Annotated in this window: 45 protein-coding genes and 8 pseudogenes; 17 read left to right on the top strand and 36 right to left on the bottom strand. The window is 51.0% G+C overall.

The window, feature by feature from the left end; genetic code table 11:
• The 14 genes and pseudogenes from LH51_RS14315 to rluD form a co-directional block, all read right to left on the bottom strand.
• Positions 1–278: transposase (locus LH51_RS14315; protein ID WP_036523287.1), on the bottom strand; the 278-nt coding region annotated here is incomplete at its 3' end.
• 151 nt (positions 279–429) lie between these two features.
• Entirely contained in the window at positions 430–849 is a 420-nt protein-coding gene (locus LH51_RS21560; RefSeq protein WP_200882010.1) for an ATP-binding protein, read from the bottom strand.
• Between the two features lie 239 nt (positions 850–1088).
• Positions 1089–2114 (bottom strand): ATP-binding protein, encoded by a 1026-nt coding sequence (locus tag LH51_RS21555; protein WP_200882009.1) that lies wholly within the window; start codon positions 2112–2114, stop codon positions 1089–1091.
• 515 nt (positions 2115–2629) lie between these two features.
• Entirely contained in the window at positions 2630–3343 is a 714-nt protein-coding gene (locus tag LH51_RS21550; protein WP_200882008.1) for a DUF4297 family anti-phage-associated protein, read from the bottom strand.
• 309 nt (positions 3344–3652) lie between these two features.
• Entirely contained in the window at positions 3653–4519 is an 867-nt protein-coding gene (locus LH51_RS21545; RefSeq protein WP_036523284.1) for a hypothetical protein, read from the bottom strand.
• Positions 4520–4533: 14 nt separating this feature from the next.
• On the bottom strand, positions 4534–5385 hold the full coding sequence (locus tag LH51_RS21540) for a hypothetical protein (RefSeq protein ID WP_036523281.1): 852 nt from the start codon (positions 5383–5385) through the stop codon (positions 4534–4536).
• A gap of 132 nt (positions 5386–5517) precedes the next feature.
• Positions 5518–5781, bottom strand: a complete 264-nt coding sequence (locus LH51_RS20615; RefSeq protein ID WP_144244283.1) for a hypothetical protein — start codon at positions 5779–5781, stop codon at positions 5518–5520.
• Positions 5782–5971: 190 nt separating this feature from the next.
• Positions 5972–6871, bottom strand: coding sequence for an AbiTii domain-containing protein (locus tag LH51_RS14290; RefSeq protein WP_036523278.1), 900 nt, complete (start codon positions 6869–6871; stop codon positions 5972–5974).
• Between the two features lie 75 nt (positions 6872–6946).
• Positions 6947–7348 carry a hypothetical protein gene (locus LH51_RS14285; protein ID WP_052063810.1) on the bottom strand — a complete coding sequence of 134 codons (402 nt, stop codon included), beginning with the start codon at positions 7346–7348 and terminating at the stop codon, positions 6947–6949.
• Between the two features lie 359 nt (positions 7349–7707).
• Positions 7708–8040 (bottom strand): hypothetical protein, encoded by a 333-nt coding sequence (locus tag LH51_RS24850; protein ID WP_235263759.1) that lies wholly within the window; start codon positions 8038–8040, stop codon positions 7708–7710.
• Positions 8041–8058: 18 nt separating this feature from the next.
• Positions 8059–8366 (bottom strand): annotated as a pseudogene (locus LH51_RS24845) (AAA family ATPase); the annotation flags it as partial.
• On the bottom strand, positions 8339–10282 hold the full coding sequence (locus LH51_RS14280) for a Clp protease N-terminal domain-containing protein (protein ID WP_442934846.1): 1944 nt from the start codon (positions 10280–10282) through the stop codon (positions 8339–8341). The pseudogene LH51_RS24845 and the gene LH51_RS14280, both read right to left, overlap by 28 nt.
• A gap of 125 nt (positions 10283–10407) precedes the next feature.
• Positions 10408–11080 (bottom strand): annotated as a pseudogene (gene pgeF, locus LH51_RS14275) (peptidoglycan editing factor PgeF).
• 66 nt (positions 11081–11146) lie between these two features.
• On the bottom strand, positions 11147–12115 hold the full coding sequence (gene rluD, locus LH51_RS14270) for a 23S rRNA pseudouridine(1911/1915/1917) synthase RluD (protein ID WP_036523274.1): 969 nt from the start codon (positions 12113–12115) through the stop codon (positions 11147–11149).
• Positions 12116–12252: 137 nt separating this feature from the next.
• On the opposite strand from rluD, the gene LH51_RS14265 reads away from it, so the two are divergent.
• From LH51_RS14265 to LH51_RS14245, 5 genes are all read left to right on the top strand, one after another.
• Entirely contained in the window at positions 12253–13236 is a 984-nt protein-coding gene (locus LH51_RS14265; protein ID WP_052063809.1) for an outer membrane protein assembly factor BamD, read from the top strand.
• A gap of 140 nt (positions 13237–13376) precedes the next feature.
• On the top strand, positions 13377–13973 hold the full coding sequence (locus tag LH51_RS14260; RefSeq protein ID WP_036523271.1) for a DUF2796 domain-containing protein: 597 nt from the start codon (positions 13377–13379) through the stop codon (positions 13971–13973).
• Complete coding sequence (locus LH51_RS14255) at positions 13970–14665, top strand: ABC transporter ATP-binding protein (protein ID WP_036523268.1); 696 nt, start codon at positions 13970–13972, stop codon at positions 14663–14665. Before LH51_RS14260 ends, LH51_RS14255 begins: the two co-directional genes overlap by 4 nt.
• On the top strand, positions 14665–15918 hold the full coding sequence (locus tag LH51_RS14250; protein ID WP_036523267.1) for an ABC transporter permease: 1254 nt from the start codon (positions 14665–14667) through the stop codon (positions 15916–15918). Before LH51_RS14255 ends, LH51_RS14250 begins: the two co-directional genes overlap by 1 nt.
• Positions 15919–15950: 32 nt before the next feature.
• Entirely contained in the window at positions 15951–16586 is a 636-nt protein-coding gene (locus tag LH51_RS14245; RefSeq protein WP_081960834.1) for a DUF3299 domain-containing protein, read from the top strand.
• Here LH51_RS14245 and LH51_RS14240 read toward each other — a convergent pair.
• The 14 genes and pseudogenes from LH51_RS14240 to murJ form a co-directional block, all read right to left on the bottom strand.
• Positions 16550–18178: an NAD+ synthase gene (locus LH51_RS14240; RefSeq protein WP_036523266.1), complete on the bottom strand. Its 1629-nt coding sequence runs from the start codon at positions 18176–18178 to the stop codon at positions 16550–16552. The two genes, LH51_RS14245 and LH51_RS14240, sit on opposite strands and share 37 nt — an antisense overlap.
• Before the next feature lie 39 nt (positions 18179–18217).
• A complete protein-coding gene (locus LH51_RS14235) occupies positions 18218–18481 on the bottom strand; it encodes a Txe/YoeB family addiction module toxin (protein WP_036523263.1) in 264 nt (87 codons plus the stop codon).
• Positions 18474–18728, bottom strand: a complete 255-nt coding sequence (locus LH51_RS14230; RefSeq protein WP_036523260.1) for a type II toxin-antitoxin system Phd/YefM family antitoxin — start codon at positions 18726–18728, stop codon at positions 18474–18476. The genes LH51_RS14235 and LH51_RS14230 overlap by 8 nt, the downstream gene beginning before the upstream one ends.
• Before the next feature lie 506 nt (positions 18729–19234).
• The gene (locus tag LH51_RS19440; RefSeq protein ID WP_052063808.1) at positions 19235–20113 is read right to left on the bottom strand and encodes an ankyrin repeat domain-containing protein; all 879 of its coding nucleotides are present in this window, start codon (positions 20111–20113) and stop codon (positions 19235–19237) included.
• 11 nt (positions 20114–20124) lie between these two features.
• A complete protein-coding gene (locus LH51_RS14220) occupies positions 20125–20550 on the bottom strand; it encodes a hypothetical protein (protein ID WP_036523257.1) in 426 nt (141 codons plus the stop codon).
• Positions 20551–20656: 106 nt separating this feature from the next.
• Complete coding sequence (locus LH51_RS14215) at positions 20657–21190, bottom strand: GspH/FimT family protein (protein ID WP_036523256.1); 534 nt, start codon at positions 21188–21190, stop codon at positions 20657–20659.
• Positions 21187–21630: a pilus assembly PilX family protein gene (locus tag LH51_RS14210; protein ID WP_036523255.1), complete on the bottom strand. Its 444-nt coding sequence runs from the start codon at positions 21628–21630 to the stop codon at positions 21187–21189. The genes LH51_RS14215 and LH51_RS14210 overlap by 4 nt, the downstream gene beginning before the upstream one ends.
• Positions 21631–21652: 22 nt before the next feature.
• Entirely contained in the window at positions 21653–22264 is a 612-nt protein-coding gene (locus tag LH51_RS14205) for a PilW family protein (RefSeq protein WP_081960833.1), read from the bottom strand.
• Complete coding sequence (locus LH51_RS14200; RefSeq protein ID WP_036523252.1) at positions 22203–22550, bottom strand: prepilin-type N-terminal cleavage/methylation domain-containing protein; 348 nt, start codon at positions 22548–22550, stop codon at positions 22203–22205. Before LH51_RS14200 ends, LH51_RS14205 begins: the two co-directional genes overlap by 62 nt.
• A 138-nt stretch (positions 22551–22688) precedes the next feature.
• Entirely contained in the window at positions 22689–23123 is a 435-nt protein-coding gene (locus LH51_RS14195; protein WP_036523250.1) for an FKBP-type peptidyl-prolyl cis-trans isomerase, read from the bottom strand.
• Positions 23124–23137: 14 nt separating this feature from the next.
• On the bottom strand, positions 23138–23653 hold the full coding sequence (gene lspA, locus LH51_RS14190) for a signal peptidase II (RefSeq protein WP_036523248.1): 516 nt from the start codon (positions 23651–23653) through the stop codon (positions 23138–23140).
• Positions 23646–26462: pseudogene (ileS, locus tag LH51_RS14185) on the bottom strand (isoleucine--tRNA ligase). The gene lspA and the pseudogene ileS overlap by 8 nt, the downstream one beginning before the upstream one ends.
• 1 nt (position 26463) lies before the next feature.
• On the bottom strand, positions 26464–27420 hold the full coding sequence (gene ribF / locus LH51_RS14180; RefSeq protein ID WP_036523246.1) for a bifunctional riboflavin kinase/FAD synthetase: 957 nt from the start codon (positions 27418–27420) through the stop codon (positions 26464–26466).
• Positions 27421–27499: 79 nt separating this feature from the next.
• Positions 27500–29051 (bottom strand): annotated as a pseudogene (murJ, locus tag LH51_RS14175) (murein biosynthesis integral membrane protein MurJ).
• 217 nt (positions 29052–29268) lie between these two features.
• Between murJ and rpsT the strand changes: the two are divergent.
• Positions 29269–29532, top strand: a complete 264-nt coding sequence (gene rpsT, locus LH51_RS14170) for a 30S ribosomal protein S20 (RefSeq protein WP_036523244.1) — start codon at positions 29269–29271, stop codon at positions 29530–29532.
• Between the two features lie 94 nt (positions 29533–29626).
• Here the strand turns inward: rpsT and proB are convergent.
• The 5 genes and pseudogenes from proB to LH51_RS14145 all read right to left on the bottom strand — a co-directional run bounded on the left by proB (position 29627) and on the right by LH51_RS14145 (position 33508).
• Positions 29627–30746 (bottom strand): annotated as a pseudogene (gene proB, locus LH51_RS14165) (glutamate 5-kinase).
• A 15-nt stretch (positions 30747–30761) separates the two neighbouring features.
• Positions 30762–31955: an Obg family GTPase CgtA gene (cgtA, locus tag LH51_RS14160; RefSeq protein ID WP_036523242.1), complete on the bottom strand. Its 1194-nt coding sequence runs from the start codon at positions 31953–31955 to the stop codon at positions 30762–30764.
• Between the two features lie 171 nt (positions 31956–32126).
• Positions 32127–32384: a 50S ribosomal protein L27 gene (rpmA, locus tag LH51_RS14155; protein ID WP_036523240.1), complete on the bottom strand. Its 258-nt coding sequence runs from the start codon at positions 32382–32384 to the stop codon at positions 32127–32129.
• 33 nt (positions 32385–32417) lie between these two features.
• Positions 32418–32729, bottom strand: a complete 312-nt coding sequence (rplU, locus tag LH51_RS14150; RefSeq protein WP_036523239.1) for a 50S ribosomal protein L21 — start codon at positions 32727–32729, stop codon at positions 32418–32420.
• 200 nt (positions 32730–32929) lie between these two features.
• Positions 32930–33508 carry a DNA-3-methyladenine glycosylase I gene (locus LH51_RS14145; RefSeq protein ID WP_036523238.1) on the bottom strand — a complete coding sequence of 193 codons (579 nt, stop codon included), beginning with the start codon at positions 33506–33508 and terminating at the stop codon, positions 32930–32932.
• Between the two features lie 399 nt (positions 33509–33907).
• Between LH51_RS14145 and LH51_RS14140 the strand changes: the two genes are divergently transcribed.
• From LH51_RS14140 to LH51_RS14095, 10 genes and pseudogenes are all read left to right on the top strand, one after another.
• Positions 33908–36031, top strand: coding sequence for a toxin VasX (locus tag LH51_RS14140; protein ID WP_036523237.1), 2124 nt, complete (start codon positions 33908–33910; stop codon positions 36029–36031).
• A gap of 65 nt (positions 36032–36096) precedes the next feature.
• A complete protein-coding gene (locus tag LH51_RS20895) occupies positions 36097–36282 on the top strand; it encodes a hypothetical protein (RefSeq protein WP_160173740.1) in 186 nt (61 codons plus the stop codon).
• A gap of 88 nt (positions 36283–36370) precedes the next feature.
• Positions 36371–36739 (top strand): hypothetical protein, encoded by a 369-nt coding sequence (locus LH51_RS14130; RefSeq protein ID WP_036523233.1) that lies wholly within the window; start codon positions 36371–36373, stop codon positions 36737–36739.
• Between the two features lie 16 nt (positions 36740–36755).
• Entirely contained in the window at positions 36756–37712 is a 957-nt protein-coding gene (locus LH51_RS14125) for a hypothetical protein (protein WP_036523230.1), read from the top strand.
• 261 nt (positions 37713–37973) lie between these two features.
• Positions 37974–38941 (top strand): annotated as a pseudogene (locus LH51_RS14120) (polyprenyl synthetase family protein).
• A 115-nt stretch (positions 38942–39056) separates the two neighbouring features.
• Positions 39057–39572 (top strand): bifunctional 3-hydroxydecanoyl-ACP dehydratase/trans-2-decenoyl-ACP isomerase, encoded by a 516-nt coding sequence (gene fabA / locus LH51_RS14115; protein ID WP_036523229.1) that lies wholly within the window; start codon positions 39057–39059, stop codon positions 39570–39572.
• A 68-nt stretch (positions 39573–39640) separates the two neighbouring features.
• Positions 39641–40857: pseudogene (gene fabB, locus LH51_RS14110) on the top strand (beta-ketoacyl-ACP synthase I).
• Positions 40858–40869: 12 nt separating this feature from the next.
• Positions 40870–41613 (top strand): 5-oxoprolinase subunit PxpA, encoded by a 744-nt coding sequence (locus LH51_RS14105; protein ID WP_052063807.1) that lies wholly within the window; start codon positions 40870–40872, stop codon positions 41611–41613.
• Position 41614: 1 nt separating this feature from the next.
• Complete coding sequence (pxpB, locus tag LH51_RS14100; RefSeq protein ID WP_036523227.1) at positions 41615–42313, top strand: 5-oxoprolinase subunit PxpB; 699 nt, start codon at positions 41615–41617, stop codon at positions 42311–42313.
• A gap of 69 nt (positions 42314–42382) precedes the next feature.
• On the top strand, positions 42383–43246 hold the full coding sequence (locus LH51_RS14095; RefSeq protein ID WP_160173739.1) for a biotin-dependent carboxyltransferase family protein: 864 nt from the start codon (positions 42383–42385) through the stop codon (positions 43244–43246).
• A 5-nt stretch (positions 43247–43251) separates the two neighbouring features.
• Here the strand turns inward: LH51_RS14095 and LH51_RS14090 are convergent, their stop codons facing one another.
• The 3 genes and pseudogenes from LH51_RS14090 to LH51_RS20610 form a co-directional block, all read right to left on the bottom strand.
• Entirely contained in the window at positions 43252–43968 is a 717-nt protein-coding gene (locus LH51_RS14090; RefSeq protein WP_036523226.1) for a lysophospholipid acyltransferase family protein, read from the bottom strand.
• The gene (locus tag LH51_RS14085; protein ID WP_200882007.1) at positions 43961–45016 is read right to left on the bottom strand and encodes a 1-acyl-sn-glycerol-3-phosphate acyltransferase; all 1056 of its coding nucleotides are present in this window, start codon (positions 45014–45016) and stop codon (positions 43961–43963) included. The genes LH51_RS14090 and LH51_RS14085 overlap by 8 nt, the downstream gene beginning before the upstream one ends.
• A 201-nt stretch (positions 45017–45217) precedes the next feature.
• Positions 45218–45352, bottom strand: a pseudogene (locus tag LH51_RS20610) (cyclopropane-fatty-acyl-phospholipid synthase); the annotation flags it as partial.
• A 317-nt stretch (positions 45353–45669) separates the two neighbouring features.
• On the opposite strand from LH51_RS20610, the gene nhaB reads away from it, so the two are divergent.
• On the top strand, positions 45670–47159 hold a 1490-nt coding region (nhaB, locus tag LH51_RS14075), incomplete at its 3' end, for a sodium/proton antiporter NhaB (RefSeq protein WP_036523224.1).

Raw genomic sequence — 47159 nt, 5'->3', positions numbered from 1 at the left:
ATGAAAATCACATTCTCACGACATGCCTGCGCAATCTTGCGGCTACTGGTAATGCCTCGGGAGTAAGCAAATAACACCACCTTCAGCAGAATCGCCGGATCATAGGCCGGAGCACCGTTGACGTCATTGCGATAGCGGGATTCAAACACGCTGAGATCGAGATCATTATCCACTACATGGTTCAGCGTATACTCAAAGGTGCCAGGTTGGATTTGATCCGCGAAACGTAGTGGAATCATCTTGGTCTGGTTGTAATCGTAGTGTTTGTACCGCGCCATCCATCGCCACCCCTGATCTCAAATTCGATTCATCGATTTTAGCGGATCGATGCGCTACCAGCCAAGGGCTGGACTTATCCGACAGTCTCAACGTTCCATCGTGCTAGAACGGAGGGCCAAGCGACTGAGCATAGATCGAGCTCCCCGGGCTCTACCTATACCATTCTGCCTTGATTGCGGCGATGTCCATGTTCCTCCACTCTTCCTTCCAAAGCTCCCAGTACGGAATATCATTCGACGAAGGCGCAGGATCACATTGATCGATTTGAACAATCGAAGGCAGAACGATAGATTCGCCCACAAGCAGTGCTTCTCCTTGCCGGAATGAGGTCATTTTGTCTATCAGTGTTCCAAGAGAATCTGGTAGCAGTTTCTTGACGTATCCTTGATCAACCGGATTTGTAAGGCGCATCGCGATGAAATTGTTGCACTGCGAGAAAATCGTCTCTGAGATTTCGGACGGGCGCTGGCTTGCGAGGAGTAAGGTTACACCATATTTACGGCCTTCCTTTGCAATGCGCTCAATGGAAACTTTCGAAGAACGATACTTAGATAGCTCGCTGTTCGGCACGTACTTGTGTGCTTCTTCGTAGACAAGCAGGATAGGTACGTCGTTGTTAATCTTCTCATTCTGGTTCTTGGCACATCGCAAACGCTTATAGATGTACCCGTACTCGAAGATCAGACGAGAAATTAGCGAGACCGTTATGCTGAGAACTTCAAAAGGTACGCCGCTCAGGTCAATGACTGTAACATTTGATTTGCTTGCTGCTGAGTAACCGAGCAGGGTCTCGAGCGTTTGCTCAAATGTTATGTCTTCGACCGCTCTCCTAGAAAGAACTCAAGCCGGCTATCGTTGATTTTGCTTTCTAAACGATTGATAAAGTTTGTGAGCTTTGAGTGCAGGCTCCCGTTCTCGAACTTCGGCTGACCCGCCTTTTCTTTGTTACTTGCAGCATATACTTCACCTGTCTCCAACCGTTCCGTGTTCTTTGCAATGGCAAATTTCAAGACCTCTTGAATATCGAACGGAAGCGGCGAGTCAAGGTGAATACGCTGGGCATCACCTGACGTGCCAGTGAATTTAGCACGTCGGTCTTGCAGCACGGCTTCTTTAAAGACATTCCGCTGGTTGTGATCATTCGCTTCGGTGTCAATGAAGAATTCCTCCAGTTCCTCGGCATTCAACATCCAGTAAGGCAAAACTAAGTTCGAAACGTCGATGAAATTGGCATTTGGAAATGCGGATCGGTATTCCGAGTGAATGTCGAAGACAATTACGTGGGAGTTGTTTAGAGTAAAGTCCCCTGCTTTTTCTGAGACCGCTTTTTGAACAATAGTTGCGAGTGTGTGAGATTTTCCAGAACCGGTGGATCCAACGATGGCGATGTGCTTATTGAAGAACTTATTGCCATTCACCGGCACTCGGACCTCAGGATTCGACGCAAGACTTGAGAAACAGAAGCTCTCTGCTTCTGTGACCGAATCTGAGTATATGCGCCTAATATCCTCAATCGTCGCCGGCTCTACACTCTTCGGCGGTATCGCAAGTGAGTCGCCGCCGCGTTCGAACTTTCCGTCACGTAGAACACCTAACGGAAATGCCTCTATTATGTGATGTCGCGTTCCATCGTCTCTGGCCACAATTTGGAAATTTTCGATGATCGCGATGAGGACGGCATTCTCATTGTCGGCGATTCGGACATACGAGCCAACACGAAGCGATTCCTCTGCAATTTTAAAATCCTCCAACTTGTCTACGACAATGCGGACTTTGTCTGGGAAAACTGCGACCACTTGGGCATTAAGATTATCAGCTGTAGTTTCTACTGCCATCTCCGTCTCCGATTCGGTTATATAATTGCCGTAATATCTGTAAGATTTTTCAGTTGAATCTGAACGTGCTTGACGGCTTCGTTCGCGGGATCAAAGTAGCTATTTCCCAAGTGAAACTGGTAGACCTCTCGGGTTTTCGTAATCCCCCCACTGTCGCCCCAAGATCGGTGATTGAATTCAATACTTTCAACTTTATTCCATTGTCATGTGTGGCGCGTTTCACAATCGACTTTAGGCTGAAGTCTGCTCCTTGAAAGTCGTACCCGTCGATGAAGCCGAACTCCTCGGTCGCCAGCTCCTTCTTTAGTGCAACCAATTCATCATGGGGTAGCCCGTGAACATAAACATAAGGCAGAACGACGAGCTTCCATCGCGCTTGGTCGTCTTTGACCATTTCTTTGACAGTATGTGCAGCACATCTTTGAGATCACTCCGAACAAGTGTTGCGGGATCAACTTCGATGAGAAAGAAACGCTCGAACGGGGATAGGTTGAGGCCAGCAAAGTACTGCTTTCTCAGTGCAGCAAAGTGGCTTTCTCACCCTTCTTCCGCACGAACCATTCGTTGAACAGCACGCTAGATGTGTCTGATCCTTCTAGAAACGCCCTCTTGGTAATGGTGCGGTTGGCTGGCAACGATTGGATCGATAACTCTCTCGTCAGAGCAAGGGCGTTATTGTAATAGAAGTACTCTGCCTCGAACGGTGTGCAGCCGTAAGCGGTCTGCAACACCCGAGTGATCTCCGCGAATTGATCCTCGAAGCTCGCTGCATTGATATCGATGTTCAGAACCGACAGAAACTCAGCTAGATCATCATCACTAAGACCAAGTTCCTCGTGACGACGACGCTCCACTTTCTTTTCGCTGTACGTCAGAAAGTGCTGCTTCAGAAATGCAACGTCTATAGACAACGGTAGCTTGTGCTGGCCTGAGCTATAGTGACCACGGAGTGAGTACTTAACGAGCGGCCTCCCATCATCTTTGATTTTCTTGAAATGAGACAGCATGAACATAACGGCCGGTTTGATAACCGAGTGATTGTACTCCGTACCCGCGTAGTACTTGCACTGCACGGCTGTAACTTCCGTTGCAGTACGAATGTCGACGTCTTCGATGCACTCGACGGCAATCGAGTCCTCATAATTAGACAATTGGAGTACTTTCAGTATCGAGTAATCGAACTGGTAGAAGTACCCGCGTATAGTGTCAACTGCACTGCGGTTCGTCATGCGCTCATCCCCAACAGGTCGCCGAGGAGTCGCAGTGACTCGACGCGCCCTCCTGTAACCTACTCTTACTCGATATCCTACTAAGTCGTCGGTAATGAAGTGAAGCAACAAATCGATATACCATATCTGCGTTCCTGGTTGTTTAAGCTCACATCCAGGTTCAGCCGCAGAGGCGAAGCCCCAGAGATGTGGATGTCGGCTGGAACCTGTTTTAGTCTTGTCCCTCGGCGAGTACCCGCCCCCAGGCCGATGCAACCCGCCGCAGAAGAGCGTTATGGATAGATATGGATTGCTCTGATTTTATCCAAGCTATCCAGTGCTCGATAACTCTGCCTTATAGCCGGAGCCGCGCCCCCATTCACCAGCCATCGAATTCCATATGGATACGAACGTTTTTACCTGCTCGATCCAATGTTCCTTCGCTATATCGCCCACGTAAACCGCAAAGGAATCGAACTGCGCAACGCACTCGCTTTCCAGTGCATCAATCTGGTTGGAAAACTCTGGGTACTTGCCACGCAAGAGGGTCAAACTATTCTTAATTTCCGCTACTTCCGTTCCGCAAAATTTGACGGCGTTCGACCTTGCGCGCTGATTAATTGTTTCGTAGATGTTTAGGTTGTACCAAGAACCCTTTCGATCGATGCTCGCCGCGAGAGTCCGATGATGTGTTACAGAAAAGACACTCTTAATGTATTCACCAAAATGATTCCAGTCAGGTGATCTAGCATCTGCGTTTGCACGCCAATCGGAAACCAGCGCATGGATGTCATGTTCAAAGGCTTCTGCCTTGCTCCCTTCAGCAGAAAGCAATTCCTGTGAAGCGGAAAGAAGCGTGACCAGATCTCTCGATTTGCTTGTTATGTATGCAGACCGCCGAGACTCTAATGCCCCCCATATCTCAGATTCCGCATCAATTCTGCTATCAAACGTGAGGATATTCGGACTAATTTTATATTCGTGCGCAATTTTATTTGAAACCTGTTCTTCCCTGATGCTTCGACCAATGCTTTTCCTATCTTCTAGGTCCGTAATATCGCTGTCGATGTCTGCAATTTTATCTGATTCGTTTTTGTCTAGGATCAGCAGGGTTACGTCACGAGCAATACGGCGACCAAGCCCCAGCTGAACTCCCAGTTCATAGAACGACCTGCAATCAGCATCCGGGGCATCCACGAACGAGGAGCAAATTACTGGAAATATTCCCTCTGTATCCAGCGCTCTTCGAATATCCTCTCGATGGATATATGAATCGATGCCACGTGTGTCGACGATGCTCCAGACGCTATCCCTCGCATTAAGGGAAACGGGCCTCGGATTGTTATGCGTGCGGGAATCGAAACTGTTTTGTTCTTTCCGTCGTTAATCCGTGCGAAATTTTCTTTGAGCCAGCTCTGCCAACTTTTTGATTCCTCTGGATTGGGCCAGAACTCGGTTTCTGTCCTGCTCTCAAGCGCTAAACAAGAAAACATAAGATCATTCACTTCTATTACAGATTTACAGCTCTTTGAGAACTCTAGTGCCTTATCGCTTGAACGCCATTTGCCGTCCTCTTTCTTTTTCTCAATTGTGAGACCGAGCATATTCCGTATACACCGGGTGAGTTCTTCACTCAGAAGATTGCCGCCCTCGTCTTCATCGGCAATGGTCTTGCTGGCTTTCGTCCATATGAAGTCGGCAAAATTACCTACTATTCGCTGAACTTCCTCGTCCGGTAACGGTTCGACTTTGATGGAGTACCGAGGTGAATATTCGACCGCTACCTCACACACTGTGGTTCGGCCAGCCCCTGTCTTCAGGACCTCTACAGGCTCATTGTCGGGGCCGTCATACTGCAGGCCGGACACCTTGCATATTGCGGATGTTTTCCCGGCACCGATCTTGCCAATAAAGGCTGCACTAAAGTGCTTCTGTTCTATTGCATCAAGAAGTCTAGCTATTCCGTTCCTATTCTCGATCAGACGTGCAGCCACGTCCTGATTGAGCGGGGCTGCCAGGTAGCGATCTATCTCGGCCAGTAAAGGCACCGCCTGTTCTCTCATCTTTCATACTCCAAGCTGAAATTACTCAAAAGGCTAACGCAAAGCACACGAGCGACGCCAAACGCGCCAGCAAGTTTGGCGTCCCAGCCGCCACAGGCCACGAGTTCTGTGCCTTGATATGCATAGCTTAAGCTAAATTAAATCAGGGCTTTCGCAACTCTGTTCACTCAATAAATTAGATATAATCTCTAAATCCGTACTAGCGACTGCGGCTTTGTAATAATTTTTTGATTCTGAAAAATGTTGCAACGTCAATTTAATATCTAAAATGACGTTTTTTAAACCGACAACATCAGTTAATGAAAAATCTAGATTCAGTGATGATAGATAAACAAGACCTGCCCCTTGGTGCACAATGGAGGGCAGTCGTTGCCCATAAAAAATAGGATTTAGCACGAATATCATCCCACTTCGCATTTGAAAAATATTTATCCCAGTTAAGGTCTAAACTTGGCATATGGAACTCTCCGACTAATTTAGTGCATACGCCCAGCACACGGGCGGCTGAAATGAAGAGAAGCGTAATGTAAGCCGTCCAGCACAGCGTTTTTTGCCGGGCTCACGTGCTGCTTGTTGTATGCCATCTTTATAGGCCGTAGAATTTTGAGATAGCAGTTGCCAACAAGCTCCCTGCTGCTCCAACGCTAACGGACCAAGTGCCATCTGCCGCCTTAGTGGTCATTTTTCCTATCCAGCTACTAACCTTTGGACCAAAAGCCTCAGTTCTTGTTGCCTCTGGATCTTGGCTAATTGCAAGCTCCAAGGACCTGATGTCTTCTTCATTAACTTCCTGTTGTCTGAAATAACGTGCGAGAGAGTCAAAATTACCAGGTGTTACTGTCATTGACATTGTTTGACTTACGCTACCACCAGACACATTACCCAACACACCTTGGAAATTGTGGATGTTAATGGCCGATTGATTTTCAGTGGCAATAGCTTTTTCCTCCGCGGAAAAATTTATGCCATCCCCTAAGATTCCTTGTGATTCGAGCAGCAAAGCCCAGTCTAACAATTGGGTTCTAACTTGCTCCAATACGCTTTTGACTTGGTTGCTCCCAATAATGCGAGTCGGTTCTAACTGGGCAAAACCACCTTGCATTCGCATTAAAGCTGCTTTTTGCTCTGGAGGAAAAGGAAATGTTAATTGTTCTTTGGCGTTTGACCTAGATATCAAATGCTGAAGCGACTCTACAGATTCGAATATTTTTACCTCACTAACCAAGCTCGCTAACTCACCATCTTCGATGATAAACGGCTGATACCCATGATAGGGGTTAATGACTTTCAGCTGTGAACCGATAACTCTGTAATTTGGAATATCTTCTGCTGATTGATATCCATTTAATTCTGACAAAACCCATGATCTGAAATCGTTCAGACCTAGTTTCGAAGAAATTAGGAGTGCTTTTCTCAACAAATCCGGCAGATGGTTCTTGCTATCAGAAGCCATCTCTTGTAATTGCACTACTATTGGAGTGCTCATGCATCCTCCTTTTGCATATAACATATTAGTTCAGGAGCGCACCACCATAGGTGGTGCGCCCTCTGCAACAAAAGGTTATCCTTGGTTGTTCTTCCGCTTCGCATTGCCATGTCCTTGATGTTGTGAAAGCGGCTCCTCGCAGTGATGAATGACTTTTCCAGTCTCGTAATCGGTGATCTTCTCAAAATAGTGGTCATTGCCCCTGTCGATAACCCGTTGCCGGTGGACATGTTTTCCAAAACTGCGAGAGTAATCAGGCATCGACAGATCCTCGACGTATGGCTTCTTTTGACCAGGACGCTTTGCCTTCAAACCGTATCCATCTCTAACCACAAGCGTTTCCACTATTGAAATGCTATGAACACGCTTTATGCTACCGCACACATCGCATGGTCGGCGGATCTCCAGTGCGTCCACCTCGGCAGCAATTGGAGCACCGCAATCGGCACACTCAGTCGTTTCGTCAACCTTGGTCATTGGACTATTATTTATTCCGTAGCCTCAAAGGCCGTTCTGCCCAAACCTGCTATTCACTCGTACCCATACTAGCCCGATTCAATCCTTCCCTTATTGACCCAAAGCAAGCCCTAACAAATACGCACCAAGAAGATCATTTATTCAGCACAATAACTAGATAACTGCAGGCAAGACCCACACAAAAAATCACAGAAAAACAGAAACACCCGTCACAAAGGCCCGAAAACCCCACCTTCAATCACGGCTACCGCACGGACCGTGCATTATCACAGCGTGGGACTACTTAAATTGTGGGTATTTGATTAAAACAACAAAGGCCTGCATGAGCAAGCCTTTGATTAGGGAACTTTAGTCGAGGATTAGCGGAAGGTGAATTCCCCGGCTTCGACGTCTACGCCGATTTCACTGCCTGGGGGGTAGTCGCCTGCCAGGAGTTTTTGCGCCAGCGGGTTTTCGATCCACTGTTGGATGGCGCGTTTCAGTGGGCGGGCGCCGTAGATGGGTTCGAAGCCGACATCCACCAGTTTTTCCAGTGCAGTGGGGGTCAGGGTCATGCGCAGGTCGAATTCGGCCAGGCGTTTGCGCAGGCGTTCCAGCTGGATGTTGGCGATACCGGCGACCTGGTCTTTGCGCAGGCTGTGGAATACCACCACTTCGTCGATGCGGTTGATCACTTCGGGGCGGAAGTGCATGCCGACGACTTCCATTACCGCTTTTTTCATCAGCTCGTAGTCGTCGTCATCGCTGAAGCCCTGGATCAGGTCGGAGCCCAGGTTAGAGGTCATGACGATGATGGTGTTACGGAAGTCGACGGTGCGGCCCTGGCCATCGGTCAGGCGGCCGTCTTCCAGTACCTGCAACAGGATGTTGAACACGTCTGGGTGGCTTTTTCCACTTCGTCCAGCAGCAGTACGGAGTAGGGTTTACGCCGCACGGCTTCGGTGAGGTAGCCGCCTTCTTCATAGCCGACATAGCCGGGAGGGGCACCGATCAGGCGGGCGACGGAGTGTTTCTCCATAAACTCGGACATATCGATGCGCACCATGCTTCTTCTGTGTCGAACAGGAAGTGTGCCAAGGCTTTGCAGAGTTCGGTTTTACCCACACCGGTTGGGCCGAGGAACAGGAAGCTGCCGCTGGGTCGGGCGGGGTCAGCCAGACCGGCACGGGAGCGGCGCACGGCGTTGGCTACTGCGACTACGGCTTCGCTCTGTCCGACCACGCGCTGGTGCAGGGCGTCTTCCATGCGCAGCAGTTTGTCGCGTTCACCTTCGAGCATTTTGGTCACCGGAATCCCGGTCCAGCGCGACACCACTTCGGCCACCTCTTCTTCGGTGACTTTATTGCGCAGCAGTTTAGTTTCCTGTGGTCCCTGCTCGGCTGAGTCGGCGGCTTGCAGCTGTTTCTCCAGCTCAGGGATGCGGCCATATTGCAGCTCGGCCATTTTGGTCAGATCCCCGGCACGGCGGGCCTGTTCCATTTCGACACGCGCCTGGTCGAGTTTTTCTTTAACGTTCTGTGAACCCTGCAGGCTGGCTTTTTCCGCTTTCCAGATTTCATCCAGATCGGAGTATTCTTTTTCCAGTTTGCTGATGGTTTGCTGCAGTTCGTTTAAGCGTTTCTGCGAGGCGTCGTCGGTTTCTTTTTTCAGCGCTTCACGTTCCATTTTCAGCTGAATCAGGCGACGCTCCAGACGGTCCATGGATTCGGGTTTGGAATCCATCTCCATACGGATGCGTGATGCGGCTTCGTCGATCAGGTCGATGGCTTTATCCGGCAGCTGACGGTCGGTGATATAGCGCTGGCTCAGCTTGGCCGCGGCGACGATGGCGGAGTCGGTGATATCGACACTGTGGTGTATCTCATAACGCTCTTTTAAGCCGCGCAGGATGGCGATGGTGTCTTCTTCGGAAGGCTCATCAACGATGACTTTCTGGAAACGCCGCTCCAGTGCGGCATCTTTTTCCACATACTGACGGTACTCATCCAGGGTGGTGGCGCCGACACAGTGGAGTTCGCCGCGCGCCAGTGCGGGCTTGAGCATATTCCCGGCATCCATGGCGCCTTCGCCTTTACCGGCGCCGACCATGGTGTGCAGTTCGTCGATAAACAGGATGATCTGGCCTTCCTGTTTCGACAATTCATTCAGTACCGCTTTCAGGCGCTCTTCAAACTCACCACGGAATTTGGCACCGGCAATCAGCGAGCCCATATCCAGCGACAAGACGCGTTTGTGTTTCAGCCCTTCCGGTACTTCACCATTGATAATGCGCTGCGCCAGTCCTTCAACGATAGCGGTTTTACCCACACCGGGTTCACCGATCAGTACCGGGTTGTTTTTGGTACGGCGTTGTAACACCTGAATGGTACGACGTATCTCTTCATCACGGCCAATGACCGGGTCGAGCTTGCCGTTTTCCGCACGTTCGGTGAGATCGACGCAGTATTTATCCAGCGCCTGACGTGATTCTTCGACGTTGGGATCGGTCACAGCGGCACCACCACGCATGTTGTTGATCGCTTCGGTGAGTTTTTCACGGGTCACGCCGACTTCTTTGAGCACCCGTCCGGCGTCAGACTTGTCATCCACCATCGACAGCAGCATCAGTTCGCTGGCGATATACTGGTCACCGCGTTGCTGCGCCAGTTTATCGGTCAGGTTGAACAGCCGTGCCATGTTCTGTGACAGACGAATTTCACCATCTGGGTCTTTGACCTGGGGTAAACGATCCAGCGCTTCACCGATTTTGCGGCTCAGCAGGGGCATTTGTGCACCGGCCTGACCGAGCAAGGGACGTACGGAACCATCGCGCTGTTCGATGAACGCGGCGAGCAGGTGAATCGGTTCGATAAAGTTATGGTCTTTGCCAACCGCCAGTGACTGAGCTTCAGTCAGGGCGTCTTGCAACTTTGAAGTGAATTTATCAGGACGCATGCCCTTCTCCTTAATTCTGCATCGATGCGGCGGTTGATTGGGACAACGCTGGCATCTGTTACTGTTGCTGAATTAATGGGGTTGGGGTTTGAGCAATTCAAGTGGTTACATTTTAATCAGCTAATTTATTCGCCTTCGATCCAGATCAGGCTGGCCATGCGACCGGTTTGATTGTTACGGCGATAGGAATAGAAGTACTCACTATCGGTGAAGGTGCAGAAATCACCGCCATAGACTTCGGTAACTCCCGCGGCGGCGAGTCGAATACGTGCCAGACGGTAGATATCCGCCAGCCATTTGCCGGGATTGGTGGGTGCCTGGATAAAAGCGGCGGAGGCCAGGGGATTGTCTTCACAGAAGGCCAGAAACACATCATCGCCCACTTCAAACGCCAGTGGCCCGATGGCCGGGCCCAGCCAGACCATAACATCGGCGGGGTTGGCAAATACCGCAGGGTATTTTCCAACACACCGTTAGCCAGGCCCCGCCAGCCCGCATGGGCAGCCGCCACGCGCGTGCCAGCACGGTCAGTAAACAGCAGTGCAGGCAGTCGGCGGTCATCACCGCACAGGCCATGCCCGGTTCATCGCTCCAGCAGGCATCCGCTGCCATGGGCGAATCATCATCACTGGCTTTGATGACGGCGGTGCCATGTACCTGTTCCAGCCATTGCACCGGCTTTTTCAGGCCCATCGCCTGTTGCAGTATCTGACGGTTCTGTTCCACCAGTAACGGATCATCACCCACGTGGTAAGCAAAATTCAGCCCGTCATAAGGCGGCTGACTGACACCATCCATACGCGTGGTGGTCAGGGCATGAATATTGGGCTTTACCGGCCAGCTGGCTCTGATCAGTTTCATGGGTTACAGCTCGTAGTCGCAGTTATCGGCATCTTCTTTGAGCACCCGACGCACGGCTTCAAAATCAGCGGGCAGATCAATTTCCCAACTCATCTGCTGACCGGTTTGTGGATGCCAGAGTTCCAGCTTTTTAGCATGCAACGCCTGTCGACGAAAGTGTTTCAGTACTTCTTTCATCTCTTCACTGGCGCCCTTGGTCAGGCGGACACGGCCACTGTAAAGCGGATCGCCCACCAGCGGATAGTTGATGTGTGACATGTGCACACGGATCTGATGGGTGCGTCCAGTTTCCAGTTTCAGGCGGATATGGGTATGCGAACGGAATTTTTCCAGCACCCGATAGTGAGTGATCGCTTCTTTGCCAACTCCTACTACTGCCATCTTTAGACGGTTTTTGGAATGACGCGCCATCGGCTCATCGACACAACCACCGCCCGTCATCACCCCATAGACAATGGCTTCATATTCACGCCCCATACTGCGATCCTGCAACTGGGCCACCAGCTCGGTTTGTGCCTGGATGGTTTTCGCCACCACCATCAGACCGGTGGTATCCCGGTCCAGACGGTGCACGATACCGGCGCGCGGTACATGACCAATAGCCGGGCAGTGATGCAGCAGCGCGTTCAGCAAGGTGCCATCGGCATGACCCGCCGCCGGGTGTACCACCAGACCCGCAGGCTTGTTCAGAATCAGGATATCGTCATCTTCATAGACAATATCCAGAGGAATATCCTGAGCTGCATGACGATCGATCGAAGCAATTTCGACCGATACAGTAATCTGCTCACCACCGCTGAGCTTATCGCGCGTACGGCGGATTTCGCCATTGACCCGAAGGGCTCCCTCTTTTATCCAGCTTTGCAGCCGTGAGCGGGAGTATTCAGGAAATAACTGCGATACGGCCTGATCCAGCCGTAAACCGTACATTTCGGCCGGTACGGCGGCATTTAAATCAACCTGTTCTGACATCGAATTCTAATCTTTACTCAAGGATGTTTTAGCTTGGCATCCGGTTGTGTTTTAATAGGCCGGAATGAATGTTCTTCCAGTATAACCGAAACCGATCTGAAACGCCGGATTCGGTCAACATCTCAGGATAAAGCAATATGCAATTTGTCAAAGTGATTTGCGCTCTGACCCTTTTGATTATGATTTCCGGCTGCTCGTGGTTTGGCGGCGATAAAGCCATTCCCGATATTCCCGAGCAGATACTCTATGACGATGCCATGAGTGCCCTGGATGCCGGCAACTGGTCGCTGGCGATTGAGAAGCTACAGTTACTTGAAGCGCGCTATCCGTTTGGGCGTTTTTCGGAACAGTCACAACTGGAGTTGATCTACGCCTACTATCGCAACAGTGAACCCGCTGCGGCCCGTGCCGCCGCTGATCGCTTCGCGCGCCTGCATCCTAATCACGACCATATTGATTATGCCTATTACCTGAAAGGCCTGACCTCATTTGAAGAGGATCGCAACTTCCTGGCGCGCTTCCTGCCGCTGGATGAAACCCAGCGTGATCCGGGTGCGGCGATGGACTCGTTTGAGAGCTTTTCCATTCTGCTGAACCGCTACCCCAACAGTGAGTTTGCTCCGGATGCTCAGCGACGCATGCAGTATTTGAAAAACCGCCTGGCAACTTATGAAATTCATGTAGCCAGCTACTACATGAAGCGTGAAGCCTGGGTCGCCGCGGCTAATCGTGGCCGTTATGTGGTCGAGAATCTGCAGGAAACCCCTGCCGTACCCGACGCACTGGCGATCATGGCCGAGTCTTATACCAAAATGGGCATGAATGATCTGGCTGAAAGTGCCTTGGAAGTCCTGCGTCTGAACTATCCGGATTATGTGATTCGTCCTTTCTCGCCGCAGCGTTTCGATCTGCTCTACACCGCCAGCTTTGGTCTGCTGGGTGAAATTGAGCCAGCCACACCGGCACGGCCAGTTAATCCCGATCGGCTACGTGAGGCAGAAGAGCAGGGCGAACGCGCCAGCAGCGGTAGCCGTTCTCTGTTACACCGTATCACCTTCGGTACCTTTGGCAGCGATGGTAGTGAAGCGGAAAGCGGCGAGCTGATCGAGCAGGGTCAGTAAACTGAGCCAAAAAAATTACCTGTGCATTGGGCCACCTTCGGGTGGTCCAATGCGTTAAGGCTCACAGGGAACTTTCTGATCAACCCAGCATCTGTTATGTTATAACAAATTAACAACCCTATTCATATCAGGAGCACAGCATGCGCAAGATCGCCCTTTCCCTGTTACTCATAGCCAGCAGCCTCAGTTTTGCCGACTCACATGACCACGACCATGAGCACGACGACGATCATCAACACGACCAGAGTCAGCTTGATTCTCATGTACACGGGATGGCACAGCTGGATGTGGTGCTGGAAGGCTCTATGCTTCTGGCCAGCCTTAAAGCCCCTGCCGCCGACCTGGTAGGTTTTGAGCATGTGGCGGATGGAGAAGAACAGATCATTCAGGTATACGACCTGGTCGGGCGCATGAACCTGCCTGATACCTTCTGGCATTTACCCGAAGCCGCTGGCTGTGAAGCTGAAGAGATTCATGTTGAACACCACCTATTGGAAGATGAAGAAGATCACGACCATGAGCATGAGCATGAGCATGAGCATGACACAGCTCACAGCGATGTAATTGTAGATTATTACTATACTTGCGAGCATCCGGAACAACTGGAGCAGATCCGGGTCAATCTGTTCAACACCTATCCCTCCCTGCAGGAAATACAGGTGCAGTTGATCACCCCGGCAGGCCAACAGGGCCTGATCCTGAATGCAGGACAAAATATGCTTAGACTGAACGAATGACGCAAACAACCGCTATCAAACTGAACCAGCTGAGCTTTGGCTGGAAACCTCACCAGCCCGTTTTGCAGATCGACAGCTTAACCATCCCCCGGGGTGAGCAGGTGTTTCTGCGTGGCGCATCCGGTAGCGGTAAAAGCACCCTGCTGAACCTCTTAGGTGGGTTAATGAAACCCCAGCAGGGTGACATCGAACTTTTGGATCAATCGCTTAATACCCTGTCACAGCGCCAGCGTGATCACTTTCGTGCCGATCACATTGGTGTGCTGTTTCAGCAGTTTAACCTGCTGCCCTATCTCAGCCTGATTGATAATGTCGTGCTGCCCTGCCGCTTTTCAGCCGCACGCCGCCGTAAAGCCGGAGATCCGGTGGCCGCCGCGCGGGCATTACTGCAAGCACTGGGACTGGGTGCCTTTATTGATCGCCCTGTACCGACCGCTGAGCTGTCCATAGGTCAGCAGCAGCGTGTTGCGGCAGCCAGGGCGTTGATCGGACAGCCGGAAGTATTGCTTGCCGATGAACCCACCTCGGCACTCGACAGTGATACCCGTGACCAGTTTCTGGATCTGCTCTCGACGCAAAGCCGTCTGAATAACACCACGCTGGTGTTTGTCAGTCATGATCTGAGCCTGAGCCAACACTTTGACCGGGTGATCAATCTGGGCGATATCAATCGCTGTACAGGAGCCAACTGATGCTGGCTCTGGCGCTACGCAGTCTTTGGAACCGTCGTGGTACGGCGGCACTGACACTGCTCACTTTGGCTATCAGCGCGCTATTACTGACCGGTGTGGAAAAGCTGCGCCAGGATGCCCGCCAGGGTTTTTTTAATACGGTGGCAGGCACCGACCTGATCGTCGGCGCACGCAGCGGCTCACTGCCACTGCTGTTGTATTCGGTATTCAATATCGGCCAGCCTACCAATAACATCCGCTGGAGCAGCTATGAGCAGATAGCGGCGCAGGATCAGGTGGCCTGGAGCATTCCCATTACCCTGGGTGACTCGCATCGCGGTTTTCGCGTAGTGGGCACCACTGAAGACTACTTCCGCTACTACCGCTTTGGTAAACAGCAGCCCTTAGTGTTTAGTCAGGGTGATGTGTTTGATGACCTGTTTGACGTTGTTGTCGGTGCCGAAGTGGCGCGCGCGCTGGATTACAGTTTGGGTGACAAACTGGTCATTGCTCATGGACTGGGACAAGGCAGCTTTGCCAACCATGACGATATGCCGTTTAGGGTATCGGGCATTTTGCAATCGACCGGCACACCGGTAGACCGCAATGTGCTCATCAAACTCGGCGCCTGGGAAGCGATTCATCTTGGCTGGCGAGCAGGTACCCGCATTCCGGGCCTGGGTGCCAGTCAGGATGAAGCCCGCGAAATGGATCTGACCCCCAAACAGATCACCGCCTTTCTGTTGGGTCTGGAATCGCGCATCAGCACTTTCCACCTGCAACGTTCAATCAATAATTTTCGTGCCGAACCTCTACAGGCGATTTTGCCAGGCGTTGCTATTCAGGAGCTATGGCAGGTGATGGCGGTGGCCGAACGCACCCTGCTGATCATTTCCGGTTTTGTGGTGTTTGCAGGCTTTACCGGCATGCTCGGCATTCTGTTGACCAGTCTTAACGAGCGTCGGCGTGAGCTGGCAGTGTTGCGTGCCGTGGGGGCAGGCCCTCTGCGTATTGTGGCACTGTTATTATTTGAAGCGACGTTACTGACCTTCCTGGGTATTCTATCAGGACTGGGACTGCTGACCTTGCTAACCCTGGGTATTCAGGATTGGCTGGCACTGGAGTACGGGATTTTCCTCAACCCCGGCTGGCCAGACAAGAATCAGTGGCTGCTTCTGGGTGCCGTACAACTGGCAGGACTTTTAACCGGCCTGATTCCCGCCTGGCGCGCCTACCGCTATACTCTGGCTGATGGCCTGACACCCAGGCTTTGATTCCCTGATATAGACACCCTGACAGGATACGTATGCTGAAACTGATTGTCCCTTTGCTGCTGGCACTATTGATGGCGTTGCCGGTGCAAGCCGAAGAAGTCAAAGACGCTGAAGAGCCCAGAGTATTCACCTGGGATGAGCTGATGCCGGAAGACTATACCCTGACGCTCAGTGAGCTGATCGGCGATTCGGATTTCGATCCCTACAACTTCGACATAATTGATGATTACAGCCCGGAAGCAGAACGCATGATGGATAATATGCTGCAGGTGCTGGCCTCAGCACCGGTGCGCGGTGAGCTGGATGGCATGATGATCAGCATTCCTGGCTTTGTGGTACCGTTGGAAGCGGAGCAGACCAAGGTATTCCGCTTTTTCCTGGTCCCCTATTTTGGGGCCTGCATCCATGTGCCACCGCCACCATCGAATCAGATCATCGATGTGCATTTTGAACCGGGTACAGAAGTCGAAAACCTCTGGGACGCGGTGTGGATCACCGGGCGTTTAACCACGGTCACCTTCAGCCATGATATGGGTACCGCTGGTTACAGACTGGAAGCCTTTCAGATCACCCCTACGACTGGGACGAAGCCGAAGAGGGAGAGTGGTAGCCTGATTCAAGCGTTTAAGGATTACTCACCAGGCCGCCAGCCAGAGGTGATCGGATAACGCCGGTCACGACCAAAACCGCGCTGGGTAATACGCGGCCCGATAGGCGCCTGACGCCGTTTGTATTCATTTATATCTACCAGTCGCACCACCCGCTGCACCACCGCTTCATCAAAACCCTCAGCAATAATGGCGTGAGCACTGAAATCGCGTTCAACATAAAGCTCCAGTATCCGGTCCAGATCGGCATAGTCCGGCAGTGAATCCTGATCCTGCTGTCCAGGCGCCAGCTCAGCTGAAGGCGGTCTGTCGATCACCCGCTGCGGAATCGCCGGTGACAGGCTATTGCGATAGTTCGCCAGACGGTACACCAGTGTTTTCGGTACATCTTTCAATACATCGAAACCGCCCGCCATATCGCCATACAGAGTCGAATAACCCACCGCCACTTCACTCTTGTTGCCAGTAGTCAGCACCAGAGCACCGGTTTTATTCGAGATCGCCATCAGCAACACCCCGCGGCAACGCGCTTGCAGGTTCTCTTCGGTGGTATCTGGCTTGAGTCCGTCAAAAGCAGGGGCCAGTTGCTGCATAAAACTGTCATACAGGGGTTCAATGGAGATGGCGCTATAACGCATCCCCAGCATTTTGGCTTGCCCCTCGGCATCTTCGACGCTCATGGAAGCGGTGTAACGAAACGGCATCATCACCACTTCAACCCGCTCCGGCCCCAACGCATCCACAGCAATGGCCGCCGTAACCGCTGAGTCGATACCACCGGATAACCCCAGCACCACCTTGGGAAAGCGATTTTTTTCAACATAGTCACGCACACCCGTGACCAGCGCCTGATACACAGACGCCTCATAATCGGGGAAAGGCTGAGAGGGTTGCAGCGGGCTAATCACACCTGTACCCACTTGAAAATCGACACAATCCAGTGACTCACTAAAGTGAGCTGCACTAAACACCAACTCCCCTTCAGCACTCACCACTAACGAGCCACCATCAAACACCAGCTCATCCTGCGCGCCAAACTGATTCACATAGATAATCGGTGCACCGCATTCCTGCGCCCGCTGCGCCAACACCTGCAGGCGCAAACCGGTTTTACCGGCATGGAAGGGCGATGCATTCAGATTCAGAATCAGCTCAGCGCCCTGGGCTTTTAACTGTTCAACTGGCGTACTGTGCCAAATATCTTCGCAGATACTTAAACCAATACGACAGCCTTTCAGGCTGAAGGTACCCGATTGATGCCCGGCGACAAAATAGCGCTGCTCATCAAACACCTGAAAATTAGGCAGACACTGCTTGGCGTATTCAAAGATCAACTCGCCCTGATGAATCACACCCGCCATATTGTAAAGCCGACCCTCGTTATAACGCGGATAGCCCACCACCAGCGTGATGCCCTGCAGCTCCTGACATAGCCGCTGCAACGCCTTCTCAATCCGCGGCTCCAGACTTGGCCGCAGCAGCAGATCCTCCGGCGGATAGCCCGTAATCGCCAACTCAGAACACAGCAGCACATCCGCCTGATGCTGATCCCGCGCCGTCACCGCCGCCGCCAGTATCTTATCGGTATTACCGGGAATATCTCCCACCAGGAAGTTCAACTGGGCCATAGCGACCCGCAGGGTATCGGTCATTGCGTGAGTAAACTCGTCAGCTGTTTATATCATTTTGATTTAGTAGTGATAACGGCATGCAAGTATCGTAATTGCGTTATCATCAACGGCATACACTAATCTGTTGGTATCATCGATACGGCGGGACCAAAAGCCAGCCAGGTGTTCTTTCAGCGGCTCAGGCTTACCTATACCTTCAAAAGGAGAACGCTTAACGTCATTAATCAGTTTATTAATGCGCTTAAGGGTTTTCTTATCCTGAGTCTGCCAATACACGTAATCGCTCCAGGACTCATCTGTCCATGATAGCAAACGATTACTCATCAATTAAATCTCTTTGACTGACTTTACCTGCTTTAAATTGAGCAATGGAACGGTTCAAATGCTCTGCGTTTGCCGGTGAACGCAGTAAATGTACGGTTTCCATTAAGCTATTGTAGTAATCCAGCGACATAACCACAGCATCCTCAGAGTCACGACGTGTGATGACGGTGGTATCCGCATCATTAACAACGGCATCCAGAACCGCTTTTAAGCTATTTCTAGCTTCTGTAAAAGAGACGATTCTCATAGAACCTCCACATGTACCATTAATAAGACAAGTATATACCCAAGACATCAACCTGTACATTTAATAGCACATGAACCACGCTAATTGCTCCAACGCTGTACTGTTGGTTTTGTTTCTATGTACCCAAAGAGATGACAAGGGTGCTGCCCAGATCCCGTTCCTGAGAGGCATAGTATTGTTAATTACGGAATACTAAAACGTAAAATCCGGAGTCATTAGACGTAAATATCGGAACGTTCCATCGTAAATTACGGAATACGCAGATACAGAAAATGTGAAGAACTTCACACCTCTGGCTACACTCCCTAGGCAAACCTTCAGCTGTACTGCTCTATAGGCACGTTTCCATCTGCTATCAGTTGGCACGAACTTTCGCGGGGATAGTGGTTGATGATACAGCCATATGTTTGTATATACTGTGCAATAAAGATAAGAGGGAGAGTAACCAGTTAATCCGAAAGGCTTTTTGCATTTAAGGGAAAGCCTTCGATGTTAATGCTGCAAAATCAGTTACTCTGTTCATCTCGTTGCTGACGCAGTATTTCGATATTTTCTTCATACTTTTTCTCGACTGCCAGTTCTATAAAGCGGCGAAGGGTATTAGGCTGTGAATCCTCTGAATCTTCTATTGGAAGATAGCCTAGAGACATTTGCAGCGCATGTTCAAAAACACTTAGTCCTGTAATGTCCTGAAGATTAGGATCTGCACCAGCAGCCAGCAACACCTCAACACCCTGCATGTCATTGACTAACAACGCATCTGAAAGCGCCGTTCTTCCAAGGACATCCTGGGCATTAACATCAGCACCCGCCTGAATTAACATTGCGAGGGTTTCAGTACAACCCTTGATCATAGCCGGTGCTGTATACTGGCCAAGGAGGCTATAACTATTAAATGATGGCTGTTCAATCTCGGCCCCCGCCGCTAACAGCTGCCTGGCTTGCTCCGGTCTGCATTCAAACCATGCATTAGTTGCGTAGGGATGATGAGCATTGTTTGCAAAATAAATAGGTGTTCGGGATGGAGTTTTAAGATGCCCACCAGGAAATAAGGCATTTACATCAGCACCTGCAGCAATCAATGCACCCAACTGCTCTGGTGTACCAAACATAACCACTTCAAAAATCAGCGGGTACTCAAATACCTCTTGTCTATATGGATTTGTATAGCGGTAGGTTGCTTCAGCTATAGGTATTTTTTGATCTGCATATTGATCAAAAATCGCTTGAATTTCATCAGTCTGCTGCCGTTTGTGAGCCTCATATTCTAACTTAATCTCATGGTATTGCTCATATTCTGAAACTTGCATCTCAGACATCACGGCAGTACTAAAAAAGCTGCCAAATAAACAAATGAAAATTAAAAGCCACCGAAACATGCTCATTCTAACTCCATTTATAGACTTTTGATCTTATTCCATAGATTTTCAAATTTACAACTGTCATGTTCAGCCACCCTCAAAACTGCCTGTAAGGGATCCTGGGAAAGGAACCTCAATGTTTCAGACTTCCAAAGAATATCTCCATGATTATGGTAACAATTATCAACTTCATTGCGAATATGCATCAGCATCACCCCTCTCGTCCCTGACGGCTCCAACAACCCCACCATCGGCCCAATCAAATGACCGACTTCTCTGCCAACAAGATAGCGAAAAGGGGTTTTACCAGAGACAGCGGTTCGGGTGACTAAATACTTTTTTTCGGCTGCTGCAATAATACTGATGCCATATTCCGCTTTCAGCGTCTGGCATACATCAACGGTGGGAAATAAACTGGTGGCTGAGCTGCGTAACTCTTCAGGACAAAGACTGGTTGTCATGATCACTCCTTGATATAGACGGACTTGTATTATCTGACTACAACGCTATTACTTCCTTTAGCAACAATAACCCTACATTTTGAATGCAATGTAGTCAACCCACTATTCACTCAACCTCTTCCCGAACCCGTCCAGCCATAGAAATCACCAACCGATGCTCCAATTCCGACTGCCCTGCCCGAATACGAAAAGTGCCATTGGAGAAACCGGTGACGCTACCATCTGCCTGATAGGTCAGGCTGTCGCCACGGTTCCAGTGCACGCTAAGGGGCGAAGCAAAGCGGTCCACGCGCAGTAGCTTGTCAGTATGAGATACCATGCGGTCACGTTCGGTATCGATAAACATCAACACACCCTGCCACTGGGTGGTGCCGCTTACAGCATCACTCACACACTGCTCACCATCGTCTGTGCGACACAGGGTAATCCACTCCCGGCGACTGACCGCTTCGATCCGGGCCAGTGCCAGGTGCGTTTTCAGGCGCTCGGCAGTACTCTCCTGGCGTGTCTTTTCCAGCAAGGCTGAGAAGGAGGGCACTGCGACTGTGGTTAACACGACCACCAGCACCAGCGCGACCAGGAGCTCCAGCAAGCTCAGCCCCTGTTGACTGCTTGGCGGCTGGATGCGCATCCCTTTCATAGCAGTTCAGCCCAGTTGTGCAGATAAATCCGTCCCTCATCCACCGAGCGATAAAAACTAACCCGCAACAGGCTGTTGCTTACATCATCCAAATCGCTCTGCACCGCTCCGCGAACGGTCAGCGTGACATAATCACCGTCCCAATCCAGTTGATCAGCCAGAATCTCGTAGTAACTCTGTGCAGAAGGATCACCGCTATTCAGGCTTTCCCAACCTTCACTCTCCCAGTGATCCGGGTCGGCTGACAACCAGGTATAGAAGGCCATAACACCGGAATCAGCCGCTTCATCAGACTGTACTTTGAGATGTAGATTGTGGCTCATACGCTGCTGCAATTGCGAATTAACCGCCGCACTGAAGGTCAGCATAGCGATCACAGAGAGGAAAATCAGCGTTACCAGCAAGCTGTTTCCCTGCATGGTTTTCAATTGTATAGTCATGGGATACCTCCTTGTATCCTGTTCAGTAGCGCCTCAATGCAGCGCTGTATTCCACCGGCTCCCTGCCAGCATTGATACCTGAGAAAGACAGCCGAAAGCGCAGACTGCGTACCGGAATGCAGCAGTGTGGGACTGGCAGATGTTCATCCTCAAGAATCCGTCCGTCGTCATTGAGGTCAACACCATAAGAAAAGCGCAATTCGGCAATGCCAGCAATCAAAGCCTGACCATTGCAGCGCAGTTGATCATCACCAACCTGAAACTGATCAATAAACTCCGTAGCGGCTGTCTGCTCCTGACCCAGACAGTTACGACTCCCCTCCTGCGCAAGGTAAGTTAACCGGAGGTGCTGTGCATCACTGTCCAGGTTGACCTGCTGCGCCTGACGTATGGCACGGCGTAGCTGCAACACGCTGTAGCGTTCAATCTCCTGCGCTGAATTTAAGCGCTGCTGTGAGCGCCAGCTTTCCTTTCCAGCTACTAACAGGGTTGAAGCAGCAAGCAACAACACGGCGCTAATCGCCAGTGCCACCAGCAGCTCTGTCAGGCTAAAGCCTTGCTGGGCAGGCATGTTAACAATCTGCAGTTGCGGGCCGGTGACTTTGCCACAACTGTCCTGGAAACGAGGGATCATCGGGTGTGGCACTGAAAAGGTTCGAATAATCTTGCAGCAGATAATTCTGACGCGCCTCACTATTTAATGCCGCCAGATAGCAGCGTTGTTGCCAGAGATGTTCAATAGCTTCGGTATGCGTCAGCGTTTGTTGCGTGAGTAGCTGACTCTGGTGGGCTGTTTGCAGATTGCGCAGTTGCAGTTGCGTTAGTGCCAGGCTGCCACTGCTGAGCAGCAACAGGGTGATCATGACTTCGGGAAGGCCGACGCCGCGCTGAACGCAGCAAGAAGGGGTAAATGGTCGCATGACTTTTCCGTCCCTGAAAAAGTTAGAGTTTTTGAAGCTGTCCTTAGCTTCAGCGAATTTTTAGACTAGTACGCCAGATTATCGGCGTCAAGTCTGACAACCAGCCCAACAACAGGACTGAGGACTGGCTATCTCAGGTTACGCATCCGCCAGGTCAACAATCTTCACTTCAAACAACACGGTTTTTCCCGCCAGCGGATGGTTGAAATCCACGGTAACACGCTCATCACTGAATTCAGTGACAACGCCCGGCACTTCACCACCAGGCTCTTTAAAGGAAACCACCAGACCTGGCTCCAGATCCATATTGGTAAACTGACTGCGCGGCATAACCTGGATATTGCTGGGGTTGTGCATACCGAAACCGCGTTCAGGGGCAATGGTGAGATCCAGATGATCACCCACTTTCAAACCAATCAGTGCCTGCTCGAAGCCTTCGGGAATATTGCCATCGCCAAAAACAAACTCTACTGGTGCCGCATCAAAGTTGGAATCAATCACCGTACCATTTTCGAGCTTGATGGCGAAGTGCAGAGTTACGGCAGTACCTTCTCCCAGAATTTTGTCGCTCATATAATGCCCTCGGATTATCGGGTCGGCTTTTCAGCGCGACCAGAAATAAACAGCATATCAATAATCAGTATAGCGGCCCCAACAGTAATGGCGCTGTCAGCCAGATTGAATGCCGGGAAATACCAGCCACCATAATGCAATGAAATAAAATCCACTACGTATCCATGCAGCATACGGTCGTAAAGATTCCCCAGAGCACCGCCCAAAATCAGCGCCAGTGCCAGGCGCATCCACCACTGCTGCGCCGGTGTACGTTTTAGCCAAACCAGCAACACGCCACTAATCATCAGGGTGATGCCAACAAAGAACCAGCGTTGCCAACCACCGGCTCCCGCCAGAAAGCTGAAAGCAGCCCCTGGATTATGCAGCAGGGTAAGGTCAAAAAACGGCAGCAGTGGCACCGGACGGGCATACACCAGCATATCCGTTGCCAGCCACTTACTGCCCAGATCCAGCAGCACGACCAGCAGCGTCAGACCCAGCCAGCGCCACCAGGTGCCAGCTACAGTATTTGCATCGCTATCAGGCATAGTAGCGTTGTTCACCACTGCCCGTGACGTTATCTACACAACGACCACACAGCTCTTCATGCTCGGCATGCTCACCCACATCGGCACGGTGATGCCAGCAACGTGCACACTTGGGATGCTCCGAAGCCGCCACACTGACCTTCAGGCCATCCACTGCGGTTTCTCTTGCTTCAGTGCCTTCAGCCAATGGTTTGAGCGTCACCGCTGAGGTGATCAGCACAAAACGCAACTCATCACCCAAGCGCTGCAGATCGGCTTGAATACTGTCACTCACATAGAGTATCGCTTCAGCCGCCAGAGAGGCTTTGACCAGTTTTTCACCACGCGCATCTTCCAGACACTTGTTCACCGCATCCTTGACCGCCATGATACGGCGCCAGTAGGCATCACCCAGCTCATCATCTGCGGACAGGGTAAACAGGCCTTCATACCAGTTGCTCAGCAACACGCTGTCACGACGGCTGCCCGGCAGCACTTCGTAGATCTCTTCCGCGGTGAAGGTCAGAATCGGAGCGATCCAGCGGGTCAGCGCTTCAGCAATATGGTACAGCGCGCTCTGACAGGAGCGTCGTGCCAGACTGTCGGCCTGGGTGGTGTACTGGCGGTCTTTGATGATATCCAGATAGAAACCACCCAGCTCCTGCACACAGAAGTTGTGTACCGCCTGATAGACATCCAGGAAACGGTAGTCATCGTAGGCCGCTATGATTTTTTGCTGTAAACGCCAGGTAGCATCCACAGCCCAGCGATCCAGTGTCAGCATCTGCTCTGGCTCAACCAGGTGGCTGGCCGGATCGAAGCCTGACAGATTCGACAACAGGAAGCGTGAGGTATTACGGATACGTCGATAGGCATCGGCAGTACGCTGCAGTATCTGCTTGGATACAGCCATTTCACCGGAATAGTCGGTAGCGGATACCCACAGACGCAGAATATCAGCGCCCATACTGTCGGTAACTTCCTGTGGGCCGATCACGTTACCCAGTGATTTGGACATTTTATAGCCCTTCTCATCCACCACAAAACCGTGTGTCAGCACCTGTTTGTAAGGCGCCACTCCGTTGATGGCGATGGAAGTTTTCAGCGAGGACTGGAACCAGCCACGATGCTGATCCGAACCTTCCAGGTACATATCGGCCGGGAACTGTAACTCTTCGCGGGTACGCAGCACCGAGTGATGTGTGGTGCCTGAATCAAACCAGACATCCAGGGTGTCAGTGACCTTATCGTAATCGGCGGCTTCATCACCCAGCAATTCGGCGGCATCCAGCTCGAACCAGGCATCGATGCCATCTTTTTCAATACGCAGGGCTACGGCCTCGATCAGCTCCTGGGTACGCGGATGCAGCTCACCGGTCTGTTTATGCGTGAACAGGGTGATCGGTACACCCCAGGTGCGCTGACGTGAGATACACCAGTCCGGGCTCTGTTCAAACATGGCTTCGATACGTGCCTGACCCCAACCAGGGAACCACTGCACACCCTTGATCGCTTCAAGCGCATCAGCACGCAGGTTTTTATCATCCATGGAGATAAACCATTGCGGTGTAGCACGATAGATCAGTGGTGTTTTGGTGCGCCAGCAGTGCGGGTAGCTATGCTGAAATTTTTTCATATGCAGGAGTTTGTGTTCACGCTCCAGCGCATCACACATCGGCTCATCGGCCTTGTAAACATGCAGCCCGGCAAATTCACCCGCGGCATCACTGTAGGTGCCGTTGGCCTGCACCAGGTTCAGCGTACCCAGGCCATATTCCTGGCCCACAACAAAGTCTTCCATACCGTGATCGGGTGCGGTGTGCACGGCACCGGTACCCGCTTCTGTGGTCACATGGTCGCCCAGAATGACCGGTACCTGGCGATCAAACAGCGGGTGCTGCAACAACTGACCTTCCAGTGCTTTACCACTGCACTCAGCCAGTACCTGATACTGCTGAATACCCCAGCGCGCCATGATGGTATCCACCATTTCAGTCGCAACGATCAGGCGCTCTTTGCCGTGATTGATCGCGGTTTCCACCAGGGCATAACTCAACTCGGCATGCAGCGACACGGCCTGGTTGGCTGGAATGGTCCAGGGGGTGGTGGTCCAGATCGCGATAGACACCGGGCCTTCACCTGCAGTGGTATCGAACAGCTCTAACACAGCAGCTTGATCAACCGCAGTCATGCGCACATCGATAGCAATGGAGGTTTTTTCCTGATACTCGACTTCCGCTTCCGCCAGAGCCGACTGACCGACCACACTCCAGTAGACAGGCTTGTAGCCCTTCATCAGATGACCGTTTTCAATGATTTTACCCAGTGAACGCACGATATTGGCTTCAGTTTCGGCATTCATGGTCAGGTAAGGCTTATCCCAGTCACCGATCACGCCCAGACGGATAAAGTCGTCTTTCTGGCCTTCGATCTGCTTGGTGGCATAGTCACGGCACTGCTGACGAAATTCGCGGAAGGGCACCTTGTCACCGGCCCGACCGATGGTGGTTTCGACCTTGTGCTCAATCGGCAAGCCATGGCAGTCTCAGCCAGGAATATAGGGCGCATCGAAACCACTCAGGGTTTTCGATTTGACGATCATATCCTTGATCACTTTGTTAACCGCATGACCAATATGAATACTGCCGTTGGCGTATGGAGGACCATCGTGCAAAATGAATTTGCGCCGACCCTGCCCCTCTTCACGCAGACGTGCGTAAAGGTCAATCTCATCCCAACGCGCCAGACGGGCTGGTTCGCGCTGTGGCAGATTACCGCGCATCGGAAACTCGGTTTCCGGCAGATTCAGAGTGTGTTTGTAATCGGTCATATCAGTTAACTTCCGCAAGTGAATTCTGCCCGGTGCTGTCAGCAAACCAGAGACGGGCCGTTTCAATATCTGAAAAAATCTGTGTTTTTAACGCATCAAGTCCATCAAAGCGCTTCTCAGGACGTAAAAAATGCAGGAACTCGACCTGCATCAACTGGCCGTAAAGGTCCTGATCCCAGTCGAACAGGTGCACTTCCAGTACTGGCAAGCGGCCATTGACTGTAGGTCTAATCCCAACATTGCAGATAGCCTCACATTCATGCCTGCCAAAGCGGGCCAGCACCGTGTAGACACCCTGTAACGGGCAACGGAAGCGATGCATGCGCACATTCGCCGTAGGCACGCCCAGTTGCCGACCAAGCTTATTGCCATGTTGCACTCGCCCGGTGACACGATAGGGACGTCCGAGCAGTTGTTCAGCCAACTCAAAATCACCGCGCATCAGGGTTTCTCTGATCAGGGTGCTGCTCACCCGTTGGCCATCAATCAGGTGCGTATGCGTGTGCTCTACCGAAAAATCATGCGCGGCCCCGGTGGCTTCGAGCATGGCATAATCACCGGTACGGTCACAACCGAAGCGAAAATCATCACCGACGACAAAATGCCGCACATTCAGGCCATTGAGCAGCAACTCATCAACAAACGCCTGTGCCGACATATTACGCAAGCGCGCATTAAAAGTGAGGCACAGTACCCGATCAATCCCCTGATCGCGTAAGAGCCGCACCTTCTCATCGAAGCGCGTCAGCCGTGGCGGCGCATCACTGCCAGCAAAATACTCACGCGGTTGCGGCTCAAAAATAATCACTACACTCGGCAGGTCCATTTCAGCCGCTTTTTGCTTAACCTGCTGCAGTACTTTCTGGTGACCCAGGTGTACGCCATCGAAATTACCAATGGTGGCCACACAGCCCCGGTGTTTGTCGCGCAGATTATGTAAGCCTCGGATCAGTTCCATGCCATCATCTTGGTTCAGAATCTAAACCGCGCATTATAGTCGAAAAAGCGCGTCATTATCAGCCCTGCTAAAGCTTTTGTCAGGCCCGTAGATGGCGCAAGCGCAACCCGGCGATCCATTGTGCTGCCAGATAGACCAACCCACCCCCGATCACCAACAGCGCCAGCCATTCAACCCGTTGCCACAAGCCTGCCCTTAACCAGTCTTCAGTGCTGGCACTCAGACTCAACAGATAGGTCAGCATCAGCGCGTTGGCAAACAGATTCCGTATCCATACACGCCTCCAGCCCGGCTGCCAGCGCAACACCCCGACCTTAAGCAAACCCAGTAATAATAAACCGGCATTCAAAAAGGCCGACAGAGAAGTTGCCAGCGCCAGACCCACGTGATCCAGCGGCCAGACCAGAATCAGGTTAAACAGCATATTCGCCGCCATGGCCCAGATGGCGATTTTCACCGGGGTTTTCATATCCTGGCGGGAGAAATAACCGGTTGCCAGCACCTTGATCAACATGAATGCCAATAAACCTGAGGCATAGGCTTTCAAACTCATGCCCGCCATCAACACATCTCGATCCTGCATCTCACCATAGTGAAACAAGGTAGCTATCATGGGTTCGGCCAGCACCACCAATGCCAGTGCGGCTGGCAAGCCGATCAGCAGAATCATGCGCAACGCCCAGTCCAGCGTGGCCGAAAACACCTTATCGCTCTTGTCAGCATGATTACGTGACAAGGCGGGTAGAATCACCGTGGCGATCGCAATACCAAATACGCCCAAGGGTAACTCCACCAAGCGATCGGAGTAATACAGCCAGGACACACTACCGTTTTGCAGAAAGGAGGCCAGCACGGTATCGAGCAACAGGTTGATCTGTGCCACCGACACACCAAACAAAGCGGGCACCATCAGCTTCATGATCCGCCTGACCCCTTCATCACGCCAACCCATCGCGGGTCGTGGCAACAGCCGCAAACGCGCCAGGAAAGGCAACTGGAACAGCAGCTGCATCACCCCGGCCAGGAACACCCCCCAGGCCAGCCCCATAATCGGCGGTCCATCATTGGACTGATCCACAGTGCCGCACCGATAAGACACAGGTTCAGCAGCACCGGTGTGAAAGCAGGAATCGCAAAGCGCTCATAACTATTCAGAATAGCGCCGCAAAAAGCGGTCAGTGAGATCAACAGCAAGTAAGGGAAGGTGATGCGCAGCATCTCCGAGGCCAGCGCAAAGCGCTCATCTCCGGCCAGATAAAAACCCGGTGCAAAAATTGCTGCCAGCACAGGTGCCGCCATCATGGCCACCAGAGTCAGCAACAACAAGGTCATCCCCAGGGTGCCCGCCACCCGATTCACCAGCAGCTGCACCGATTGCAGGTCGCGCTGGGTACGATATTCAGACAGAACCGGCACAAACGCCTGAGAAAAGGCACCTTCGGCAAACAGACGGCGTAAGAAGTTGGGAATTTTAAACGCCACAAAAAATGCATCGGCATGTCCACCGGCACCGAAAATTGACGCAATAGTGACATCACGAACCAGCCTAGCACACGTGACAACAGGGTCATGATCCCAACAGTACCACTGGATCTCAGCAGTCCGGGTTTTTTAGCCTTAGCCTGTTCCAATTCCGCTTTACCTCGCTCGTTCTGTGTTATCCTTTACCGCGATCGGCACAAGAGGCGCAAATAATAGCTTTCTTTTTGCGCCACTCATAGCATAGAATCGCGAGAAGAATGACATAAACAGTTGACATATTGTTCGCTAACATGAATAATCTCGCGTCTGTTTTTCGGCACTACTACCGCCGTATTTTGATCAACCCAAGTTTAAAGGAGCCAGACTGTGGCTAATTCCGCAGGATCCCGTAAACGTGCTCGCCAGTCGGAGAAGCGTCGTCAGCAAAACGCTAGCCTGCGCTCCACAGCACGCACTTACCTGAAAAAAATCTTCGCCGCTATTGAAAGTGGTGACAAAGCCGCTGCTGAAGCAGCTTTCAAAACTGCCCAGCCAATTCTGGACAGTTCTGTTAATAAAGGCATCTTCCACAAGAACAAGATTGCTCGCTACAAGAGCCGCTTGTCTACGAAGATCAAAGCACTGGCTTAAGACAACATATTAGCCCTCGCGGCATAATAAAAAAAACCGGCTTATTCGCCGGTTTTTTTTGTGCCTACTCCTTAGAGCGCCTTGCGCATAACCCTTAGGCCAACACCATATTATCCCGATGCACTAACTCTTCCTCACCCATAAAACCAAGAATCGATTCTATGGCCCGAGTGGGGTGTCCAAGTATACGACAGGCGTCTTCAGCACCGTAGTTAGCCAGGCCACGCGCAATTACCCGCCCAGCCTCATCTATGACCATGACCATTTCACCACGTGAAAAGTCACCGGTAACGCTCAATACACCGGCCGGGAGCAAACTGCGACCACTGGCTGTCAGCGCCCTGACTGCACCAGCGTCTACCGTCAGGGTGCCGCGCGCTTGCAGATGCCCGGCGATCCATTGTTTGCGTGCTGCCATAGGTTCACGATCTGGCGTCAACAGGGTTCCCAACGCCTCACCCTCAAACAGACGCCTGAGGACGTTTTCTTCACGACCACTGGCAATCACTGTTACCGCACCAGAACGCGCCGCCAGGCGCGCCGCACGCACTTTAGTGACCATGCCGCCGCGCCCCAGCGCACCACCATCTCCAGCTACAGCTTGCACTCGCTCATCTTCTGCCGAGCTTCACGAATCAGTTCAGCCGATGGGTCCTGGCGTGGGTCGGCACTGAACAGACCCAATTGATCTGTCAGCAGGATCAATGCATCCGCTTCAACGGCATTAGCGACCAGCGCACCCAGGGTATCATTATCACCGAAACGGATTTCATTGGTGACCACGGTATCGTTTTCATTGACCACAGCCACCACACCCAATTCAATCAAGGTGCGCAGGGTAGAGCGTGCATTCAGATAGCGCTTACGGTTAGACAGATCATCATGGGTCAGCAAGACCTGGGCCGTATGCACGCCATGCTTCCAGAAACAGGTTTCCCAGGTCTGTACCAGGCCCATCTGCCCAACTGCTGCAGCGGCCTGCAAACGAAAGATTTCATGCGGGCGCGTTTTCCAACCCAGGCGATTCAGCCTTCAGCTACCGCACCGGACGACACCAAAATGATTTCGATACCCTGTTCACGCAACGACACCAATTGCTCGACCCAGCGGGCAATCGCCTGCTGATCCAAACCCTGACCATCATTGGTTAACAGTGAGCTGCCAATTTTGACAACCCAGCGCCCTCGACGAACCAGCCGCTCACGACCCGTCATGTTTATTTCTCTCCGTCAGCGAACATACTCGACTTCGACATCGTAATCGTCGTCATCAAAATCATCATCCCAATCATCATCTTCACGCTTGGCGCGCAACTCTTCGCGCAATCTAGCCAGATTTTCGCGCGCTTCAAGATCGATAATCCGCCGGGTTTCCTGTTCCTGCTCCAGCAACTCCGGATTTTCAGCAATCGCTTCTTTACGCGCATCCAGGAAGTTTTGCAGATCATGCGTCAGCGGCTTCAATCCGGTTTTATTCAACGCGGAGATGCGGTACAGCGGCCCTTGCCACTCCAGTGCATCCACCACGGCCTGACAAGCCGCTTCCTGTTCATCTTCTGGTAACAGATCCAGCTTGTTCAATACCAACCAGCGCGGCTGCTGCGCCAAAGTCTGACTGAAACGCTTCAGCTCTTTGGTTGCGGTGATAGCCGCTTCAGCGGGCGTGGTTTCATCCCAGGGCGCCATATCGACGATATGCAACAACACACGGTTACGCGCCAGATGCTTGAGGAAGCGTATTCCCAAACCGGCACCTTCAGCCGCCCCTTCGATAATACCGGGGATATCAGCCACAACAAAGCTACGGAACGCATCGGTTCTGACCACACCCAGATTCGGAATCAGCGTGGTAAACGGATAATCGGCCACTTTCGGCGTAGCCGCGGACACACCGCGAATAAAGGTGGATTTACCCGCATTCGGCAAGCCCAGCAAGCCAACATCAGCCAGCACTTTCAACTCCAGACGCAGGTTACGCAACTCACCGGGCGAGCCCTTAGTGGTTTGGCGCGGCGAGCGATTCACACTGCTCTTGTAACGCGTGTTACCCAGGCCATGAAAACCACCCTGGGCAATTTTTTCACGCTGTCCGATTTGCGTCAGATCAGCCAGCACCTCGTCGGTATCCACATCAACAATAGTGGTACCCACCGGCACTTTCAAAGTCAATTCCTCACCCTTGGCGCCGGTGCAGTTTGAACCGCGCCCCTGCATACCACTGGGTGCCTTGTAGTGACGGGTAAAACGGTAATCAATCAGGGTGTTCAGGCTCTCATCAGCCTCAACCCAAACCGAACCACCGTCACCGCCATCACCGCCGTCAGGACCACCTTTCGGGATGAATTTTTCCCGCCGAAAGCTCATACAGCCGTTTCCGCCTTTACCCGCTTCTACGGTAATGGTTGCTTCATCGACAAATTTCATCTTAACTCTCCCGAAAGGCAGTGCCTTTCTACTTTAGTGCGCCCAAGGCATATAGCGCCAGGGACGGCGCGTATGCATAAAATGCAGGAGCAATTTTATGCCTGTACGTCCCTGTACATAAAAAAAAAGCCCCGCCAGGCGGAGCTTTTTTTAAGTTTTGCGGCGGGTTACTCAGGCAGGTACGACAGTTACGTACTTGCGTTTCTGAGCACCTTTCACAACAAACTTAACAACTCCGTCTGCTGTCGCAAACAGCGTGTGGTCTTTACCCAGACCAACGTTGGTACCAGCATGGAACTTGGTGCCACGCTGACGAACCAGAATATTGCCAGCAATTACAGCCTGACCACCGAAACGCTTTACACCCAGACGTTTGGATTGCGAGTCGCGGCCGTTGCGTGTGGAACCGCCTGCTTTCTTATGAGCCATTGTATCTCTCCTATGCGTTTTTCGGCAGCGTAATTAAGCGCTGATACCGGTAATCTTAACTTCAGTGAACCACTGACGGTGGCCCTGACGCTTCATGTGGTGCTTACGACGACGGAATTTGATGATTGTCACTTTATCACCACGACCGTGACTAACAACCTCAGCAGAGACCTTAGCACCTTCAACCACCGGCGCACCGACAGTTACGTTATCGCCATTGCTAACCAGCAATACGCGATCGAATTCAACTTTAGCACCTTGCTCAGCTACCAGCTTTTCCAGCTTCAGCGTCTGACCTTCTTGCACACGGTACTGCTTACCGCCACTCACAATCACTGCAAACATAATTCTCTCCAGGTTACGCTTGTCCGGCTACTGAAACGAAACCTGCTTCTAAGGGCTGCTTCTGCAAGCGATAAAACCCTATAACAGGGAGCGATGATTTGGACAAGCTCAGGGCGCGCAATTATACAGATACACCCACTACAGATCAAGCAATAAACAGTCTGACTTACACCTATCTTTAACCAAGGCTAAAACTACAACTACACAGAAGACAGCGCTTTGACTTGCGCATGACGAAAACAGCCCTGTTCATGATCATTCACCATCCCGACAGCCTGCATAAAGGCATAACAAATCGTCGGACCGACAAAACTAAAGCCGCGCTTTTTCAGATCCTTACTCATACGCACCGAGGCATCCGTCTGCACCGGCACCGCTTTAAGGTTCTCCCAGCTATTCTGTACTGGCTGATAATCAACAAACTGCCAGAGATAATGATCAAGCGAACCAAACTCACGTTGAATCTGTAAAACACCCTGGGCATTTTTAATTGCCGCCGCGATTTTCAGGCGATTACGCACGATTCCGGCATCACCCAGCAAACGCTGCACATCCGCATCGGCGTAAGCGGCAACCTTCACAGGATCAAACTGATCAAAAGCCTGACGGTAGTTTTCACGCTTCTTCAGAATAGTAATCCAGCTCAGTCCCGCCTGAGCACCTTCGAGTATCAACATTTCGAACAGATGGCGGTCATCATGTGCCGGCACACCCCACTCATGATCGTGATATTCAATATAGAGCGGGTCATCACTACACCAGCCACAACGTTTTTTCATATTCTTCTCCCTTAAAACTATACATATAGCAGCAAATCCTATGGTTATGGAATATACCCACTTTGCTGCCAGCCTTGACTCCACAAACTAAAAAATTTAGGATCCAGCTCAAGAAGTAAGGACCATTTCTGCCATTAATGTGCTAATCACGACAGGGACCTAGTCATGCCGCCTCTCCTCTTAAGCAACTCAGCTACCCCTACCCTCGTCTTCGCCAACCTCTGTTTTTCTTTAGCAGCGGCGATCAGCAACAAATGGCGATCGACCTATTTCGTATCAGGAAAATAACGAGATGTGTAATGCCGCGCTAACGCGTTGCACTATGCATTCCTACTTGCGGATAAGTATCGAATTCGAAGAGTAAGACTAAAGCTGCGTAAACAAGGATGAACTTAAGATATGGCAAAAATGAACGACTGCATCGCTTACTGTGACCCACGAAAAATTGTTCCCATTATTCCCTGTCGTTATGTGGTGTCAGATGAGATATTGTTAACGGATCTGGACGATCTGCCCCAGGCACTGCAAGCCCCCGCAGGTATTGGAAATTCTCCACATCATCAAATCGCTTCAATTCGTCAAGGCTATATCTATTTTTACGGTTACTTAGGCTTTAACGAAAGCGATTGCACTGATAAAAAGATGACCTGGTTAATTTTTCGCTATCAAACCCGTGCCGATGATTGCAATTCCAACGATGAACCCACCGCCTGTGCCAGCACCTTTCAGTATTACAACTATACGTGGAAAAATGGTACAGCACGGAGTGAGTGGATTGCCCATCAAATGGAATCCGAACCCTTTGCCTATGTCAATATGGCCGCAATGGATACCTACATCGCCTACAGCGAAGAACGTTGGCCTGCGTACATGTTCGAGGAGATAGAACGTAATCCCAGTTGGCGCGATAAGGTCATGCAACCCTTCACACTGCATGAAGAGGACGGCACAGATCCTCATGTGATGAAGCTGGATAATCTGCAAGCGTTAGTCGAAGACTATAAAGATAGCGACCCGGAAGAGCGTGAAGCTAATGTGCTTCGTCATACGGCGATCGGTCAACTGGATATCACCCCCTTCGAGCAAATGAAAAACAGCGACAATGAACATATTCGAGAGCGCTATGAATATGCTCGAATCGTAGCCATACAAGACACCCTGGGCGAAGCCAAAGACCTGCTGCGCTTATTGGAAATTGAAGAAGCCAATATCCAAAACTACGAAACAGAACATCACTACGCGATGGTGACAGCAAAAGCGATTGCTTCTGTCGATAAATTAGAAAATACGATCAATAAACGGTATGTAGATCCAGGTATACAGTTGTGGAATAACATTACCTATGCCACTCGAAAAGTGTTTAGTACAGACCCCTTTAACCGCTCAGCCGACGAACTGAGACACAAATTTGCCACCTATGGCCCAGAGCAGCGAAAGAAATATAAGCGCCTTGCGGAGTACTGGAAAACACTGGATCAACGACCAGGCGTACACGAACCCGCAAGATTGGCGTTACAAGGCGCAGAGCAAAAAAGATGTGAGCAATGCATCGGATTTGCAGCCAGTCAACTCGGTGCTTATGTCGATGGCGTGAGGCTCAATGCGTTTACACCGGCAGCCCTTTATAACAAGCTCAAACTAAATCCAGATGATATTGAAGGAAACGATTGGGATAATTCTGAATGGGCCATTCTTTTCGCTGGGATGACCAAAGTGGCATCAGAAATCGTTAATGAGCTTTCGGATCCGATCGTCATCAATCGGATACAGCAAACATTTTTTGACGTTTATATCGAAGTTTCAACAACCCTGTTTGAGGACAATAGCCAGATTCAAAAAACACATTTAGAAAGATTAATAGGGGTAACCGAACGCAAGGTACGCATCCCCACCAGTGAATTAAATAACCAAATGCATCAGTATTATGAACGGTTCTTGATAGGGGAGTCTTCGACCTTAACAGTATCCTCAGACGGACAAAGTTCACATGGAAGAAATAGTGGCCTACAGCAGTCCACACACCGTTATGGCACTATCGACATCATCACCTACGATCACATCACCGACACCCCTGTCGGAAAAGTCAGCACTGGATTGTCAGGCATCGCCATGGTCTTAGCCCTGTTCAGTGCCCAACAAACCATCAAAGGTTGGCACGACAGCCACAACTTCGACGCCCGATCCAAAGCCGGCGCCATCGCCAACCTGCCCGCCGTGCAACTCAGCCTTGCCTTCAGCACCGTAGTTGGCAACTATGCCACCCTAAGAGCCGAACCCACCTATATTCGGACGGCTCAACAGGCGAGCCGTCTTGCGACGCGCTTCGCCGCCTATGCGATCAGTGGGGCTACAGGAAAAAACTATATACTGCCTCAAAAAGCCAATATCGGTGGAATCTCAAATGCACAGCTGTTGGAAAGAGCCAAGTATGCCAAGCTATTAGGAGGGCTTGCTCTCGTCACCGGCTTACTCGTCTCCGCAGGCCAAGGCGCAGAAGGTATAAACGCGAAGACTATGCCTTAATGTCAGGCCATGCATTGCAGGGAGTGGGGTCATTGGTGATGTCTGCGTCTTTGATAGGAAGTGTATTGACCACCTTTAGCTCAGGTACTGTAGTGATGTTAGGAACCAAACTTGTTGCTTTTGGTGTTCCTGGTGCCATCATCGGCGGCGTAATGATCGCCCTCGGCCTTTTGTTCACCGCCTCAAGCAGAACTGGCTTAGAGCAATGGATTTATGAGGGGTTTTGGGGAGTAGTGAAAGGTACTGGGTGAAGAGCGCCCCGAAGAGTTTTCAGATCAACTAAAAGACTCACTTGGGCTACTTAACTCTGGAAATTTAGAAAATGCCCTGAATAAAGAGATGCGCGCCTTCGAAAAATTAGTCTGGCCAATTACAGCCAAACAATTAAAGGACTGGATTGTTCAAATTGAATTTGAGGGATTAACTGATAAAGATCAGTTAGCCCAATTATCTATCAGCTTAGAAAATTATCAGCCGCGAGGTGCACACGGCATGATGACTGGCTCTTCAACTTGGGCAAGGATACAAAGTCATCAGATACGTCGTGAATGGGTAGGCCCTGGTGTCGCATCGTTACATTTATCTGCTTATGCTGACGAGAAGAGGCTTCGCTTAACCGTAAGCTTTGATAGATTGATGCCGGATGGTGAAGCACAGAGATTTATCATGTTAGAACCGCTTGAAATTACAGCAATAAAAGCTAAATAAAATATAGGATAACCTGATGTCGTTACCACCTCCGCAACTTATTTCCAATCCAACGGAAAGTCCCGAAGTGATTGAGGTGATGAATCTATCAATCACGCGTATTGATGACGATACTATTGAAATACCTTCATTTGTTTCAGATATATTGAATGCTTGGTTCAAGTTAATATTTTTTGCATTAATTTTGGGGTTGGGGCCCTCGTATGATCCTGGCTGGTTTACTGCGAATGGTGAGCCAGGGATAGCTTATGAAAAAATTCATAGGATGTTTTTTAGGGAAAGTTATATTTTAGATGCCTTTGCATTTTACGAAGATAAAAGTAATCCCGGCTTTACTCCAGAAGGTGAATCTTATCAACAATTTTATGTATATAATATCGAACGCCACGGCCGTGGCATCGTTGCAGGCCTATTTTTCATCGGAATAATCGTAATTCCTTGGATTTTATTAAATCTAGCGGTGGGTAATCCTTATCGTATCGATCGAAAGCGCCGAATTATCTACACTTGGATGCGGGGTCATTTTGTCTGTGTTCACTTTCCACCAGGTATGAGCGATCCATTACAATTGATCGAAGCCCATGTGCCTCGCGGTAAACAGGCTAACGATCCTTATAATATGAGTGGTCCGTTAAATATCTGGTTACCACTTCCGCATAAACAAAAAAATGGCTTGTTGAGTATAGGCGCCAGTTGCTTCCTGAATGGCGCAATGGTGAAGTATCAATCCTATTATTTACGTGATTTTCTGACCGACTATTTAACTAATCCTAATCCGAGGTGGCTGGATCAACTAGGGCCAAAACGTAAACCCAAACATGTTCAATGGTATGACTATCTCTTTTATAGACTGTCACGCCTACAGCTCTTACCGCAATTCCCGTTCAAAAAACGTAAAACGGAACAGGCTATTGCAGAGTTTATGAAAAATCCAAGTTCGAAGCTGTACCCTGACTATATGCCTTACGCTTGATCAACGTGGAAATTGGTATGGAGTGCAACAAGGAACACCACCCTCTCAGCCGTGACCGTCTGCCGTCAGGACGACGGCAGTCGAGCGAGTCAAGGATGACCTCGAAGCGTGTCACAGGTGAGGGGGTGGTGATTCCGATTAATCTGATCCAGGCATAGTGAATAAAGTGGGTAAAGACAGGGACAATATACCCCACTTTCTTGACATCGGGCACTGCACTCCCTAGCATTCAGCCATCATTAATTTCCAGCCATTGAATACATGCAGCCACATCAGCTAAACCCACTGATCGAACCCCAGTTCGACGCCGTGACAGACTTCATTCTTAACAACCTGGGCTCTAACGTACCGCTGGTTGAGAAGATGGGCCATTACATTGTCGAAAGTGGCGGTAAGCGCGTTCGTCCCCTCCTCGCTTTATTGAGTGCCAACGCGTGTGGATACCAGGGTGAGCTGCATATCCGCCTGGCGGCTGTAATTGAGTTCATTCACACCGCCACGCTACTGCATGACGATGTCGTGGATAACTCCGAGCTGCGCCGCGGCAATGCCACCGCCAACGCCAAGTGGGGCAATGCCCCCAGTGTACTGGTCGGCGACTTTCTCTATTCGCGCTCGTTTCAGGTTATGGTTGAGATAGGCCGCATGGAAATCATGCAGGTCATTTCCAATGCCACCACGGTAATCGCTGAAGGTGAGGTTCTGCAACTGCTCAACCAGCGCAATCCGGATACCACCGAAGACAGCTATATGCAGGTGATTCTGGCAAAACAGCCATGCTGTTTGAAGCCGCCACAGAGTGTGGTGCTATTCTGGCAGACGCATCGAGCACTGATCGTGAAGCGCTACGCCTTTATGGCCGCCATATTGGTATAGCCTTCCAGATTACCGATGATGTGATGGATTACCTGTCTACTGCCGAAGAGATGGGCAAAAATGTTGGCGATGATCTGGCCGAAGGCAAAGCCACTTTACCACTGATTCGGGCCATGCAGTGCGGCACTGAAGCAGAGCGCACACTAATCCGCAACGCCATACGCCAAGGTGGCCTGGAGGATCTGCAACCGGTTCTGGATATCGTCAGAAACACCGGGGCCATCGACTACGCACAAAGCGCCGCTCAGCAACAGGCCGACATGGCCATCAATGCGATCAAGGAATTAGCAGACTCGTCATTCAAGACCACCCTGATTGAACTGGCAGGCCTGGCCGTTGCGCGTAAAAAATAACGCCACGCAAATAGCTGTGCAAATAATCAGCAACAGGTCGTGCCTCTGCTACACTCTAACGGTATAATCCCAGGATTAAATTAAATCTCATTGTTTTTTGGACTGATATTAATTCATGACTAAGCCCTCATCTTTTGAACGCGAAGACCTTCTGAAATGTGGTTACGGCGAAATGTTCGGACCCGGCAATGCCAGGTTGCCAGTCGGCAATATGCTGATGATGGACCGAATCACCACCATTTCCGCTGACGGCGGCGAACACGGCAAGGGCGAGATCATTGCTGAGCTGGATATCCATCCGGACTTGTGGTTTTTTGACTGCCACTTTCCGACCGACCCTGTGATGCCCGGCTGCCTGGGTCTGGATGCCATGTGGCAGATCGTAGGATTCTTTCTGGGGTGGAAAGGCAACAAAGGGCGCGGCAGAGCACTCGGTGCTGGTGAAGTGAAATTTTTTGGTCAGGTATTACCAACAGCCAAGAAGGTTACCTATCACATCCAGCTGAAACGCGTCATTGAGCGCAAGCTGGTGATGGGTATTGCTGATGCCAGCATGTCGGTGGACGGGCGTGAGATCTACACAGCCAAAGATCTGCGGGTGGGTCTGTTTACCTCGACCGACAACTTCTGAAGCAGATCACTGTCAGATAAAATATAACAAACACGTAACGTTACGTTAAAAGCAGAGAGAGTCAGCACATGCGACGCGTTGTGATTACCGGAATGGGCATCATTTCCTGTCTCGGAAATGATAAAGAAACAGTTCTTGATTCACTCAAGCAAGGACGTTCTGGCATTAGTTTCCAGCCGGAATACAAAGAAATGGGCTTTCGTAGCCAGGTAGCAGGCCAGGTGAACATTGACCTTGAAAGCCTGATTGACCGCAAGCTACGCCGCTTCATGGGCAATGCAGCGGCCTATTCTTATCTGGCAATGAAGCAAGCCATTGAAGATTCCGGCCTGACAGAAGACCAGGTTTCCAATGTCCGTACCGGGCTGATTGCTGGCTCTGGTGGTGCCTCATCGGCTGATATCGTTGAAAGTGCCGATATTCTGCGTGACAAAGGCGTGCGCCGTGTAGGCCCTTACCGCGTCACCCGTACCATGGGTTTTCCGTATCCGCCTGCCTGGCAACACCGTTTAAAATCAAAGGCGTCAACTACTCCATTACCTCAGCCTGCGCCACCAGCGCACACTGTATCGGTAATGCGATGGAGTTGATCCAGTTAGGTAAGCAGGATGTGATTTTTGCCGGTGGCGGCGAAGAACTCCACTGGTCTTTGAGCGTGATGTTTGACGCCATGGGTGCACTCTCCAGTAAGTACAACGACACACCGGAAAAAGCCTCCCGTGCCTATGATGCCAACCGCGATGGTTTTGTTATCGCAGGTGGTGGTGGCATGCTGGTCATGGAAGAACTGGAACACGCCAAAGCCCGTGGTGCAAAAATTTACGCTGAAATCGTCGGCTACGGCGCCACTTCCGATGGTTACGACATGGTTGCACCATCTGGTGAAGGCGCGGTGCGCTGCATGCAGCAAGCCCTGTCGACTGTTGATGGCCCGGTAGATTACATCAACTCCCACGGCACCTCGACTCCAGCTGGCGACATGCAGGAACTGAAAGCCATGCAGACTTTCTTTGCTGACAAGATGCCGCCGGTCAGCTCTACCAAGTCACTGACCGGCCACTCTCTGGGCGCTACCGGTGTTCAGGAAGCCATCTACTGTCTGTTAATGCAGCAAAATAACTTTATCTGCGCATCCGCCAATATTGAAGAACTGGATCCGGAAGCTCACGGCCTGCCGATCGTTACCGAGCGCAAGGATAATGTCGACCTGCAACGCGTCATGTCCAACAGCTTTGGCTTCGGTGGTACCAACGCAACGCTGGTACTGCAGAAGTACAACGACTAAACCTCAATACCTATGCTGCTCAATGCGGACGTAGGTGAAAGCTTCGGCATCTGGACCCTGGGTCGGGATGCCGAAGTTATCCCCTGGCTGGACCAGGCCAATATCGCCTGTGGTTTTCACGCATCCGATCCCCTCACCATGCAAAAAACAGTTTGTCTGGCACTGGCGCATCAGGTCAGTATTGGTGCCCATCCAGCTTACCCCGATCTTATCGGTTTTGGTCGGCGTAGCCTCAAGGTCAGTGGCGAGGAGCTTCGCGCACTGATTCGTTATCAGGTCGGTGCCTTGCAAGCCATCACCCGGGCCGAAGGTGGCCAGGTGGATTATGTCAAACCCCATGGTGCCCTCTATAACGACATGATGTCGGATGCCGCCCTGCTGCAAGACGTCATGGAAGCGATTGCGGCGCTCAATCAGTACAGCGAAACACCCCTGAGCCTGATGCTGCTGAGCCGGGCGGATAATAGTGCAGTTGAAGCACTGGCCGAACGCCATCAACTCCCGCTGATTTTTGAAGCCTTTGCTGATCGGGCCTACACCCCGTCCGGGCTACTCATGCCTCGAAGTGAACCCGGTGCAGTACATCACGACTCCAAACTTATACTGGCACAAGCAATCAGCCTGGCAAGACAACAGAACGTCTCCACCCCATCCGGCCTCCTATCATTAAAGGCAGACAGTCTTTGCGTGCATGGTGACAACGAAGACTCTATTGCCACCGTAAGAGCCATCCACCAGGCACTGAGGCAGAACTGATATGGATTGGTCAGCTGAAACGGCGGGCGTGAATGCGCTACTGTTGCGTTTCGGCGACGTAATGAGCCCTGAACTCAGCGCCCGAATTCACCAGATCAGCCTGCGCCTGCAAGCCTGCCTGGGTGACAGGCTGCTGAACCTGACGCCCGCCTACACCACCCTGCTACTCGAATATGACTTGCTGCAAGACACCCAGACTGCATTTCTGGCCCGCCTGACCCCTTTACTGGACAATCTTTCACCTGAGTTCTCGCTACCACAAACCGACCTCATCAACATACCGGTGTATTACGATCCACACTCCACCGGGCCAGATCTGATCGCGCTCGCCGAGCAGAAACACTGCACAGTCGAGGACATTATTCGGCTCCACAGTGAGCAGGAATACCGGGTCTATGCGCTGGGGTTTGCTCCCGGGTTTGCCTATATGGGTGAGACCCACCCTGACCTGCGAGTTACTCGTCTTGAAACACCCAGAGCACGCGTACCCGCAGGCAGTGTAGCCATTGCCGACAACCAGACCGCCATCTACCCAATCGACTCACCCGGGGGCTGGCGACTCCTGGGTCAGACACCGATGAAACTCTTCAATGTACAGGCTGATCCACCCGCCCTGCTGCAACCCGGCCAACGCGTGCGCTTTCATGCTGTGGATAGAGACACCTTTATTCAGTTAGGCGGACACGAACCCCATGACTGATCTGTCACACTACCTGGAAATTACCGCAACCGGTGTACTCAGTCTGATTGAGGATGATGGGCGCCAGCAGTGTGCACATCTGGCTTAACCACGGGCGGTGTGATGGATCGCCACGCCTGGGCCTGGGGCAATCGTTTGGTAGGCAATCGCTGGGGAGCGGCGGCTGTGGAAATCACCATTGGCGGTCTGAAAGGCCGCTTTAACCAGGCGACACAGATCGCATTGACCGGAGCGGATATGAAAGCCCGCCTGAATGGCCAAGCCATTGCCCCCTGGCAAACCCAGTGCGTAGAGCCCGGCGATTTACTGGAAACCGGTTATGCTGGCAGCGGCATGCGCGCTTACTTATGTATCCGTGGTGGCTGGAAAACACCCAAAGGGCTGGGAGAAAGCCGCTCCTGTGTACTACGCGAGCAACTCGGTGGACTGGATGGGCAGGGTTCAGCGCTGAAAATCGGTGATCGCCTGGCTTACCAGCCCACCCGGACAGAGCATCGCTGTGCGCTGACAGCCTTACCCAGCCAGTATATTCCGGACTACAGCCCACCTGTAAAACTGGACTTTTACCCGAATCCTCACAGTCAGGTTAATACTGACATCATCCAGACATTACTGAAGAGCGAATGGACACTATCGAGCGACTCGAACCGCATGGCGGCCTTACTGGAAGGTCCTGAACTAAAAACGGCGGCCCGTGCTTTGATATCAGAAGGTGTCACCGCAGGCACAGTGCAACTGCCCCCTTCAGGCCAACCCATTATTCTGTTGAATGAGCGCCAGAGTATTGGTGGCTACCCCAAACCCGGGTTCGTCACCCTGCGCAGCCTGGATCATTTAGCCCAAACGCGACCAGGGCAGACGCTAGAGTTGCGCTCTATCAGCCTTGAGGAAGCACAGCAGCAGGAAGCGGCTTTTCTGCGTTTTTTCCGCTAGACCCGTCAGGTGGCACCGATCGCCTGCATCTGCGCCATCATCCACGCCATCACTTCCTGTTGTACCTCATCAACGCGGCGCCCCTGGGTTTCAATCGGCTCACCAATGATTAGTTGTACCGTACCTGGGTATTTGACGAAGGACTTACCCGGCCAGCAGATACCGGCATTATGCACAACGGGCACCACAGGCACACCCTGGCTTACTGCTAACATAGTGCCGCCTTTGTTAAAGCGCCCCTCTTTGCCGACAGGCACACGCGTACCTTGCGGGAAAATAACCACCGGGATACCCTCAGCCAGCCGCTCTTTACCCTGCCGCAGCAGTTGCTTAAGCGCCTCACGGCGCTGTGAGCGGTCAAGTGCGATGGGCTTCAACAGTGCCAGCGCCCAACCAAAAAAAGGGATTTTCAACAGTTCGCGTTTCAGTACTACCGACTGAGGTCTAAACACCAACTGAAAATACAGGGTTTCCCACTCACTCTGATGGTTAGACAAGGCCACGTAAGGGCGGTCCTTAGGCAGATTCTCCAGCCCGGTCACCTGGGTTTTAACACCACAGGTCACCCTCAGCCACCAGATGTAAAAGTAGTTAATCCCTGTCAGAAAGATAAACCTTGCCCGAAACGGCAATAGTGGACCGATCAACAAACAGGGGATGGCATAGATCATGGTCAGAGGATAAAAGCCCGCCGCAAACAAAAAGGCACGAAACTTAAGCAATTTTCACCCCCTTGACCGCTTGCTCAATCCGTTCACGATTGAAGACCGGATTGGCATACATGTTTTTTAAGTAGGGCTTAGCCAGTTCGTCCACCTGTGACAGCCGCTCATCCAGCAACTGCTTGGCCGCAGCCGATTCAGTACGCTCAGCTGCCGCCAGATGGGTTGGATGCAGATAATAACCGCTGAGTATCTGCCGATCGATTTCAGTTGCCAGCGCCTCTGGGGTTTCGAAGCTCCCTTTGATTGGCTCACCAAAATCAACATGCACATGGCCCTTGGCACCGGTAATGCCTTTGACGATGCTGTCGATATCTTCAAACTCGGATTTTTGATACTTACCCTCAGTAGCCACCGCCGCCAGCTCTTTGGCTTTTAAGGCATCACAGGGGTCAAACTCATAAGAGATAGACACAGGAACAATATTGAGTCGCTCAACCATTTCAGCAAAACTGCGCTGCTTGCGATGGGACATATAGAACATTTTCAGCAATGTCGGGTCGGTACGATCATTGCCATCCTTGGAGCGCCCTTCTCGCTGAGCGATCCACACTGAATGTCCGGTCGTCACACTGTGATCGATATAACCTGACAGCAGAGTCATCGCCGCCATCATCTCACGAGGAGCCTTGATCGAGCGCTTAACAATAAAACTCTTATTCAGGCGCATCAAATCCGCAATATAGGGTTTACACAGCAAATTGTCCCCTATGGCAATACGCACGGTATTCAGGCCATATTGATACAGCGCCCAGTTCACAAAAGCCGGGTCCATAGCTATATCACGATGATTGGATACAAACAGATAAGACTCTTGTGGATCGAGACGATCAATACCACTGCAACTGAGCTTACTGGTTGAGCGGTTGATCATCTTGGTCATATAGTTGGCGATCAGCTTCTGAAAGCTGGTGATATTCTCTATATCACCCACCTTGCCCGCCAGACCAATTCTGACTACCGGCCTTAATAAGCGCCTTACAAAACGAGGTAAACGCGGAAACTGGTAATGCGTAATCACATCAACCAGCTCATTATCCCGGATCATACGGTTCAGGACTTCTGCAACCTCAGTATCCCGATAGGGCGAATCGACTGAAACGGATCAGCGTTCTGACTCTGTTCGCTCATGGACAATACCAACAACCTGACTATGGAAAACACGCATTTTAGCCTGTTTACCTGCAAATTACATGGTGAGACAAGGATGATTAATCCGCCATTTCGAACACAAACTTAAACCCTGGCGCTAGACTTGCCTTGGATATACCCCCTGCACACCACCACGAGAAAAGACCCATTGCCAAAGCTGAATATCGCGAGCCCGAAATGCACCGGCACAAGAGAGCAGGTAATAGCGCCACATACGATAGAAACGCTCACCTAGCAGGCTACGAAGCAGGCAGACTAATACCTGAAGCATCCCAAACAGGACTATAGCCAAACAAATCAAGTTTTTATCCTGAAAACAAACCGCAAAATCCATTTATTACGCAGATGCACAATAAATCGCTATCAAACCAGGCTCCATAATGATATGATTTACATCAAAGAATTGATTTATTTCGTATCCTATTTAGTATCTAACAGGACAAAACGTGAGCCAGCCCAACTCTGAGATCACCCCACCCTAGCACTCAGTCATTCTGCTAAAGCACTGCTTACATACATTCTGTAAACATCTTACCAAGACGCACACTAATGACTCGCACATTTGCCAATGCCTTTGCGCATAATTTTCTTGGCCATGCTCCTGCCTGGTACAAACGCACCATTATACTCTTCTTAATTTTCAATCCAATTTGCCTTTGGCTACTTGGTCCTCAGCTCACTGGGTGGCTACTGATTGCTGAATTTATTTTTACATTGACGATGGCACTGAAATGCTACCCTCTGTTACCCGGTGGCTTACTGGCAACAGAAGCATTGCTACTACAGATGACTTCCCCGGATACCTTGTACATGGAGATCCAAACCAATCTCCCCGTCATTTTACTGTTAATGTTTATGGTAGCTGGCATTTATTTTATGAAAAGCCTGCTACTTGTCACATTTACCAACATCCTTTTGCATGTTCGCTCAAAATACCTGCTGGCATTAATGTTTAGCATGACCGCCGCACTACTTTCAGCCTTTCTGGATGCATTAACAGTTACAGCTGTGATCATCAGCGTTACCGTTGGGTTCTATTCTGTGTATCACAAGGTTGCTTCTGGCAAGCCACATCACCACAACACGCATGACCATGTCACTGATCAGGAAATAACAGAGCTTCACCGCGAGGATCTGGATGACTTTCGTGCATTTTTACGCAGCCTGCTGATGCACAGCGCCATAGGCACAGCGCTTGGGGGAGTCTGCACACTCGTAGGTGAACCTCAGAACCTGTTGATTGCCAAAATGGCCGGCTGGGACTTTGCCGAATTCTTTATAAAAATGGCGCCTATTTCCATCCCGGTGCTGATTGCAGGGTTCATTACTTGCGTACTGCTTGAAAAGCTTAAAATACTGGGTTACGGAGTAAAAATTCCACGCCCTGTGCTTCAGGTACTAAAAGAATTCTCTGATGCCGAAAAAGCCAAACGCACAACCACCCAGAAAGCCGCCATGATGATTCAGGCACTAGCTGCATGTATTCTGGTGGTTGGACTGGCTTTTCACATTGCTGAAGTAGGATTAATCGGCTTATTGATTATCATCCTGATCACTTCGTTTAACGGAGTTACTGATGAGCATCAAATTGGAAAAGCCTTTCAGGAGTCCTTACCCTTTACCTCTTTGCTGGTAGTATTTTTTGCAATTGTTGGCGTTATTCATGATCAGCACCTGTTCAGCCCAATCATAGCGGCGGTACTGGCGCTTCCCGAAGCCCATCAACCCGCCATGTTTTTCCTCGCCAATGGCATTTTATCGATGATCTCAGATAACGTCTTTGTCGCTACAGTCTATATCAGCGAAGTTAAACAGGCATTGGATGCTGGAACAATCAGCCATGAACATTTCGAACGCCTGGCCATTGCCATCAACACAGGTACAAACCTGCCCAGTGTCGCCACCCCTAATGGTCAAGCCGCATTTCTGTTTCTGCTAACCTCGGCTATTGCCCCACTGGTAAGACTTTCGTACGGACGCATGGTTATCATGGCACTGCCTTATACCTTGGTTCTTGGTGGAGTCGGGTTATTTTTGTA

Origin of the sequence: Nitrincola sp. A-D6 (genome assembly GCF_000764495.1) — a bacterium.
GTDB lineage: Bacteria > Pseudomonadota > Gammaproteobacteria > Pseudomonadales > Balneatricaceae > Nitrincola.
The sequence above is the reverse complement of the archived record's forward strand: the minus strand, read 5'-3'. Positions and strand labels throughout refer to the sequence as shown.

Excerpts from the sequence above, each read along its gene's own strand:
- LH51_RS21555 (WP_200882009.1), bottom strand. The coding sequence starts at position 2,114 with ATGGCAGTAGAAACTACAGCTGATAATCTTAATGCCCAAGTGGTCGCA.
- LH51_RS21550 (WP_200882008.1), bottom strand. The coding sequence starts at position 3,343 with ATGACGAACCGCAGTGCAGTTGACACTATACGCGGGTACTTCTACCAG.
- LH51_RS21540 (WP_036523281.1), bottom strand. The coding sequence starts at position 5,385 with ATGAGAGAACAGGCGGTGCCTTTACTGGCCGAGATAGATCGCTACCTG.
- LH51_RS14290 (WP_036523278.1), bottom strand. The coding sequence starts at position 6,871 with ATGAGCACTCCAATAGTAGTGCAATTACAAGAGATGGCTTCTGATAGC.
- LH51_RS14285 (WP_052063810.1), bottom strand. The coding sequence starts at position 7,348 with ATGACCAAGGTTGACGAAACGACTGAGTGTGCCGATTGCGGTGCTCCA.
- LH51_RS24850 (WP_235263759.1), bottom strand. The coding sequence starts at position 8,040 with ATGCACTTCCGCCCCGAAGTGATCAACCGCATCGACGAAGTGGTGGTA.
- LH51_RS14280 (WP_442934846.1), bottom strand. The coding sequence starts at position 10,282 with ATGCGTCCTGATAAATTCACTTCAAAGTTGCAAGACGCCCTGACTGAA.
- rluD (WP_036523274.1), bottom strand. The coding sequence starts at position 12,115 with ATGTCAGAACAGGTTGATTTAAATGCCGCCGTACCGGCCGAAATGTAC.
- LH51_RS14265 (WP_052063809.1), top strand. The coding sequence starts at position 12,253 with ATGCAATTTGTCAAAGTGATTTGCGCTCTGACCCTTTTGATTATGATT.
- LH51_RS14260 (WP_036523271.1), top strand. The coding sequence starts at position 13,377 with ATGCGCAAGATCGCCCTTTCCCTGTTACTCATAGCCAGCAGCCTCAGT.
- LH51_RS14255 (WP_036523268.1), top strand. The coding sequence starts at position 13,970 with ATGACGCAAACAACCGCTATCAAACTGAACCAGCTGAGCTTTGGCTGG.
- LH51_RS14250 (WP_036523267.1), top strand. The coding sequence starts at position 14,665 with ATGCTGGCTCTGGCGCTACGCAGTCTTTGGAACCGTCGTGGTACGGCG.
- LH51_RS14245 (WP_081960834.1), top strand. The coding sequence starts at position 15,951 with ATGCTGAAACTGATTGTCCCTTTGCTGCTGGCACTATTGATGGCGTTG.
- LH51_RS14240 (WP_036523266.1), bottom strand. The coding sequence starts at position 18,178 with ATGACCGATACCCTGCGGGTCGCTATGGCCCAGTTGAACTTCCTGGTG.
- LH51_RS14235 (WP_036523263.1), bottom strand. The coding sequence starts at position 18,481 with ATGAGTAATCGTTTGCTATCATGGACAGATGAGTCCTGGAGCGATTAC.
- LH51_RS14230 (WP_036523260.1), bottom strand. The coding sequence starts at position 18,728 with ATGAGAATCGTCTCTTTTACAGAAGCTAGAAATAGCTTAAAAGCGGTT.
- LH51_RS19440 (WP_052063808.1), bottom strand. The coding sequence starts at position 20,113 with ATGAGCATGTTTCGGTGGCTTTTAATTTTCATTTGTTTATTTGGCAGC.
- LH51_RS14220 (WP_036523257.1), bottom strand. The coding sequence starts at position 20,550 with ATGACAACCAGTCTTTGTCCTGAAGAGTTACGCAGCTCAGCCACCAGT.
- LH51_RS14215 (WP_036523256.1), bottom strand. The coding sequence starts at position 21,190 with ATGAAAGGGATGCGCATCCAGCCGCCAAGCAGTCAACAGGGGCTGAGC.
- LH51_RS14210 (WP_036523255.1), bottom strand. The coding sequence starts at position 21,630 with ATGACTATACAATTGAAAACCATGCAGGGAAACAGCTTGCTGGTAACG.
- LH51_RS14205 (WP_081960833.1), bottom strand. The coding sequence starts at position 22,264 with ATGATCCCTCGTTTCCAGGACAGTTGTGGCAAAGTCACCGGCCCGCAA.
- LH51_RS14200 (WP_036523252.1), bottom strand. The coding sequence starts at position 22,550 with ATGCGACCATTTACCCCTTCTTGCTGCGTTCAGCGCGGCGTCGGCCTT.
- LH51_RS14195 (WP_036523250.1), bottom strand. The coding sequence starts at position 23,123 with ATGAGCGACAAAATTCTGGGAGAAGGTACTGCCGTAACTCTGCACTTC.
- lspA (WP_036523248.1), bottom strand. The coding sequence starts at position 23,653 with ATGCCTGATAGCGATGCAAATACTGTAGCTGGCACCTGGTGGCGCTGG.
- ribF (WP_036523246.1), bottom strand. The coding sequence starts at position 27,420 with ATGGAACTGATCCGAGGCTTACATAATCTGCGCGACAAACACCGGGGC.
- cgtA (WP_036523242.1), bottom strand. The coding sequence starts at position 31,955 with ATGAAATTTGTCGATGAAGCAACCATTACCGTAGAAGCGGGTAAAGGC.
- rpmA (WP_036523240.1), bottom strand. The coding sequence starts at position 32,384 with ATGGCTCATAAGAAAGCAGGCGGTTCCACACGCAACGGCCGCGACTCG.
- rplU (WP_036523239.1), bottom strand. The coding sequence starts at position 32,729 with ATGTTTGCAGTGATTGTGAGTGGCGGTAAGCAGTACCGTGTGCAAGAA.
- LH51_RS14145 (WP_036523238.1), bottom strand. The coding sequence starts at position 33,508 with ATGAAAAAACGTTGTGGCTGGTGTAGTGATGACCCGCTCTATATTGAA.
- LH51_RS14140 (WP_036523237.1), top strand. The coding sequence starts at position 33,908 with ATGGCAAAAATGAACGACTGCATCGCTTACTGTGACCCACGAAAAATT.
- LH51_RS14130 (WP_036523233.1), top strand. The coding sequence starts at position 36,371 with ATGCGCGCCTTCGAAAAATTAGTCTGGCCAATTACAGCCAAACAATTA.
- LH51_RS14125 (WP_036523230.1), top strand. The coding sequence starts at position 36,756 with ATGTCGTTACCACCTCCGCAACTTATTTCCAATCCAACGGAAAGTCCC.
- fabA (WP_036523229.1), top strand. The coding sequence starts at position 39,057 with ATGACTAAGCCCTCATCTTTTGAACGCGAAGACCTTCTGAAATGTGGT.
- LH51_RS14105 (WP_052063807.1), top strand. The coding sequence starts at position 40,870 with ATGCTGCTCAATGCGGACGTAGGTGAAAGCTTCGGCATCTGGACCCTG.
- pxpB (WP_036523227.1), top strand. The coding sequence starts at position 41,615 with ATGGATTGGTCAGCTGAAACGGCGGGCGTGAATGCGCTACTGTTGCGT.
- LH51_RS14085 (WP_200882007.1), bottom strand. The coding sequence starts at position 45,016 with ATGATCCGGGATAATGAGCTGGTTGATGTGATTACGCATTACCAGTTT.